The organism is Stackebrandtia albiflava, from assembly GCF_007994225.1.
GTDB lineage: Bacteria > Actinomycetota > Actinomycetes > Mycobacteriales > Micromonosporaceae > Stackebrandtia > Stackebrandtia albiflava.
The window spans coordinates 270,260-325,677 of the sequence record NZ_VLLL01000008.1; the positions used below are offsets into that span (position 1 = coordinate 270,260).

At 70.9% G+C, this 55,418-nt stretch carries 61 protein-coding genes and 3 pseudogenes (2 of these 64 running past the window's edge); 32 read left to right on the forward strand and 32 right to left on the reverse strand.

Features of this window, described 5'->3' with window-relative positions:
• A protein-coding gene (locus tag LX16_RS22230) for a DUF4383 domain-containing protein (protein ID WP_147142740.1) crosses the window boundary here: on the reverse strand, window positions 1-138 show its start. Its footprint begins 336 nt before the window's first position; the window shows 138 of its 474 coding nt (coding positions 1-138); its start codon is at window positions 136-138; the stop codon falls past the left edge of the window.
• A 143-nt stretch (window positions 139-281) separates the two neighbouring features.
• Between LX16_RS22230 and LX16_RS22235 the strand changes: the two genes are divergently transcribed.
• Window positions 282-686, forward strand: coding sequence for a four-helix bundle copper-binding protein (locus LX16_RS22235; protein WP_147142743.1), 405 nt, complete (start codon window positions 282-284; stop codon window positions 684-686).
• Window positions 687-735: 49 nt separating this feature from the next.
• Here the strand turns inward: LX16_RS22235 and LX16_RS26935 are convergent, their stop codons facing one another.
• Window positions 736-900, reverse strand: a complete 165-nt coding sequence (locus LX16_RS26935; RefSeq protein ID WP_170283883.1) for a hypothetical protein — start codon at window positions 898-900, stop codon at window positions 736-738.
• 152 nt (window positions 901-1,052) lie between these two features.
• On the opposite strand from LX16_RS26935, the gene LX16_RS22240 reads away from it, so the two are divergent.
• Complete coding sequence (locus LX16_RS22240) at window positions 1,053-1,382, forward strand: hypothetical protein (protein WP_147142745.1); 330 nt, start codon at window positions 1,053-1,055, stop codon at window positions 1,380-1,382.
• On the opposite strand, the gene LX16_RS22245 is transcribed toward LX16_RS22240, so the two are convergent.
• From LX16_RS22245 to LX16_RS22255, 3 genes are read right to left on the reverse strand one after another with little or no spacing between them, the layout of a single operon-like run.
• Window positions 1,370-1,804, reverse strand: a complete 435-nt coding sequence (locus LX16_RS22245) for an SRPBCC family protein (RefSeq protein WP_147142748.1) — start codon at window positions 1,802-1,804, stop codon at window positions 1,370-1,372. The two genes, LX16_RS22240 and LX16_RS22245, sit on opposite strands and share 13 nt — an antisense overlap.
• Window positions 1,797-2,114, reverse strand: coding sequence for an ArsR/SmtB family transcription factor (locus LX16_RS22250; RefSeq protein ID WP_147142751.1), 318 nt, complete (start codon window positions 2,112-2,114; stop codon window positions 1,797-1,799). Before LX16_RS22250 ends, LX16_RS22245 begins: the two co-directional genes overlap by 8 nt.
• Window positions 2,115-2,117: 3 nt before the next feature.
• Entirely contained in the window at window positions 2,118-2,495 is a 378-nt protein-coding gene (locus LX16_RS22255) for a VOC family protein (protein ID WP_147142755.1), read from the reverse strand.
• Window positions 2,496-2,817: 322 nt separating this feature from the next.
• Here LX16_RS22255 and LX16_RS22260 point away from each other — a divergent pair, with 322 nt between their 5' ends.
• Window positions 2,818-3,651: an undecaprenyl-diphosphate phosphatase gene (locus tag LX16_RS22260; protein ID WP_147142998.1), complete on the forward strand. Its 834-nt coding sequence runs from the start codon at window positions 2,818-2,820 to the stop codon at window positions 3,649-3,651.
• 29 nt (window positions 3,652-3,680) lie between these two features.
• Window positions 3,681-4,220, forward strand: coding sequence for a DinB family protein (locus LX16_RS22265; RefSeq protein WP_147142757.1), 540 nt, complete (start codon window positions 3,681-3,683; stop codon window positions 4,218-4,220).
• 30 nt (window positions 4,221-4,250) lie between these two features.
• On the opposite strand, the gene LX16_RS22270 is transcribed toward LX16_RS22265, so the two are convergent.
• The gene (locus LX16_RS22270; RefSeq protein ID WP_147142760.1) at window positions 4,251-5,261 is read right to left on the reverse strand and encodes a M23 family metallopeptidase; all 1,011 of its coding nucleotides are present in this window, start codon (window positions 5,259-5,261) and stop codon (window positions 4,251-4,253) included.
• A gap of 235 nt (window positions 5,262-5,496) precedes the next feature.
• Window positions 5,497-6,060: a hypothetical protein gene (locus LX16_RS22275; protein ID WP_147142763.1), complete on the reverse strand. Its 564-nt coding sequence runs from the start codon at window positions 6,058-6,060 to the stop codon at window positions 5,497-5,499.
• 185 nt (window positions 6,061-6,245) lie between these two features.
• Between LX16_RS22275 and LX16_RS22280 the strand changes: the two genes are divergently transcribed.
• The gene (locus LX16_RS22280; RefSeq protein ID WP_147142766.1) at window positions 6,246-7,745 is read left to right on the forward strand and encodes an SDR family oxidoreductase; all 1,500 of its coding nucleotides are present in this window, start codon (window positions 6,246-6,248) and stop codon (window positions 7,743-7,745) included.
• On the opposite strand, the gene LX16_RS22285 is transcribed toward LX16_RS22280, so the two are convergent.
• Window positions 7,733-8,464: a hypothetical protein gene (locus LX16_RS22285; RefSeq protein WP_147142769.1), complete on the reverse strand. Its 732-nt coding sequence runs from the start codon at window positions 8,462-8,464 to the stop codon at window positions 7,733-7,735. The two genes, LX16_RS22280 and LX16_RS22285, sit on opposite strands and share 13 nt — an antisense overlap.
• A gap of 115 nt (window positions 8,465-8,579) precedes the next feature.
• Between LX16_RS22285 and LX16_RS22290 the strand changes: the two genes are divergently transcribed.
• On the forward strand, window positions 8,580-10,532 hold the full coding sequence (locus LX16_RS22290) for an acetoacetate--CoA ligase (protein ID WP_147142772.1): 1,953 nt from the start codon (window positions 8,580-8,582) through the stop codon (window positions 10,530-10,532).
• A gap of 5 nt (window positions 10,533-10,537) precedes the next feature.
• Here the strand turns inward: LX16_RS22290 and LX16_RS22295 are convergent, their stop codons facing one another.
• On the reverse strand, window positions 10,538-11,908 hold the full coding sequence (locus tag LX16_RS22295) for an MFS transporter (protein ID WP_147142775.1): 1,371 nt from the start codon (window positions 11,906-11,908) through the stop codon (window positions 10,538-10,540).
• Window positions 11,909-12,173: 265 nt separating this feature from the next.
• Between LX16_RS22295 and LX16_RS22300 the strand changes: the two genes are divergently transcribed.
• The 8 genes from LX16_RS22300 (at window position 12,174) to LX16_RS22335 (ending at window position 21,507) form a co-directional block, all read left to right on the forward strand.
• Window positions 12,174-12,761: an NADPH-dependent FMN reductase gene (locus LX16_RS22300; RefSeq protein ID WP_147142778.1), complete on the forward strand. Its 588-nt coding sequence runs from the start codon at window positions 12,174-12,176 to the stop codon at window positions 12,759-12,761.
• Window positions 12,762-12,815: 54 nt separating this feature from the next.
• Window positions 12,816-13,799: a zinc-binding dehydrogenase gene (locus LX16_RS22305; protein WP_147142781.1), complete on the forward strand. Its 984-nt coding sequence runs from the start codon at window positions 12,816-12,818 to the stop codon at window positions 13,797-13,799.
• Window positions 13,800-13,849: 50 nt separating this feature from the next.
• The gene (locus LX16_RS22310; protein WP_211354694.1) at window positions 13,850-16,636 is read left to right on the forward strand and encodes a helix-turn-helix transcriptional regulator; all 2,787 of its coding nucleotides are present in this window, start codon (window positions 13,850-13,852) and stop codon (window positions 16,634-16,636) included.
• A 126-nt stretch (window positions 16,637-16,762) separates the two neighbouring features.
• Entirely contained in the window at window positions 16,763-17,065 is a 303-nt protein-coding gene (locus LX16_RS22315) for a type II toxin-antitoxin system Phd/YefM family antitoxin (protein WP_147142784.1), read from the forward strand.
• Window positions 17,022-17,432, forward strand: a complete 411-nt coding sequence (locus LX16_RS22320) for a type II toxin-antitoxin system VapC family toxin (RefSeq protein ID WP_147142787.1) — start codon at window positions 17,022-17,024, stop codon at window positions 17,430-17,432. Before LX16_RS22315 ends, LX16_RS22320 begins: the two co-directional genes overlap by 44 nt.
• Window positions 17,433-17,677: 245 nt before the next feature.
• Entirely contained in the window at window positions 17,678-18,805 is a 1,128-nt protein-coding gene (locus tag LX16_RS22325; protein WP_147143004.1) for a glycosyltransferase, read from the forward strand.
• 33 nt (window positions 18,806-18,838) lie between these two features.
• On the forward strand, window positions 18,839-19,927 hold the full coding sequence (locus LX16_RS22330; RefSeq protein ID WP_147142790.1) for a mannose-1-phosphate guanylyltransferase: 1,089 nt from the start codon (window positions 18,839-18,841) through the stop codon (window positions 19,925-19,927).
• 125 nt (window positions 19,928-20,052) lie between these two features.
• On the forward strand, window positions 20,053-21,507 hold the full coding sequence (locus LX16_RS22335; RefSeq protein WP_147142793.1) for a vWA domain-containing protein: 1,455 nt from the start codon (window positions 20,053-20,055) through the stop codon (window positions 21,505-21,507).
• Window positions 21,508-21,726: 219 nt separating this feature from the next.
• Here the strand turns inward: LX16_RS22335 and LX16_RS22340 are convergent, their stop codons facing one another.
• From LX16_RS22340 to cofD, 3 genes are all read right to left on the reverse strand, one after another.
• The gene (locus tag LX16_RS22340) at window positions 21,727-22,365 is read right to left on the reverse strand and encodes a hypothetical protein (protein ID WP_147142796.1); all 639 of its coding nucleotides are present in this window, start codon (window positions 22,363-22,365) and stop codon (window positions 21,727-21,729) included.
• Between the two features lie 74 nt (window positions 22,366-22,439).
• Entirely contained in the window at window positions 22,440-23,732 is a 1,293-nt protein-coding gene (locus LX16_RS22345) for a coenzyme F420-0:L-glutamate ligase (protein WP_147142799.1), read from the reverse strand.
• Window positions 23,729-24,676: a 2-phospho-L-lactate transferase gene (gene cofD, locus LX16_RS22350; protein WP_147142803.1), complete on the reverse strand. Its 948-nt coding sequence runs from the start codon at window positions 24,674-24,676 to the stop codon at window positions 23,729-23,731. The genes LX16_RS22345 and cofD overlap by 4 nt, the downstream gene beginning before the upstream one ends.
• Before the next feature lie 48 nt (window positions 24,677-24,724).
• Between cofD and LX16_RS22355 the strand changes: the two genes are divergently transcribed.
• Together LX16_RS22355 and LX16_RS22360 are read left to right on the forward strand one after the other, a co-directional pair.
• Window positions 24,725-25,249, forward strand: a complete 525-nt coding sequence (locus LX16_RS22355; RefSeq protein WP_147142805.1) for a hypothetical protein — start codon at window positions 24,725-24,727, stop codon at window positions 25,247-25,249.
• Window positions 25,250-25,497: 248 nt separating this feature from the next.
• Window positions 25,498-25,749, forward strand: a pseudogene (locus LX16_RS22360) (WhiB family transcriptional regulator); the annotation flags it as partial.
• 203 nt (window positions 25,750-25,952) lie between these two features.
• On the opposite strand, the gene LX16_RS22365 reads toward LX16_RS22360, so the two are convergent.
• A complete protein-coding gene (locus LX16_RS22365; RefSeq protein ID WP_147142808.1) occupies window positions 25,953-26,333 on the reverse strand; it encodes a metallopeptidase family protein in 381 nt (126 codons plus the stop codon).
• A 250-nt stretch (window positions 26,334-26,583) separates the two neighbouring features.
• On the opposite strand from LX16_RS22365, the gene LX16_RS22370 reads away from it, so the two are divergent.
• The 7 genes from LX16_RS22370 to manA all read left to right on the forward strand — a co-directional run bounded on the left by LX16_RS22370 (window position 26,584) and on the right by manA (window position 33,432).
• Complete coding sequence (locus LX16_RS22370; RefSeq protein ID WP_147142810.1) at window positions 26,584-26,991, forward strand: DUF3499 domain-containing protein; 408 nt, start codon at window positions 26,584-26,586, stop codon at window positions 26,989-26,991.
• A 104-nt stretch (window positions 26,992-27,095) separates the two neighbouring features.
• A complete protein-coding gene (locus tag LX16_RS22375; protein ID WP_147142812.1) occupies window positions 27,096-28,460 on the forward strand; it encodes a phosphomannomutase/phosphoglucomutase in 1,365 nt (454 codons plus the stop codon).
• Between the two features lie 14 nt (window positions 28,461-28,474).
• Window positions 28,475-28,669, forward strand: a complete 195-nt coding sequence (locus tag LX16_RS22380) for a Trm112 family protein (protein WP_147142815.1) — start codon at window positions 28,475-28,477, stop codon at window positions 28,667-28,669.
• Complete coding sequence (locus tag LX16_RS22385; protein WP_147142818.1) at window positions 28,666-29,865, forward strand: SIS domain-containing protein; 1,200 nt, start codon at window positions 28,666-28,668, stop codon at window positions 29,863-29,865. Before LX16_RS22380 ends, LX16_RS22385 begins: the two co-directional genes overlap by 4 nt.
• A 352-nt stretch (window positions 29,866-30,217) precedes the next feature.
• Window positions 30,218-31,177, forward strand: coding sequence for a cation diffusion facilitator family transporter (locus LX16_RS22390; RefSeq protein ID WP_147142821.1), 960 nt, complete (start codon window positions 30,218-30,220; stop codon window positions 31,175-31,177).
• A gap of 359 nt (window positions 31,178-31,536) precedes the next feature.
• Window positions 31,537-32,016 (forward strand): hypothetical protein, encoded by a 480-nt coding sequence (locus LX16_RS27265; protein ID WP_211354697.1) that lies wholly within the window; start codon window positions 31,537-31,539, stop codon window positions 32,014-32,016.
• A 210-nt stretch (window positions 32,017-32,226) separates the two neighbouring features.
• Entirely contained in the window at window positions 32,227-33,432 is a 1,206-nt protein-coding gene (manA, locus tag LX16_RS22400) for a mannose-6-phosphate isomerase, class I (protein WP_147142824.1), read from the forward strand.
• Window positions 33,433-33,853: 421 nt separating this feature from the next.
• Here the strand turns inward: manA and LX16_RS27270 are convergent, their stop codons facing one another.
• The 6 genes and pseudogenes from LX16_RS27270 to mce all read right to left on the reverse strand — a co-directional run bounded on the left by LX16_RS27270 (window position 33,854) and on the right by mce (window position 36,903).
• Window positions 33,854-34,273 (reverse strand): hypothetical protein, encoded by a 420-nt coding sequence (locus tag LX16_RS27270; protein ID WP_147142828.1) that lies wholly within the window; start codon window positions 34,271-34,273, stop codon window positions 33,854-33,856.
• Window positions 34,274-34,374: 101 nt separating this feature from the next.
• Window positions 34,375-34,482, reverse strand: a pseudogene (locus LX16_RS28370) (VapC50 family PIN domain-containing toxin); the annotation flags it as partial.
• A gap of 12 nt (window positions 34,483-34,494) precedes the next feature.
• A complete protein-coding gene (locus LX16_RS22410; protein WP_211354698.1) occupies window positions 34,495-34,920 on the reverse strand; it encodes a PIN domain-containing protein in 426 nt (141 codons plus the stop codon).
• 10 nt (window positions 34,921-34,930) lie between these two features.
• Window positions 34,931-35,401, reverse strand: a complete 471-nt coding sequence (locus LX16_RS22415) for a helix-turn-helix domain-containing protein (protein WP_147142831.1) — start codon at window positions 35,399-35,401, stop codon at window positions 34,931-34,933.
• Between the two features lie 289 nt (window positions 35,402-35,690).
• Window positions 35,691-36,302: a hypothetical protein gene (locus tag LX16_RS22420; protein ID WP_211354699.1), complete on the reverse strand. Its 612-nt coding sequence runs from the start codon at window positions 36,300-36,302 to the stop codon at window positions 35,691-35,693.
• 175 nt (window positions 36,303-36,477) lie between these two features.
• A complete protein-coding gene (mce, locus tag LX16_RS22425; RefSeq protein WP_147142838.1) occupies window positions 36,478-36,903 on the reverse strand; it encodes a methylmalonyl-CoA epimerase in 426 nt (141 codons plus the stop codon).
• Between the two features lie 87 nt (window positions 36,904-36,990).
• Between mce and LX16_RS22430 the strand changes: the two genes are divergently transcribed.
• Both LX16_RS22430 and meaB read left to right on the forward strand, forming a co-directional pair.
• A complete protein-coding gene (locus LX16_RS22430) occupies window positions 36,991-38,184 on the forward strand; it encodes an acetyl-CoA C-acetyltransferase (protein WP_147142841.1) in 1,194 nt (397 codons plus the stop codon).
• Between the two features lie 3 nt (window positions 38,185-38,187).
• Window positions 38,188-39,120, forward strand: a complete 933-nt coding sequence (meaB, locus tag LX16_RS22435; protein ID WP_147142844.1) for a methylmalonyl Co-A mutase-associated GTPase MeaB — start codon at window positions 38,188-38,190, stop codon at window positions 39,118-39,120.
• A gap of 143 nt (window positions 39,121-39,263) precedes the next feature.
• Here meaB and LX16_RS22440 read toward each other — a convergent pair whose 3' ends face one another.
• Together LX16_RS22440 and LX16_RS22445 are read right to left on the reverse strand one after the other, a co-directional pair.
• Entirely contained in the window at window positions 39,264-39,728 is a 465-nt protein-coding gene (locus LX16_RS22440; RefSeq protein ID WP_147142847.1) for a hypothetical protein, read from the reverse strand.
• Window positions 39,725-40,900, reverse strand: coding sequence for a molybdopterin-dependent oxidoreductase (locus LX16_RS22445; protein WP_244615944.1), 1,176 nt, complete (start codon window positions 40,898-40,900; stop codon window positions 39,725-39,727). The genes LX16_RS22440 and LX16_RS22445 overlap by 4 nt, the downstream gene beginning before the upstream one ends.
• Window positions 40,901-41,088: 188 nt before the next feature.
• On the opposite strand from LX16_RS22445, the gene LX16_RS27765 reads away from it, so the two are divergent.
• Complete coding sequence (locus LX16_RS27765; RefSeq protein ID WP_147142849.1) at window positions 41,089-42,447, forward strand: hypothetical protein; 1,359 nt, start codon at window positions 41,089-41,091, stop codon at window positions 42,445-42,447.
• A 168-nt stretch (window positions 42,448-42,615) separates the two neighbouring features.
• Here LX16_RS27765 and LX16_RS27770 read toward each other — a convergent pair.
• The 4 genes and pseudogenes from LX16_RS27770 to LX16_RS22470 form a co-directional block, all read right to left on the reverse strand.
• Window positions 42,616-42,933, reverse strand: a pseudogene (locus LX16_RS27770) (methyltransferase domain-containing protein); the annotation flags it as partial.
• A gap of 160 nt (window positions 42,934-43,093) precedes the next feature.
• Window positions 43,094-43,741, reverse strand: a complete 648-nt coding sequence (locus LX16_RS22460; protein ID WP_147142852.1) for a TIGR04282 family arsenosugar biosynthesis glycosyltransferase — start codon at window positions 43,739-43,741, stop codon at window positions 43,094-43,096.
• Window positions 43,738-44,403 carry a glycosyltransferase family 2 protein gene (locus LX16_RS22465; protein ID WP_170283884.1) on the reverse strand — a complete coding sequence of 222 codons (666 nt, stop codon included), beginning with the start codon at window positions 44,401-44,403 and terminating at the stop codon, window positions 43,738-43,740. Before LX16_RS22465 ends, LX16_RS22460 begins: the two co-directional genes overlap by 4 nt.
• Before the next feature lie 84 nt (window positions 44,404-44,487).
• On the reverse strand, window positions 44,488-45,540 hold the full coding sequence (locus LX16_RS22470) for an NAD-dependent epimerase/dehydratase family protein (RefSeq protein ID WP_147142858.1): 1,053 nt from the start codon (window positions 45,538-45,540) through the stop codon (window positions 44,488-44,490).
• Window positions 45,541-45,754: 214 nt separating this feature from the next.
• On the opposite strand from LX16_RS22470, the gene LX16_RS22475 reads away from it, so the two are divergent.
• The 3 genes from LX16_RS22475 to LX16_RS22485 all read left to right on the forward strand — a co-directional run bounded on the left by LX16_RS22475 (window position 45,755) and on the right by LX16_RS22485 (window position 50,813).
• Entirely contained in the window at window positions 45,755-46,564 is an 810-nt protein-coding gene (locus LX16_RS22475; protein WP_147142861.1) for an S-methyl-5'-thioadenosine phosphorylase, read from the forward strand.
• Between the two features lie 178 nt (window positions 46,565-46,742).
• On the forward strand, window positions 46,743-49,361 hold the full coding sequence (locus LX16_RS22480; protein ID WP_147142864.1) for a valine--tRNA ligase: 2,619 nt from the start codon (window positions 46,743-46,745) through the stop codon (window positions 49,359-49,361).
• A 108-nt stretch (window positions 49,362-49,469) separates the two neighbouring features.
• A complete protein-coding gene (locus LX16_RS22485; RefSeq protein ID WP_211354700.1) occupies window positions 49,470-50,813 on the forward strand; it encodes a bifunctional folylpolyglutamate synthase/dihydrofolate synthase in 1,344 nt (447 codons plus the stop codon).
• Between the two features lie 55 nt (window positions 50,814-50,868).
• On the opposite strand, the gene LX16_RS26740 is transcribed toward LX16_RS22485, so the two are convergent.
• The 7 genes from LX16_RS26740 to LX16_RS26765 all read right to left on the reverse strand — a co-directional run bounded on the left by LX16_RS26740 (window position 50,869) and on the right by LX16_RS26765 (window position 52,542).
• On the reverse strand, window positions 50,869-51,015 hold the full coding sequence (locus LX16_RS26740; RefSeq protein ID WP_158645694.1) for a hypothetical protein: 147 nt from the start codon (window positions 51,013-51,015) through the stop codon (window positions 50,869-50,871).
• Between the two features lie 31 nt (window positions 51,016-51,046).
• Window positions 51,047-51,196 carry a hypothetical protein gene (locus tag LX16_RS26745; protein WP_158645695.1) on the reverse strand — a complete coding sequence of 50 codons (150 nt, stop codon included), beginning with the start codon at window positions 51,194-51,196 and terminating at the stop codon, window positions 51,047-51,049.
• Window positions 51,197-51,556: 360 nt separating this feature from the next.
• Window positions 51,557-51,718 (reverse strand): hypothetical protein, encoded by a 162-nt coding sequence (locus LX16_RS26750; RefSeq protein WP_158645696.1) that lies wholly within the window; start codon window positions 51,716-51,718, stop codon window positions 51,557-51,559.
• A gap of 91 nt (window positions 51,719-51,809) precedes the next feature.
• Window positions 51,810-51,938 carry a hypothetical protein gene (locus tag LX16_RS28050; protein ID WP_280176827.1) on the reverse strand — a complete coding sequence of 43 codons (129 nt, stop codon included), beginning with the start codon at window positions 51,936-51,938 and terminating at the stop codon, window positions 51,810-51,812.
• A 35-nt stretch (window positions 51,939-51,973) separates the two neighbouring features.
• Window positions 51,974-52,120, reverse strand: coding sequence for a hypothetical protein (locus tag LX16_RS26755; protein WP_158645697.1), 147 nt, complete (start codon window positions 52,118-52,120; stop codon window positions 51,974-51,976).
• Between the two features lie 49 nt (window positions 52,121-52,169).
• Window positions 52,170-52,313, reverse strand: a complete 144-nt coding sequence (locus LX16_RS26760) for a hypothetical protein (protein ID WP_158645698.1) — start codon at window positions 52,311-52,313, stop codon at window positions 52,170-52,172.
• Between the two features lie 79 nt (window positions 52,314-52,392).
• Complete coding sequence (locus LX16_RS26765; protein WP_158645699.1) at window positions 52,393-52,542, reverse strand: hypothetical protein; 150 nt, start codon at window positions 52,540-52,542, stop codon at window positions 52,393-52,395.
• A gap of 779 nt (window positions 52,543-53,321) precedes the next feature.
• On the opposite strand from LX16_RS26765, the gene LX16_RS22490 reads away from it, so the two are divergent.
• The 3 genes from LX16_RS22490 to LX16_RS22500 all read left to right on the forward strand — a co-directional run.
• Window positions 53,322-53,741, forward strand: a complete 420-nt coding sequence (locus LX16_RS22490) for a DUF4233 domain-containing protein (protein WP_147142870.1) — start codon at window positions 53,322-53,324, stop codon at window positions 53,739-53,741.
• A 302-nt stretch (window positions 53,742-54,043) separates the two neighbouring features.
• Window positions 54,044-54,799: an SCO2525 family SAM-dependent methyltransferase gene (locus LX16_RS22495; RefSeq protein WP_158645700.1), complete on the forward strand. Its 756-nt coding sequence runs from the start codon at window positions 54,044-54,046 to the stop codon at window positions 54,797-54,799.
• Window positions 54,800-54,830: 31 nt separating this feature from the next.
• Window positions 54,831-55,418, forward strand: partial view of an SCO2524 family protein gene (locus tag LX16_RS22500; protein ID WP_147142876.1) — the beginning only. It continues 1,242 nt past the right edge of the window; only the first 588 of its 1,830 coding nucleotides appear in the window; the start codon lies at window positions 54,831-54,833; its stop codon lies off the right edge, out of view.

A 55,418-nucleotide genomic window follows, 5' to 3' on the forward strand; every position in this document is an offset into this window, starting at 1 on the left:
GGCGAAGCTGAGGCTGTCGTACTCGGTGGTGATGCCCGGTATGAACCCGGCGATACCCACCAACAGGAACACCACACCCACCAGCAGTGCCAGCACCTGTACAACACTGCGTCCGGTGCGGTCGGTTCGCGTGGTCATGATCGGCTCCTCCCTACCGGGGCGCGCCCTCGACGTGCCCTCGTGGGGATTACCCGGTGTGACGGGTCGTCAACCGGATGGATTGGTGTCGCCGCGTGCCGGGTAGTCGGCGGGCGAATCGACCACGACCAGGGGAGAAGACGATGAGCACCGTGACCGACATGCTGACCACCTACCCGGCCGACCTCGGCGGTGTCGACCGGGCGAAGCTCGCCGCCTGTATCGAGGCGTGCCGCGACTGTGCGCAGGCGTGCACCGCGTGCGCCGACGCCTGCCTGAGTGAGGACGACGTCGCGGCGCTGCGCAAGTGCGTCCGGACGAACCTGGACTGCGCCGACGTCTGCGCGACCACCGGCGCCGTACTGTCCCGGCACACCGAGTACGACGCCGCGTTGACCCGTGCCGTGTTGGAGGCGTGCGTCGTGGCGTGCCGGTCCTGCGGCGACGAGTGCGCCCGGCACGCCGACGCCATGGACCACTGCCGAGTGTGCGCCGAGGCGTGCCGCCGCTGCGAGGAGGCGTGCCGGGAACTGATCGCCGCCCTGTGAACCGCCGTCCCCGCGACGGGCGCGCGGCCCGTCCCGGGGACGACCTCCGTCAACCGGTCCGATCGCTCCGGCGGGCCTGCCACCAACCGAGCACCAGGGCGGCCAGCAGTGCCACCAGGCCGATGATCAACAACCACTTCACCGCCTTGACGATCAGGCCGAGCAGGATCAACACGACGGCGACGACCCCGACGGCCACCAGCAGAGCGCGCATGGTCCCTCCATTCCACGAGTCGGCTGTGGACCTCTTTCCCCGAGGGCCCGTCCCGCAACCACGGGGAGGGTGACTTTCCCCGTCCGGCCCACGACGCCGCCCGGCGGTGCCAGACTGCTCACCAGAGACGGGACCCGACACGGGGGGTGGCGGTGACAGGGACCGAACGGGCCGCCGTGCGGCGGTTGATCACCGGGGCGGCCGAACTGGGCAGGCTGGAACCGGACCGGGTCAAGACCCTCCAGGAGACCGCCACGGTGGGGGACCCGTTGCTGGCCTTCGACTTCCTGGTGTCCCATCTGGACGACGCCGACGCGGCGCTCCCACCCGAGTACTTCGCCAAGGTGGTGTTGGCCGCCTACAAGTTGGGCGTGTTCGACGAACTCGACTCCGAGACCACGAGCGAGCCCACCATCGACGGCAACCGCATCCTGCGTGCCACCATCGACAGGCTCGACGAGAGTGTCACCTACCCGGCCTGATCCGGCGCGACGGCCGCGGCCAGCGCCGGGAGTATCCGGGACCGCCAACCGCCGCCGAGGAGTCTGCGGACGGCCTGTTGCGACTCGTCGGCGGTGTCGAATCCGGAGTGGACCAGCAGCACCCGGGTGCCGGTGCCCTCGCGCACGAGCCGCCAGGTCACCTCGGTGTCCACCCCGCCCGCGCGCCAGCCGATCCGCAACACCTCCGGGGCGGTGAACCCGAGGACCCGGCAGTGGACCACGCCGTCGAAACCGGTGCGGGGCACCGGCGTCGTGGTGAGGGTGAACCGGTGTCCCGCCTCCAGGCGGAAGTCGTTGGGCATCAACCAGCGCGCCATCCGGGCGGGATCGGTGAGCGCCCGCCACACCCGTTCCCGTGGGTGGGGGACGAACTGGTCGACCTCGATGCGCTCCTCAGCCATCGTCGTCCTCCTCGTCGAGCAGGTCTCGCAGTGCCGCCAACCGGTTCCGCCAGAAGTGCTCGTACGGCGAAAGCCACTCCGCGACCTCGGCCAGCCCGTCGCCCCGCAACCGGTAGTGGCGTTCCCGGCCGTGCCGGGTCTCGTCGACGAGGCCGGCCTCCCGGAGCACCTTCAGGTGCTCCGAGAGGCTGGGTTGCCGCATGTCGAAGTGAACCGCCAGATCGCGTACCGGTCTCGGGCCGTCCCGTAGCAGGTCGAGGAGCCTGCGGCGGACCGGGCTGCCGAGGGCGGCGAACACGTCGGCGGGCATCGATCACGTCCCTGGCGTCGGTGGGCCGGACAGCACTATGCCGTTGCCGTCCGGGTCGGTGAGCGTGCCGAACCTACCCCACGGGGCGTCCTGCGGGCCGTCGACCGTGACTCCGTGCTCCTTCAGGCGGGCGATGTCGCCGTCGATGTCGTCGGTCTGGAGGACCAGTCCGGCGACGCCGCCCGGTGGCATCTGCGGGAACCAGGTCACCAGTGTCAGGCCGGTGCCGCCGGACGCCGGTGCCACCTCCACCCAACGTGCGTTCTCGCCCATCGGGTTGTCCCGGACCAGCCGCAGCCCCAGGACCTCGGTGTAGAAGGCCAACGCGCGGTCCTGATCGGTGACGGGGACGGACACGAGCTGAATCGTCGAAATGTTCATGTCGTGAATATATAGGAAAAAACCTAACTATCGCACGCGGGTCCCCGGCGGCGGCGCGCACCCGCCCTAGCGCCAGGCGTCCAACACGTCCTCCGGCCCCCTGTCGCGGAAATCTCGGTATGGCGCGTATACGTCTCATACCCGGTCTCCGGCCGTCGGGCGACGCGCGTACCGGGCGGGCCGACGGCCGTCGGCGACGCGGCTCACACCCTCACGGGCGCCCGATATGTGGTCTCGTGTCACACTGCTGCGTCGGGTTCGGCCCGACGACCCCGATGAGGACCGGCTCGCCGCCGCCGACCGAAAGCCGCACCCGATGCAGATGACCTGGTGGGAGACCATCGTCCTGGGAGTCATCCAGGGCCTGACCGAGATGCTGCCGATCTCGTCCTCCGGACACCTCCGGCTCGCCTCCGCGCTGTTCTTCGACGCCGACGCCGGCGCCTCCTTCACCGCCGTCACCCAACTCGGGACCGAGGCGGCGGTCCTGCTGTACTTCGCCAGGGACATCGGCCGGTTCATCAAGGCGTGGATCCTGGGCTTCGGGAACCGTGAGATACGGTCCACCACCGACTACCGGATGGCCTGGTACGTCATCATCGGCACCATCCCGATCGTCGTCCTCGGAGTCCTGTTCACCGACCAGATCCGCGAACAGGCGCGCAACCTGTGGCTCGTCGCGATCAGCCTCATCGTGTTCGGCCTGCTGCTGGGCGCCGCCGAGCGCTTCGGTACGAAGCAGCGCGGCTTCGCCGACTTCCGGCTCAAGGACGGCATCCTGCTCGGTCTCGCCCAGGCCGGTTCACTGATTCCGGGCGTGTCGCGTTCCGGGGCGACCATCACCGCCGGACTCTTCATGGGGATCGACCGCGCCGTCGCGGCACGTTACTCGTTCCTGCTGGCCATCCCGGCCGTCCTCGGTTCCGGTATCTACAGCCTGGGCGACGTGTTCGAGCCCTCCGGCGCCGGACTCATACCCTCCGGCCCCCAACTCGCCGTCGCCACGGTGATCGCGTTCTTCGTCGGCCTGGCCGCCGTGCACTGGATGCTGCAGTGGGTGGCACGGCACAGCGTCTACATCTTCGTCTGGTACCGGGTGGCGCTCGGCCTGTTCGTCATCGCCCTGCTGTCCACCGGCGCGATCGAGGCCACCTGATGTCCGACCCGGGCAATACCATCGCCGCCGTGACCGACATCGACGAACACGGCCGTCCCGAGCCGCTACCGGCCGCCGACGAGACCACCACACTGTTGGGCTTCCTGGACTACCAGCGGGCCACCCTGGCGTGGAAGTGCGAGGGCCTCGACGCCGCGGGCCTGTCGGCGAGAGTCGCTTCCTCCACCATGACGCTGGGCGGACTGCTCAAGCACATGGCGTACGTGGAGGACCTGTGGTTCGGGCGGTCACTGGCGGGCCGCCGCCCCACCCCGCCGTGGGACACGGTCGACTGGAACGCCGACCGGGACTGGGAGTGGCACTCCGCCGCCGACGACACCCCGGAGGCGTTGCGTGCCCTGTGGCGGAGCGCGGTGGAGCGGTCCCGTGCCCTGGTGGCCGAGCTCCCGCCCGGCGAGGGGATGGACCGTCTCGCGGCGACCGCCTGGTCCGACGGGCGTAGACCCAGCCTGAGATGGATCGTGTGCCACATGATCGAGGAGTACGCCCGGCACAACGGGCACGCCGACCTGCTGCGCGAATCGGTGGACGGTCGAACCGGAGAGTGACGGCGGTCGGTCTCGCAGAGCCGTGACGGCTCAGCCCAGTTCGACACCCCGGTCGGTGAAGTAGCCGACCGGGTTCACGGCGGTCTCCGGCCACGCCGGGTACGCCGAGTGCGTCTCGAAGTGCAGATGCGGCGCCGAGGAGTTGCCCGAGGAACCGATCGCGCCGATGACCTGCCCGGCGGTCACCTTCTCACCGACCGACACCTCCGGCGCCGACGCCATGTGGCAGTACCGGGTCAACGTCATGTCGGTGTGCAGGATCTCCATGTACCACCCACAGCCGAACACCTGCGGAGAACCGTCCACATCGCACGAGTACGCCGCCCCGTCACCGGTGTGGGCGTTGCACTCCACGGTGACGACGGTGCCGTCACCGGCGGCCAGGATCGGGGTGCCCTTCGCGGTCAGGAAGTCCACGCCGTTGTGCCCCGGGTTCCCGGGCGGCTGGAACTGCTGCGCACTCGCCACCCCCGGCACCGGGTGCGTGTACCGGCCGGCGTCCAACACCGGGCGGCAGTCGATCTCGCCCTGCAACAGGTTCACCAGGATCGCGGCGGTCGGCTGGTGCGCGGCGTACCCGGCCCCCTGCCGTGCGCCCTGCACCTCCCGCGCCACCTGCGCCGGCGGCATGTCCCGCCAGCCGTCGACGTCCACCATCGCGTCGAAGAACCGGCCCGCCGCGAACCCGGGCTCACGCCGCTGTTCCACGGTCCCCCAGTCGGCCGACTGGGCGAAGACACCCGCCGCCTCCGACTCCTCCGCCGGATCCAGGTTCCGCAGCCCCGAATCGGTCATCGCGGCGGTGACACCGATCAACGACGCCGACTCCGGCAGGCCACGCTCCGTCGCGATCCGGTGGATCATCAGGGCGTTGTCGATCTGCTCCTGAAGGAAACCGAAGGTCGCGATGCCGACGGCCGCGTCGGACTCCACACAGACCGGTGCGGACTCCGGCGCGTCGGCGGCGGCCGGTGGGGCGGCGGCGAGCACTCCGGCGAGCACGAACGGCGCGGCGGCGAGCACGGACAGAACGGATCTCATCGACCATCCCGAGGGGTGACCGGCCGCGGGACGGCCGGGGGTCGGCCGGGGAACAGGGGGGTCGGCCGACACTTCAGCGAGGGGTGACCGGAACTATACGAGTCGGCCACGCAGGGTCGTCAAGGCCGGGACCCGCCCGATGCCGGATCGTTACCCTCCGCGACGCACCGGCCGTGGCCAGGGGTATCACCCCGTCACAGTGGTGTACCGAGCGCCGCCGGTGTGGTGGCGGCGGTCACCGGTCCCCGGCGGCGGTCGCCGGGCCGATGCGCAACAGCCATCCGACGTAGCCCCACAGCACCAGGGCGCACGCGATACCGACGGTCCCCAGCGTCACCGGCAGGGGCAGGCCGATCGCCGCCAGGCAGGCGCCCAACACGGCCACCGCGACGAAGATCCACGCGATCCACCGGAACTCCGGCATGCCGAACGCCTTCGCCAGCGGGAGGAAGTGGATCCCCACCACCACCGTGATCATCGGCGGGATCCAGGTCTGCGCGTCCAGCAGGTTCGCCACCGCGACCACCACGAAGATCCCCGCCACCTGTCCCAGGTTCACCAGCATGAAGACCCGGCCGGTGCGCTGGAACATCTCCTGCTCACCGGTGCGGTTCAGCCGCCGCGCCGACGCCACGAACAACACCACGGCGGCCACCGCGCCCAGTCCCATGAGCACCGGCGACACCCCGGCGGACAGGCCGCCGGTCCCTGCCAGCCACCACAACAGGCCGAAACCGGCCATCATCCACGCGGAGCCGCGGCTACCGTCTCGCCCGGTCGCCCGGCTCATAGTCGTCACGAGCGGCAACGCTAGCGCATCACCCTCCACACCCGTATCGAGTGATCTACATTCCTGCGTCGGCGGTCACTTCCGGGCGACCCGGCGGCACCCCTCCGGAATCCGTGCGTATGCCGGTGCCGCCCCGCCGGTGATCCGGTCCGGCGACCCGTACCGGCCGCTACGCTCGGCCCCGGGGGTGGCGGATGCGTTGCGTGGTGTTCGGGGCGACCGGGTACATCGGTGGCCGACTCGTGCCCGAACTGCTGAACGCCGGGCACCGGGTCCGGGTGGCGGCGCGCCAACCCGGCAAACTCGCCGACGCCGAATGGGCGGACGCCGTCGAGGTGTGCCGCGCCGACGTCACCGACGCCGCCTCGGTCGCCGACGCCGTCGCCGGGCAGGAGGTCGTCTACTACCTGGTGCACTCCCTGCACTCCGCCGGCTACCGCGACATCGACCGGCGGGCCGCGCGACACGTCGCCCACGCCGCCCACGAGGCGGGCGTACGACGGATCGTCTACCTCGGCGGCATCGTCCCGGACGCCGCGCACGTGTCCGAGCACCTCCGTTCCCGCGCCGAGGTGGGCAGGATCCTCCTCGACTCGCCGGTACCGACCGTGGCGTTGCGCGCGGCCGTCGTCCTCGGTTCGGGGTCGGCGAGCTTCGAGATGCTGCGATACCTCACCGAGCGGCTGCCGATCATGGTCACGCCCCGGTGGGCGCGCAACCGCGTGCAACCCATAGCGGTCCGGGACGTCCTCCATTACCTGAGACGCGCCGCCGAACTGCCCGACGGACTCGACCGCGGCTTCGACATCGGCGGCCCCGACGTCGTGACGTATGTGGGCCTGATGCGCCGGTACGCGCGTGCCGCCGGCCTGCCGCGCCGGGTCGTCCTGCCGGTGCCGGTGCTCAGTCCGTGGCTGTCGGCGCAGTGGGTCGAGTTCGTCACCCCCGTACCGCGCGCCATCGCCGTTCCGCTGATCGGCTCGCTCATCAACGAGGCGGTCTGCCACGACCACGACATCGCCGCGTACATCCCCGACCCGCCCGGCGGACTCACCGGATGCGATGACGCGATCCGGCTGGCCCTGGCCCGGATCCGCGACACCGACGTGCCCACCCGCTGGTCGGACGCCTCCACCCCCGGGGCGCCGTCCGATCCGCTGCCCACCGACCCCGGCTGGACCGGCGGCTCCCTCTACACCGACACGCGGCGCCGCGAGACCGACGCCGATCCCGCCGAGGTGTGGCGGATCGTCGAATCGATAGGCGGCGAACACGGCTGGTACTCGTTCCCGCTCGCCTGGGCGGTCCGCGGCTGGATCGACCGGCTCGGCGGCGGTGTCGGACTGCGACGGGGACGACGGGACCCGCACCGGCTGCGCGTCGGCGAGGCGCTCGACTGGTGGCGGGTGGAGCACCTCGACCGGCCCAGGACGTTGCGGCTGCGCGCCGAGATGCGGGTGCCGGGACGCGCGTGGCTGGAACTGTCGGTCGCGCCCCGGCCCGGAGGCGGCGCGGTGTACCGGCAGCGGGCGGTGTTCGTCCCGCACGGCCTCGCCGGACACCTGTACTGGAAGGCGATCGCGCCGTTCCACGGCATCGTGTTCGGCGGAATGGCCCGCAACATCACCGGAGCCGCGGGCAGGGTCGTGGCGCCGGGACGGGCCGGCGCCACGACCGGACGTCAGCGGCGGTAACCGCCGTCGTCGTGGTGCTGGTCGCCGTAACGCGGCGGCGCGGCCGTGGCGGTGCGGCCGTCGTAGTCGTAGTCCTCCTGACCGTAGGCGTCGTCGGCGTAGGGGGACCGTGCCGCCGGTTGCGGCTGGGTCTGCCCGGCGCCGTAGTCACCGGACGTGTCGAACGGGTTGACCGGGCGGTCGTCGTAGCCGTGCTGGTCGGCGGGCACCTCCAGGGTGCGGTCGTAGCCCCCGGCGGGGGTGTCGGTGTCCCCGGGCGACAGGGTCGTCCCGGCGAGGCTCGCGGTGTCCAGGTCCTCGCGTTCGGGTTCGCCTCGTCCCCGCCACCGGGCCGGGACGACCGCCGACATCAGCAGCAGGGCCGCGACGGCCACGATGAGGCCCGACTCACCGGCCACACCCACCGATTCACGGGGCAGCATGAAACCGGTCGTGGCCTCCGGCAGGGTGATCGTGAAGACGTCGGCGCGGAACAGGGCGAAGCCCGCGACGAAGACGACGCCCACCAGCACCGGGCCGGCGGGACTGAGCCGGGTGACGGCCAACAGGCCGAGCAGGATTCCGGCGGCGGCGAACATGACGATGGCGACGAGGCGGTCGGGGGCGCCGTCGTAGTCGGCGTACGTGGAGGGGTTGAGCCCGATCTGGCCCGCGCCGATCAGCAACCAGGCGAGCGGGGCGATGACGATGCCTGCGAGCAGGCTTGCGATGTGCCGCATGGGGGTCTCCTAAAAACGGGGTGCGGTGTCGCCGTGAGCCATCCTTGCGCATCAGCGCTACCCGTGTGAGGCAGTATGGGGCGACGCCGCTGTCTCACCGCCGAGAGAGGTACCCATGTCCGCCGAAGTCTTGTGGAATCCGCCCAGCGATGCCGCGACGACCACCAGGATGGGGCGCTACATCGAATGGCTCGCCGACCCGGCCGTCACCGACTACGACTCGCTGTGGCGGTGGTCGGTGGACCGTCCCGGCGACTTCTGGGCGTCGATCTGGCGTCACTTCGAGGTGGGGCCGGGTGACGTCACCGGCGAGGAGGCGCTCGCCGACGCCACCATGCCCGGGGCGGTGTGGTTCCCCGGAAGGACGCTCAACTACGCCGAGCGGGTACTGGCGGCGCCCGGCCGCGCCGACGAGGACGTACTGGTCGTGGCGCGCAGCGACTCCCGGGCCCCCGTCGCGCTGACCCTCGGTGAACTCCGGGACCGGGTGGGCGCCTGCCAGGCGGGGCTGCGCCGACTGGGCGTGGAACGCGGCGACCGCGTCGCGGCATACCTCCCGAACATCCCCGAGGCCGTGGTGCTGCTGCTGGCGTGCGCCGGGATGGGCGCGGTGTTCTCCAGTTGCGCGCCCGAGTTCGGTACCCGCAGCGTGTGCGACCGGTGGCGGCAGATCGCGCCGAAGGTGCTGGTGACCGTCGACGGATACCGGTACGGCGACAAGCACGTCGACCGTCGTGACGAGGTCGCGATGATCCGCGCCGAGCTGACCGGCCTGCGGCACGTCGTCGCGCTCGACTACACCGGGAACCCGCTGCCCGACACCGTCGACTGGAGTGACCTGCTGTCGGCCCCGGCCGCACCGGAGTTCGCGCCGCTGCCCTTCGACCACCCGCTGTACGTGCTGTACTCCTCGGGCACCACCGGCCTGCCCAAACCGATCGTGCACGGGCACGGCGGCATCACGCTGGAACACCTGAAGATGCTCGCCCTGCACCACGACCTGGGGCCGTCCGACCGGTTCTACTGGTTCTGCACCACCGGCTGGATGATGTGGAACTACCTCGTGTCGGCGCCGCTGGCCGGCGCGGCGATGGTGTTGTTCGACGGCAACCCGACCCACCCCGATCTGGCGGCGCAGTGGCGGCTGGCCGCCGACACCGGGATCACGAACTTCGGCACCTCCGCGCCGTACCTGTTGGCGTGCCGCAAACGCGGGATCCGTCCCGCCGAGATCGCCGACCTGTCCCGGCTGCGCGGCATCGGCTCGACCGGTTCACCGCTGCCGCCGGAGGGTTTCGAGTACGTCTACTCCGACATCGCGCCGGACGCCATGTTGACCTCGCTGTCGGGCGGCACCGACGTGTGCACCGGTTTCGTCGGCGGTGCGCCACTCGTTCCCGTCTACAAGGGAGAGATCGCCTGCCGGTGTCTGGGCGCCAGGGTCGAGGCCTTCGACTCCGAGGGCCAGCCCGTCGTGGGGGAGCAGGGCGAACTCGTCATCACCGCGCCGATGCCGTCCATGCCGGTGGGCTTCTACGGCGACGAGGACGGCTCCCGGTATCGCGAGGCGTACTTCGACACCTACCCGGGCGTGTGGCGGCACGGTGACTGGATCACCGTCACCGAACGCGGCACCTGCGTCATCACCGGACGCAGCGACGCCACCCTCAAACGCGGCGGGGTCCGGTTGGGCACCGCCGAGTTCTACTCGGTCGTGGAGGCACTCGACGAGGTCGCCGACTCCCTGGTCGTGCACCTGGAGGACCCCGACGGCGGAATGGGAAGACTGCTGCTGTTCGTCGTTCCCGCGTCCGGCGTCGAGGTGGACGCCGTACTGCGCAAACGCATCGCCGCCGAACTGCGCGGCAACCTGTCACCCCGGCACGTACCCGACGAGCTGCACGCGGTCCCGCGCATTCCACGCACCCTGTCCGGCAAGAAGCTGGAGGTGCCGGTGAAGAAGATCCTCACCGGCACCCCGATCGAGTCCGCCGCCGCCACCGGCGCGCTCGCCGACCCGGACTCACTGCAACCGTTCCTGGCCTTCCGGAACGCGGGCACCGGCTGACACGATCACGCCGGCCCGGAGGCGGCCTTCCCACGGCGGGGCCGCCCGGCGACCAGTAGGAGCAGCGACACCGCCTGACCCACCGCCAGCACCACGACACCGGCCCGGAAACCCGCCGTGCCGCCTCCCGCCGTGGTCCAGGCGAGCGCGGTGACCGCGGGCGCCACCGTGCTCGCCATGGTCCGCACGGTCGCGAACAGGCCGCCGGCCGTACCGATCATGTCGGGTGGGGTCGCGGCCATCAGGCCGGTGTTGACGGGACCGTTGAACAGGCCACCGCCGACGCCCAGGATCGCCATGCGCCACATCAGGTCGGGCAGCCCGGCGTCGCCGTCCAGGGTCAGCAGTCCCACCAGTCCGGCCAACGTGACCACCGCCCCCGCGAGGGCGACCGTGTGCGGCCCGAACCGGTCGGCCAGCCAACCCGCCACCGGTGACACCGGCGCGATCGTTCCGCTGAACACCAACAGCGCCAACCCCAGACCCTCCGGACCGGCGCCCATCCGCTCGGTCACGAAGTAGGGGAGCAGGAACGACACCAGGCCGACGAGCATGCTCGCCAGGAACAGGCTCAGCAGCGTCAGGCCCATCACCCGGCCGCGCAGCACGCCGACCAGCGGGCGCGAGTCGCGGAGCCGCAGCCACGCCGCGAACAACGCCACCGATATGGCCAGCAGGACCGCGCCGGTCGCCGTGGATTCGGCCAGCCGCTCCACGCCCGACAGCAACGCCACCATCGCGCCGCCCATCACGGCCGCGCCCCGCCACAGCCGCGCGGACGGTACCGGCAGCCCCCTGCCGTCGCCGCCCAGGGAACGCCACGCCACCCACACGGCGGCCACCACGACCGGCAGCTTCAACAGGAACACCGACCGCCATCCCCAGGTGCCCGTCACCAGGCCGCCCAACGGCGAACCGATCAGGCCACCGACCGTCATGATGGTGATGACGTAGCCGATGGCGCGGCCACGCTGTCCGGTGTGGACACTGGAGGCGACGATCGGCATGTACACCGCCATCGTCAACGCCGCCGCGACGCCCTGGAACAGCCGGGCCGCCAACAGCATCCAGAACCCGGTGGCCAGTCCCGCCACGAGACTGCTCACCGCGACCCCGGCCATCGACAGCAGGAAGACACGCCGCACGTCGGCGCGGTCGGCCCACTGTCCGGCGGGAATCGCCACGGCCGCCATCGGCAGGGCATAGGCCAACAGCACCCACGCGGTGTCGGCGGGGCTGACCGAGAAGTGCTGCCCGATGTCGGGAAGCGCGATCGAGGCGATGGTCAGGTCGGAGGTCACCACGACCATGGCCAGGGCCAACGCCACCACGGGAGCCCAGCGGGTGGTAGTGGGAGGGTCTGCGATGCGAGTCATGCCGGAACGCTATGGCGGGTCCGGCACGGGCGGCATCTGTCGATCGACCGGTGCCGTCGACACCGCCGCCCTCGGCGTTCCGCACCACCGGAACGGCACCCGGGTACCGAACCCGCGGGCCGTCGCCCACCGGCACCGCGACGGGGTGACCGATACGGCGACCGATCGGCGGGACCCACGACCGGTCACGTGACAGATGCCGCCACCCCCGGCGTCTCCGTAACTTCGAGACCGACAACACGACACCCGTCATCGAGGAGGAAACGTGTCGGAGAAGCCGCTCAAGTTGGCCGTCATCATCGGAAGCACCCGCAAGGGCCGGTTCGGGCCGGTCCCCGCCAACTGGATCGCCGAACGCGCCCGCGCCCACGGCGACTACGAGGTGGACGTGATCGACCTGATGGAACTCCGCCTGCCGGTCGACATCGGCCACCACGAGGAGGGCGAGGACGACTACCCCGTCGTCGTGGAGCTGGGGCGGCGACTCGCCGCCGCCGACGCCTTCGTCGTCGTCACCCCCGAGTACAACCACAGCTACCCGGCACCGTTGAAGGCCGCGATCGACTACTACAACGACGAGTGGAACGCCAAACCGGTCGGTTTCGTGTCCTACGGCGGCATGGTCGGAGGCCAGCGCGCCGTCGAACACCTCCGGCAGGTGTTCCCCGAGGTCCACGCCGTCACGGTCCGCGACACCATTGCCCTCGTCAACTACTGGGGCCTGTGCGACGAGTCCGGCGCGCTCAGGGAGAGCGTCGAGGCCGACGCCGCCGCGAAGAAGCTGCTGGACCAGTTGGCGTGGTGGGGGCGGTCGCTTCGCGACGCCCGGAACCGCACGCCCTACCGGCGCTGACCCCGGCCACGCCCCGGCGGGCCCAAGGCCCGGAACCCCTGAGACGAGGAGACCATGTACGCGATACGACAGTACGAGTTCGGCGGCCCCGAACGACTCCGGTACGAGGAGGTGCCGGACCTCGCTCCGGCGCCCGGACGGGTACGGATCGCCGTCGAGGCGGCCGGCGTGCACCTGCTCGACACCGTCATCCGCAACGGAGACGACTCCAACCCGTTCGGGCGGGCCGACCTGCCCATGACGCCGGGGCGGGAGGTCGCAGGGACGGTCGACGCCCTCGGTGACGGAGTGGATCCACAGTGGCTCGGCAGGCGGGTCGTCACCCACCTGGGCATCGCCAGCGGCGGATACGCCGAACAGGCCGTCCGGGAACCCGAGGCGCTGCACGTCCTCCCCGACGGACTCACCGCGTCGGCGGCCGTCGCGATGATCGGCACCGGCCGCACCGCCCTGGCCGTTCTGCACCAGGCGCCCGTCACGGCCGGTGACGTGGTGGTGGTGACCGCCGCCGCCGGGGGTGTCGGAACGCTGCTGGTCCAGGCCGCGCTGGCGGCCGGCGCCGCCGTGGTGGGCCTGGCGGGCGGACGGCACAAACTCGACCGGCTCGCCGAGGTGGCTCCGGGAGTGATCGGCGTCGACTACACCGCGCCGGACTGGCCCGAGGCCGCGCGACGCGGCCTCGCGGGCCGTGAACCGACGCTGCTGTACGACGGTGTGGGCGGCGAGCCCGCCCGCCTGGCCATGGACATGCTCACGGTCGGCGGCAGGATCGTCCTGTTCGGCTGGTCGTCCGGCGCGCCGATCGGATTCACCGCCGACGACCTGTTCGCCCGCTGCCTGTCCGCCCAGGTGACACTCGGCCCGGCGCTGCTGCGCGGCACCGGCGGCCTCCGTCCACTAGAGACCAGCGCGCTCGCGGCGGCGGCCGAGGGACGGATGACACCACTGGTGCGGGAGTTCCGGTTGGCCGACGCCGCCGCCGCGCACACCGCCTTGGAGGCGCGCGAGACGGTCGGCAAGGTGATACTCCGGACATGACGGTCGTCCCGGCTTGACTTACACCTAAGTGCAACCCGCAGAATCGACGAATGGCCACGACCGGAACCGTGACACTCGACGCCGCCCCGCCGACCGCCCCCGTCGACCACATGCCGCTCCACGGCAGGGAACCCGAACTGGCCCGCCTCGCCGGACTGCTCGACGCCGCCCGGCGGGGCCGCAGCGCCGCCCTGGTCGTCAGGGGCGAGGCCGGCCTCGGGAAGACCGCGCTGTTCGACCGGCTCGCCACCGACGCCGCACCGGACATGCGGGTCGTCCGGAGCGCGGGGATCGAGGCCGAGGCCGACCTCGGGTACGCCGGTCTCCACCTGCTGCTGCGCCCGATGCGGTCGAGGATCGACGACCTGCCCGAGGCACAGGCCGAGGCGTTGCACACCGCCCTCGGCCTGGCGTCGGGTGTCCCGGCGGACCGGCTCGCGGTCGGGCTCGCCGTCCTCACCCTCCTGGCGGAACTGGCCGAGGAACGCCCGGTCCTGTGCATCGTCGACGACGCGCACTGGCTCGACCACGAGACGGCGCAGGCCCTGCTGTTCGCGGCACGGCGCCTGGAGGCCGAGGGTGTCGTGCTGCTGTTCGGGGTGCGTGACCTCCACGCCCCGGAGTTCCCCGCCTCCGGTGTCGAGGAGATCGCCCTCACCGCGCTCTCCGACGCCGCCGCAGACGCGCTCCTCGCCGAGACTGCCCGGGACCTGCCCGAATACGTGCGGCACCAGATCAGACTCCAGAGTGGAGGCAATCCGCTGGCGCTACGGGAACTCGCCGTGGCGCAACGGGAGGGCCAGCTCACCGCCGACCCGTACGGTGTCGCGCCGCTGCCGACGCACTCCCGGATCGTCCGCACCTTCACCGACCGGATCACGGCCCTGCCACAGACCACAAGGGACGGACTGCTGGTGGCCGCCGCCGCCGGAGTCTGCGACGTCACCAAGATCCTCACCGCCGCCGCCGACCTCGGCGTCCAGGCGGGGGACCTGGCGATCGCCGAGCGACGTGAACTGGTGCGGCTCACCGCCGAACACTTCGAGTTCCGGCACCCCCTGATCCTCACGGCCGCCTACCAGTCCGCCACCCACGACCGGCGGATGGCGGCGCACAGGGCCCTCGCCGGCACCTTCGACGCAGAGGCCGACCTCGGCCGCCGGGCCTGGCACCTCGCCGCGGCCGCCACCGGCCCCGACGAGACGGTGGCGGCGGCCCTGGAAGCCGGCGCCGAACAGTCCAGGGAACGAGGCGGATACTCGGCCGTCTCGGTCGGCTACGAACGCGCCGGCCGGCTCAGTCCCGACCCCAGGGAGCGGGCCCGCCGCCTCACCGAGGCCGCCAAGGCCGCCCTTGACGCGGGACAACTCGACCGGGCGGCGCGACTCACCGACCAGTCGAGCCGGCAGCACCGCGACACCGTCACCTGCGCCGACCGGGCGATGGTCCAGGCGACCGCCGCCATGTGGCGGGGACACCCGATGGACGCGTACGAGACCTGGCGCGACACCGCGAGCGTCGTCGCCTCCGAGACCCCCGACCGGGCGAGCCACATGCTGTTCCACGCCGCCGAGGCGGCCTGGACCGCGGGACGGTTCACCCGGGTGCGGGAGGCCGCCGACCTGGCCGAACGCCTCGCACTGCCCCGAGCGCCGTGGGTCCGGGCGATGGCGAGGGTCGCCGCCGGGTTCAACGGCCACGCCGACGGATCCATGGCCGACGGTGTGGCGGCGCTGCGGGAACTGCTGGACGTCACCGAGCGGCGCGACCGGCTGCCACCGCAGGACGCGTCACGACAGGTGTGGTGGTACCTGATGCTCGGCGACCACGAACACGGCCGGACACTGGCGGAACGTCTGGTCGCCGAATGCCGCGCCACCGGCGCGGTGGGCGTGTTGCCCCGCGCGCTCGGCCTGCTGTCGAAGGCCCAGTTGTACGGCGGGCGGTTGCGCGACGCGGTGGCCACCGCCGACGAGGCGCTGGCGATCGCAGACCCCAGCACGGGTAGGAACCTGGTGTCGGTGGGGGTGCCGGTCGGCGTCAAGGCCACGGTCGCGGCCATGCGCGGTGACGAGGCGGAGGTCCGCCGGGTGTTGGACGACTCGGTCGCCGACGTCAAGTACGGCATCGTGGTCGTCGACGGCGCCCGGGCGCTGCGCGACATGAGTCTCGGCCGCTACGACGCCGTGGTGGAACGCCTGGTGGGGCTCACGTCGAGTGAGAACCCCATGGACGTCCTCCCGATGGTTCCCGACCTGGTGGAGGCCGCCGTCCGCACCGGCGACGTCACACCCGCGCTCGGCCCGTACGAGTGGTTCCGGTCCTACGCCGAGGCGACCGGTGCCGACGCGCCGATCGCCGTCGAGTTGCGGTGCCGGGCGTTGCTGGCGGGTGACGGCGAGGCCGAGGAACTGTTCCGGGCGGCGCTGGAGCGGCACCGCGTGGCGGGGCGGCCGTTCGAGCAGGCCCGCACCGAACTGCTGTACGGGGAGTGGCTGCGGCGGAACCGCAGGCGCGTGGACGCGCGGGTGCAGCTCCGGGCGGCGCTCACCGGCTTCGAGCGGCTCGGAGTGGCGCCGTGGGCCGACCGCGCCGTGAACGAGTTGCGGGCGGCCGGTGAGGGCCGGGCGCACCCGGCGGAGCCCGGCCGGCTGGAGCGGTTGACACCCCAGGAACTCCAGGTGGTGAGGTTGGCGGCCAAGGGCATGACCAACCGCGACATCGGCGGCCAGTTGTTCCTGAGCCCCCGCACCGTCGGCTACCACCTCTACAAGGCGTATCCCAAGCTCGGTGTGACCTCTCGGGGTGAACTCGTGTCCCTGGACCTCTCCGCGTGATGTGACCTACGCCACTTACGCGGGAAGTGGCGTAACGATCACTCTCGGTCGGCCGTTGGGTGGGGTGTGACGATGCTATATTCTAGTCAGTCTGGTCAGAGGCTCCGGCTGTTCGGAGGTTCCATCATGCACTGGCAGATACAAGAGGCCAAGGCACGCTTCAGTGAGGTACTGCGCGCCGCCGACGACGAGGGACCCCAGTACATCACCCGGCACGGCGAGGAATCCGCCGTGATCCTCTCCATACGGGAGTATCGCGAACTCAAGGGCATCCCCTCCTTCAAGGAGCTGCTGCGCGAACCTCCGTACGTCGACATCGAGAGCGACCTGTCCGACCTTCGCGCGGAGGTGTACGCACCCCGATTCCCCGAGGCGGATTACTGCGGTGAGTTATCTGGTCGACACCAACGTGATATCCGAACTCCGTAAGACACGACCGAGCCACCACGTCATGACGTGGTACGACCACGCGGGCGACGCAGAGCTCTTCTTCAGTGTGCTCACTCTCGCGGAACTGCGGGTATGGGAGCACCGGCTGCGACTCCGCGACGAACGCGCCGCCGATTCGTTGCGAAGCTGGCTGGCGCGGATGATCGAGTTCGACCACCGCCTATTGCCCGTCACCCGGGAGATATGCGAATTGTGGGCTCGAATGAACGTTCCCGACAGGCTCCCGATCATCGACGGATTCCTCGCCGCGACGGCCCGGTATCACGGCCTCACCGTCGTCACCGGCAACGTCAAGGACTTCGCCCGCACCGGCGTCCCCGTGCTCGACCCGTTCGCACCACGGTAGAACTCCCCCGGCGATGATCACGGCGGCCGATCCGCACACGGCCGGCCGCCGCTCCGCCACTGCGGCCCCACCCCGGGATCGCCACCGGAAACGGCCCGAAGGGACACCCTCGGTGTCTGATAACGGACACCCGGTCGCATAGCCCGCCATGCATGTGGCGCAACCGGTGCCGCGTAGTCTCGTAGGTGGGACCGATCACAACCGTTGCCATCGACAGGAGTGAATTGACTGTGTCCGGTGTACGAGTGCTAGTGGACGCCACCAGTGTTCCGGCCGATCGAGGCGGGGTCGGCCGCTACGTCGACGGCCTGCTCGCCGCCTTGGCCGACACCCCGGACGAGGTGGAACTCTTCGTCGTCTGCCAGCGCACCGACGCCGAACGCTACGTCGGACTCACCCCCGGCGCCGAGGTCGTCGCCGCCCCCGCCGCCGTGGCACACCGGCCCGCCCGGCTCGCATGGGAACAGACCGGCCTCCCCCTGCTGGCACAGCAACTCGGCGTCGAGGTGCTGCACTCGCCGTTCTACAGCTGCCCGCTCCGGGCCGGCTGCCCGGTCACCGTCACCATCCACGACGCCACCTTCTTCACCGAACGGGAACACTACGACCGGCACCGCGGCGCCTTCATGCGATCGGCCATCAAGACCTCGCTGCGGCGCGCCTCCCGCGTCATCGTCCCCTCCAAGGCCACCCGGGACGAACTCATCCGGCTGCTCGACGCCGACGCGCGCACCATGGACGTCGCCTACCACGGCGTCGACCCCAAGTCGTTCTACATCCCCAGCGACGCCGAACGCGCCAGGGTCGCCGCACGGCTCGGACTCGCCGACATCGGGTACATCGCCTTCCTGGGCGTCATGGAACCCCGCAAGAACGTCCCCAACCTGGTCCGCGGCTGGGTGGAGGCCGTCGCCGACCGCCCCGACCCGCCCGCGCTCGTGCTGGCCGGCGGCTCCGGACACGACGACGCCATCGACGAGGCGGTCGCGGAGGTCCCACCACACCTGAAGGTGGTCCGGCCCGGCTACCTGCGGTTCACCGACCTGCCCGGCTACCTCGGCGGCGCCCGGCTCGTCGCGTACCCGTCACACGGCGAGGGATTCGGGCTGCCCATCGTCGAGGCCATGGCCTGCGGCGCACCCGTCCTCACCACCCCCCGGCTGTCACTGCCGGAGGTCGGAGGCGACGCGGTCGCCTACACCGGCGAGGACCCGGGCGACATCGGCAGCGATCTGGCGGCACTGCTCGACGATGAGCAACGCCGCGCGAAACTGTCGCTTCTCGGCGTCGAACGCGCACGCGAGTTCACCTGGGCACACAGCGCCGCCGCCCACCTGGCGACCTGGCGTCGTGCGGCGGGCAAGTCGGCCTGAGCGCGGTCGCCACCGGTCGGCATACTGGGCCGCATGTTGTATGCGGTGATCCCTGCCGGTGGCAGTGGAACCAGGCTGTGGCCGCTGTCTCGCTCCTGGAACCCCAAGTTCCTGCACCCGTTGACGGGGAGTGAACACTCCCTGCTCCAGGCCACGACCGCGCGGTTGAACCCGCTGTCCGATCCGGATCACCAGTACGTCGTCACCGGCACCCGGCACGTCGCCGCAGTCACCCGGCAGCTTCCCCACGTACCCGAGGACAACATCCTCGTCGAACCGTCCCCCATGGACTCGGCGCCCGCCATCGCGCTGGCCGCCGCGGTGATCGCCGAACGCGAACCCGCCGCCATGATGGGCGCCTTCGCGGCCGACCACCTCATCGCCGACTCCGACGAGTTCGTCCGCACCGTCACCAACGCCATGGAGATGGCCGCCGACGGACTCCTCATGACCATCGGCATCACCCCGACCGGCCCCGAGACGGGATACGGCTATCTCAGGAGGGGCGAACCCCTCGCCCACGGCAACGTCCTCGCCGAATACCAGGAGAAACCCGACCACGTCGCCGCCGTCGAGTACGTCTCCAGCGGCGACTACCTGTGGAACGCCGGAATGTTCGTGTGGCGGGTGGACGCGTTCCTCGCCGAGCTCGACCGGCAACGCCCGGCCATGCACGACGCCGTGCGCCGCCTCGCCGCCGCCTGGCACGGCCCCGACCGCGAAACCCTGCTCGCCGAACTGTGGCCCCGGCTCGAACGGATCTCCGTCGACTACGCCGTCATGGAGGGCGCCGCGGCGGCGGGCAAGGTGGGGGTCGTCCCCGGCGACTTCGGATGGAACGACGTGGGCGACTACGACACGCTGGGTTCCGTCCTGCCCGGTGACGACGCCGGGAACGTCGTCATCCCGAACGAGAGCGGCGACGCCGACGTCGTCACCCTGGACGCCCGCCGCAACGTCGTCGTGGCGGCGTCCGGCCGCACCGTCGCCGCGGTCGGCGTCGACGACCTGGTCGTGGTCGACAGCGAGGACGCGGTCCTGGTCTGCGCGAGAGAACGCGCGCAGGACGTCAAACAGCTCGTGGACGAACTCAAGGCGCGGGGCCGCACCGGCCTGGTCTGACCTCCGGCCGGTTCGTAACGGGCAGGCCGCGAACAGTGCGCGGCTCGGCAACGAAGCGGCCGCGCACGGAACCGGGAGCGGTCCCGGGCACTCCGATCGGTAGCCCTCTACCGAAGGAGACCTCCATGAGACACAGGGGAACCGCCGTACTGCTGACCGCTCTCGGCGCGATCGTCCTGGCGGGATGCACGGGGACCGGGTCCACGGGCGGTGAGAACGCGGCCGTCGCCCCCGACTCCACCGACTCCGCGCCGGTGCCGACCGGTGAGGACGACGAGTCCACGTTCGCGGTCGACATCGACACCGCCTCGTACGAGTACGCCACGGAACAGATCCACAACGGACGACTACCCGACCCCGGTCTGGTGCGCCCCGAGGAGTTCGTCAACGCGTTCCGGCAGGACTACGCCGAACCCTCCGACCACGGTTTCAGCGTCACCGTGGACGGCACCCGCACTCCCGACTGGTACCGGCCCGCCGACTCGCCGAGTCACCTGTTGCGCGTCGGACTCCAGACCGCGTCGGAGTCGGCGGAGGACCGCGACGACGCCCACCTGACCTTCGTCATCGACGCCTCCGGCTCCATGGAACCGGAGAACCGGCTGCCACTCGTCAAGGAGTCGCTGCACCTGCTGATCGACCAACTACGGCCCGGTGACGCCGTCGGGATCGTCACCTACTCCGACACGGCGCAGGTCGTCACGGAACTCACCTCCGCCGAGGACAAGGCCGGCCTGCACGCGGCGGTGGACGCCATCGAGATCGGCGGTTCCACGAACCTCGCGGAAGGCCTGGCCGCGGGATACCGGGTCGCCTCCGACGGTTACCGCGCCGACGCCACCAACCGGGTGATCCTGTTGTCGGACGGGCTCGCCAACACCGGTGCCACCGAGTTCGAGCCCATCCTGGAACAGGCGCGGCAGGAGGCCGCCGAAGGCGTCGCGCTGCTGTGCGTGGGCGTCGGCATGGGCTACGGCGACCAGTTGATGGAACAGTTGGCCGACAACGGGGACGGCTTCGCGGTGTACTTCGCCACCGCGACCCGCGCCCGGGAACTGTTCGTCGACCAGTTGCCCGCCACGCTCGCCGTGCGGGCGAAGGACGCCAAGGTCCAGGTCACCTTCGACGAGACGACGGTGGAGAGCTACCGGCTCATCGGTTTCGAGAACCGCGCCGTGGCCGACGAGGACTTCACGAACGACTCCGTAGACGGCGGCGAAGTCGGTCCCGGTCACAGCGTCACGGCGCTGTACGCGGTGACGCTGCACGAGGGCGCCGAAGGCCCGGTCGCGACGGCGGAGGTGCGTTGGCTGCATCCCGAGACCGGGGAGGCCGACACCCGCAGTGGACGGATCGAGGTCACCACGGCCGACGTCGCCCCGGAGGCCGCCGACCCGAGACTGCGGGTGGACGTGGTGGCGGCCGGGTTCGCGGAGTGGCTGCGGCAGGACGAACGCGGCGCGGAGTTGGACATCCGGGCGCTCATCGCGCAGGCCGAGGCGCTGGCGGTCGCGACCGAGGACCCCGACGTGATCGCACTGGCGGAGGCCATGATCGCCGCCGCCGAGTTGGCGGGCTGACGGCCGGTCCCGGCGACGCGGCGCGGCGCGTCCGGCCCCGGCTCCCGGACGCGCGGTGACCCGGTGGCGGGGCGCCGGTGGACCGGCCCCCGGCACGGACTCGGGGGCCGCCACTCCTCCTCCCCATGGCGTCGAGCCTAGGTGTCGTCCCGGCCGGCTGTCGAGCACCGACCGCGCGACCTGTGGACGAACCACCGGTTGTGGAAAAACCATAGTGGACTAGTTCGGTGACGGTCGGTGCCGTCCTCCGGAGTAGTGGGCTATGGCCTCCAGAAGCGCGACGTCCGAAGGTGTCACCTTCGTCAGTTCGCAGATCCCGAACGCCTCGAGTCTGTCGTCCCACGCCCGGTGCTGGTCGGGCGATCCGAGCCCGTGGCGCGATGACAGCCGAAGGACCAGGAGCGGGCCGCTCCACGTCGACTCGACGGAGAACGCCTCGATCTGATCCCACGCGAACCTCGCCGTGATCGGCGGCGTGAACCTGGGCGCCGGGATGTGGACGGTGAGTCCGGCCTCGCTCAGTTCGATGTGCCGGAACCGGTCCAGGGGACCCAGTTGCCACAGGAGGAAGGCGATGACGCCCCCGCTCATCAGCGCGGGAATCCAGCCGACGGGTTCTTCGAAGTCCGCGGCCAACAGGAAGAAGAACCCCAGCAGGCATCCCGCGAGGACGGCGCCGATTTGCTCCCGGGTGTGGGACTGGGCCGCCCTGAACGACGACGTGTCACCGGTACCGACGGTGGCCGGGTCGGAGGGGGGCGCCGCCGGTGGACGGGTCGAACGGAACTGTCGATACGCGTAGTACGCGCCGACCGCACCGACGAGCACCCCCAGCGCCTGAAAAACCGTGTCCCACATGGAATCCAGGATGAGGCATCGGCGCCGTCCACGGGAGTCCCGGCCCCGCGCCGCCGGGAAACCCGGCCGCGCCGTCACCGGCGCAGTAGGAACCGTCCCGGATCGCGGTCCGGTCGTGGGCGCGGCTCCGACGCCGGATGCCCCACCGCCACCGCGCCCATCGGATGCCAGTCGTCCGGCAGCCCCAACTCCCTCCTGACGACACCGGGGCAGAACATCGTCGAGGACACCCAGCAGGCCCCCAGTCCCTCGGCGGCCAGCGACACCAGAAGGTTCTGTACCCCCGCGCCCATCGCGACCTGGAACATGGTGCGTTCGGCGTCGCGGCGGCGGTCGTCCGGGTAGTCGTGCGCGGCGTCGGCCACCAGGACCGGGACGAGCAGTTCGGTGGCCCGCCACAGCACGTCGCCGCGTGACAGGCGCCGCGAGATCGCGTCCTCGGTGAAGCCGTCGGCGGTCAGGTCCGCCCGCCACGCCTCCCGCATCGCCGTGAGCAGGCGTTCCCGCGCGTCCACGACGTGCACGAACCGCCACGGCTCCGAATGGTGCGGCGCGGGGGCCGTCACCGCCGCCGCGACCGCCCTCGACAACGCCGCCGGATCGACCGGCGCACCGGTGAACTCCCGGACGGTGCGTCGCAAGCCGACCGCCTCCCGCCGCCCCAGTTCCCGTGCCTCGGCGGTGCCCAGCGCGAACATGTCCTCCTCGACCGGTCGGACGAGCGCCACCGCCCCGGGGCCGTCCACGCCGTCGGCGAACGGCAGGCCCCGCAACACCGCCACGGGCGTTCCCGAGGTCTTGCCCTTCACCAGGTCGGCCGCCGCGGCCACCTCGTCGGCGATCGCCGTCACCGTCACCCCCAGCGGATTGCCGTGGGTGTCGGTGCCGCCCCGCAGATCGAGGACGGGCGACATGCCCGCGACCCCGATCGCGGCGTCGGTCTGCCCGACGCGCCATGCCCGGCCCAGCGTGTCGGTGACCACGACGGCGACGTCGACGCCCAACAGTGACCGCAGCGCACCGCGCAGCCGACGCGCAGAGTCGTCGGGGTTCTTGGGAAGCAACACCACCCGTCCCGGCTCCACGTTGGACGCGTCCACGCCCGCGGCGGCCGCCACCAGGCCGTGCGCGTTGCGGACGATGCGGGTGGGGCCCCGGCGGGCCACCACGGTCTCGGTCTCGGCGTCGATGGCGGCCTCACGGTCGCCGTCGAAGTACCGGCCCTCGGCCTTGCTGACGATCTTGCTGGTCACGGCCACGACGTCACCGTCGGCCAGCCAGGGCGCGGCCTCGGCGAGGATCGCGGCGAGGTCGTCACCGGGCAGCACCTCGCCGATCCCGGTGACCGGTATCAACTGGACGGTCACGCCGTGATCCCCACCAGGTCGAGGCCGCGCCGCACCATGGCCTCGGTCGCCTCGGGAGACGACATCCACAGTGGTCCCGCCGACACCGCGACCCCGTCCACGGTGGTCTGGGCGTCCTCGTCGTCGACCAGCCAGCCGTCCAGCACCCCGTCGTCCCGGCGGGAGCCGTACATGCGGCCGACGCCCTGCGCCGTCACGGGCACGTCGAGCGCGGCGAGGCACTTGTCCGCCATCCCGCGCACCGGCGCCCCGCCGATGATCGGCGACACCCCCACGACGGGGGCGGCGGTGGCGCGGACGGCCTCCCGCACCCCTGGAACCGCCAGGATCGGCGCGATGCTCACGACCGGGTTGCTGGGCGCCAGCAGGACGACGTCCGCGGCGGCGACCGCCTCGGTGACACCGGGCGCCGGGCGCGCCTGGGCCGCACCGGTGAACACGAACCGCCGGGCCGGCAGCTCGCCCCGGTGCCTCACCCACCACTCCTGGAAGTGGATCGCTTGCGGGCCGGAGTCTCCGTCCACGACGACGTGGGTCTCCACCCGGTCGTCCGACATGGGCAGCAGCCGCACGCCCGGCTTCCAGCGGGCGCACAGCGCCTCGGTCACGGCCGACAACGGGTACCCGGCGTCCGTCATGCGGGTGCGCATCAGGTGGGTGGCGATGTCCTTGTCGCCGAGCGAGAACCACCGCCCCTCGGCGTCGTACGCGGCCAGCTCGTCGCGGACCGTCCAGGTCTCCCCGGCACGTCCCCAGCCCCGTTCCGGGTCGGCGCCGCCGCCGAGCGTGTACATGACGCTGTCGAGGTCGGGGCAGATCCGCAGCCCGTGCAGTGTCAGATCGTCACCGGTGTTGACGATCGCGGTAACCTCAGCGGGCAGCCGCCGTACCCCTTCCAGGAAACGCGCGCCACCGATGCCCCCGACGAGTACGACGATTCGCATCCGCTCATCCTCGCCTACCCGTCCGCGTCGCCGACAGAAAGGTGCCAGGTGTTCGCCACGCCACACGAGACCGACCGGTTCCGCCGTCCCGCCGCGGTGATACTCCTGGCGGCGGCAGGGGTCTTCACGCTCGTCGCCCTGTCGCAGCTGTTCTTCGGGACGGGCGTCGATCCACGGGACTCACTCGGTTCCCGGGCGGCCGGATTCGGGTTCACCGACCGCGCCCACGCCACCCTGTTCGGTGTGATCCCGCTGGCGCTGCCGCTGCTGGCCGGCCTGTTGTGGCCACGGCAGGCGATCCGGCTCGTCGCGGCGGTCCAGTACCTCGTGATGCTGGCGACGGGCGCCCTCATCGCGGTGACGGCCTTCGGTTTCGGTCTCGACGCGGGCGGGCAGCAGCGGAGCATGGGCGCGGGCGTGTTCATCGACGACCGGTTCGCCGTGGAACAGCTCGTGCTTGACGTGACCGTGCTGGTGCTCGCCGGTCTCGCCATGGCGGTAATGGTCCGGGCTTATCGGCGTGACAGGGCGGCTGCGCAACGGTTACGCTCGTGCACTACTGTCCGTCATTGACCGGTGTCCCATCGGTGCGGGCAGCGGGGCGGAAAAAAATAGTTGTGCCCAATACCAGGTTTGGCATGACAAAACGGGTATTACACGCTTGTAATTTACCTGTGAGGTTATCGGCGGCGACATGGGTCGTCACCGCCACTTCACCGAACGGTCCGGCAGCGCGGTCGGCGGAAGACCGCGCCGGGCCACGTCAGTGGGGGCTTCGCGCCGGTCGCGAGACCGGTGCGTCAATGAGGAGGCGGACGTACATGGACGGCCAAGATTTCCTGGCCGATCTTTTGGGACACGTCCCCGAGTGGCAGGAGCGCGCACTGTGCGCGCAGACTGACCCGGAGGCGTTCTTCCCGGAAAAAGGGGGGTCGACAAGGGAGGCCAAACGGATCTGCACGAGGTGCGAGGTCAAGGCCCAGTGCCTTGAGTTCGCGCTCGCGCACGACGAGCGGTTCGGAATCTGGGGTGGATTGTCCGAACGCGAACGCCGGAAGGTGAAACGCGAGGCGAGGGAGGCGGCGCGGCTGGCGGCGGAGGCCGTCGTGATCCCGATGCCCGCGCGGATCGACGCGACGGAGAGTCTGGAACCGGCGCGGGACGGCGAGGCCGTCCCGGCGGCGGCCTGATCCGGGGCCACGCCCGCAGTGGCCGCACCACCGACCCCGTCCGGAATGCGGGCGGCCCGGTCACGGGCCGACGGGGCGGAACGCCGTCAGTCGGCGTCCGGGTCGATCTCTCCGGGATCGACTCCGAGCAGATTGGCGACCTGTTCGACGATCACGCTGCGCACCAGCGACGCCAGTTCCTCGGCGCCGTGGGCCCGCAGTTCGAGAGGACGCCGGTACACCACGATGCGTGGCTGTGGCCCGCCCGTGCCCGGCTGGGCCGGCAGCAGCCGCGCCAACGGGACCTGACGGTCCTCCAACACGTCGGTGTCGTAGGCGTTGACCTCGCCGGGAACGTCCTCGACGGCGAACTCGACGCCACGCAGCCGGGAACCGGGGAACCGGTCGCCGTCGTCGACGAAACGTTCGATGGCCTCGACGCTCTCGAGCACCATCTCGTCGAAGCTCTGCGCCCTGGTGCGCGACATGGGTACGGTGACCGGCACCAGCCGGCCTCGCAAGCCGCGTCCGCGGCGATCCCTATGACGCACGCGGACTAGCGTAGGGGAGCGGCCGACACAGCTGACGCATACCGGTCGCTTGGAGTGTCATGACACCACTGGAGGTGGTCGATATGGTCGAACCGACCGGCTCGCAACCCCTCCCGCCGCGCCGGTACCGGCGTGTCGGGGACATAACCGCTACCGGCCGCGCGCCGCGAACGATAGCGTTCCGCCCGTGAGATCGCATCGACGTTGTTCGCGCAACGGCTGCCGGCAGGGTGCGGTGGCCACGTTGACGTATGTCTACATCGATTCCACCGCCGTGGTCGGACCGTTGTCGACCACTCAGGAGCCGCACACGTACGACCTGTGCGAGGAGCACGCTCGCAAGCTGACCGCCCCGCGCGGATGGCAACTGGTCCGGCACGTGGAGGACTACGCCACCCCGATGCCGTCGGGCGACGACCTGCTGGCGTTGGCCGACGCGGTCCGTGAGGCGGCCCGTGCGAAACCGGAGCCCGCGGTGGAGCCCCCGCCGATGACGCCGCGCCGCCCCACCGGTCCCAGTGACCGTTCCTCACCCGGCAGGCCGCATCTGCGGGTGGTCAGCGATCACACCAAGACGTTCCCCGAACCGGGCTGACCCGGCCGCGATGCGGCGCGCGGCTCGGCCGGGCGCGTGACCGGCACGGTTCTTTCGGTAGGCTCTGCGGCGGCGACGTCACAGATTCGAAAGGGGCGCTACCGGTGCCGGAACTGAACGAGATCGTCAAGGCGTACGACATCAGGGGGCTGGTGCCGGGGCAGTGGGACGAGACGGTCGCGGCCGCACTCGGGGCGGCGTTCGTGTCGGTGACCGGGCAGGACCGGATCGTGGTCGCCCGTGACATGCGCGAGAGCGGCGTCGGGCTCGCCCGCGCGTTCGCCGAGGCGGCCGCCGCCGCGGGCGCCGAGGTCGTGGACGCCGGGCTGTGCTCCACCGACGAGATGTACTTCGTCTCGGGCCGGTACGACATGGCGGGCGCCATGTTCACCGCCAGCCACAACCCGGCCGCGTACAACGGCATCAAGCTCTGCCTGCCCGGTGCCCGCCCGATCAGTCTCGACAGTGGGCTGGCGGCGATCCGGGACACCGCCCGGGACATCCTGAACGGGGTCCCGGCGCCGGAGGCGGAGAAGCCCAGCGAGGTCACCGCCCGCGACTTCCTCACCGAGTACGCCGATTACCTGCACGGCCTGGTGGACGTCACCACGGCCCGGCCGTTGAAGGTCGTCGTGGACGCGGGCAACGGCATGGCAGGGCACACGGTGCCGGCGGTGCTGGGCCGTGACACCCCCTTCGAGATCGTGCCGATGTACTTCGAGCTCGACGGCGAGTTCCCCAACCACGAGGCCAACCCGCTCGAACCGGCGAACCTGGTGGACCTGCAGGCCAGGGTGCGCGAGACCGGCGCCGACATCGGACTCGCCTTCGACGGCGACGCCGACCGGTGCTTCGTCGTCGACGAACGCGGCGAACCGGTGTCCCCGAGCGCGGTCACGGCACTGGTCGCGGAGGCGCAACTGGCCGCGCACCCGGGCGCCGTGATCATCTACAACCTGATCACGTCCAAGAGCGTGCCCGAGATCGTCACCGAACACGGTGGGACCGCGATCCGCACCCGCGTCGGCCACTCGTTCATCAAGGCCCGCATGGCCGAACACGACGCGGTGTTCGGCGGTGAGCACTCCGCCCACTACTACTTCAAGGACTTCTGGTTCGCCGACACCGGGATGCTCGCCGCGATGTACGTGCTGGCGGCGCTCGGACGCACCGACCTGCCGCTGTCGGAGCTGGTCGCCGGGTACGGGCGTTACGTGGCCTCCGGCGAGATCAACTCGACCGTGGACGACCAGGGCGGCACGATCGCCGAGATCGCCGCCCACTACGCGACCGTCGCCGGTGCCGAACTGGACCAGCTCGACGGCCTCACCGTGTCCATGCCGGACGGTGACTGGTTCAACCTGCGGCCGTCCAACACCGAGCCGTTGTTGCGGCTCAACGTGGAAGCCGCCACCTCCGAGCGCATGGCACAGCTGCGCGACGAGGTTCTCGACCGTATCCGTCGTTAGGAGAGGCAAACCCGATGCCACTGGACGCCACACTGCTGGAAGTTCTGGCGTGTCCCGACACTCACCACGCGCCGCTGGACTACGACGCCGGCGCGCAGACCCTGACCTGTACCGAGTGCCGCCGGGTCTTCCGCATCGACGACGGGATCCCGGTCCTGCTGCTGGACGAGGCGACCCGGTCCGGTGACGTGGGCGAGGCCGGCGCATGACCGTTCCCTCCGACCGTTCGGCCGCCGCGGGCGACCGGCACGCCGACCCCGCCCGGATCGACTCGGCGGAGGCGCTGGCGGCCGGCGACCCGAGCGGCGCGCTGCGCGCCGTCGCCGCCGCGGGTCCGCAACTGCGGGAGGCCGCCGCGCTCGCCGCCGAGGCGGACCTGGCGTCACTGGCGGACGGGGGACGTCCCCGGGCCGTCGTGGTCGCCGGGGTGGGCACCGCCGCCCGCACCGGCGACATCCTCGCCACCGTCGCGGGACCGCACTGCCCGGTCCCCGTGTTGGCGCACCGCAGCGCGGGCGTCCCGGGCTGGGTGGGCGCCGCCGACGTCGTCATCGCCGTCTCGGCGTCCGGCCGCAGCCCGGAGGCGTTGGCCGCCGCCGAGGCCGGTGGCCGGCGCGGCGCCCGGGTCGTCGCCATCGGGCCGCCCGACTCACCGTTGGAGTCGGTGGCGGCGCGCGCCCGCGCCCCGTACATCGCGGTTCCCCGCCGCGCCCCCGCCCGGATGAGCCTGTGGGCGTTGACGGTCCCGGTGCTGCTGGCGGGGCGTGCCTGCGGGATGGTGCGCATCGCCGAGGCCGACATCGCCGAGACCGCGACCCGCCTGGACGTCGACGCCGAACGCTGCAAGCCCGGCAACGACTCGTTCGTGAACCCGGCGAAGTCGATGGCGCTGGACCTGGCGTGCGCGATCCCCGTCGTGTGGGGTGGGACGCCGCTGGCCGGGATCGCCGCCCGCCGGTTCGGGGACATGCTGGCCGCCAACGCCCGCTACCCGGTGCTGGCCGGGGAACTGGGTGAGGTAGGTCGTGGCCGGGTCGGTCTGCTCGACGGCGTCTTCGGTTCGCTGGCCGAGGGCGAACGGGACATCTTCGCCGACCCCGACGACGACTCCGAGGGCACCCGGCTGCGGATCGTGCTGTTGCGCGACGACGGCCTCGACGGCGACGACACCGCGCCGCCACCCGACACCCGACGCGCCGACGCGGTCGCCGAACTGGCCGAGCGACGCGGCATCCGGCTGGACATCCTGTCGGCCGAGGGCGGTTGCGCGCTCGAAAGACTGGCGTCGCTGATCGCCGTCCCCGACTTCGCGTCGGTGTACCTGGCGATGGCGCACGGCCTCGACCCGATGTCGGTACCGGCGGTCGGTGAGATGAAGGAGTACCTGGCGCGCACCTCCACCTAAGAGGCTGTCGTCGAACCTGCTGTTCTACTGCGCGACGACCGGTCGGCGCCTCGCGGCGTTGTCGAAGGGTCCTGCGTACAACACCGGTACGCACGGACCTTCTAAGGCATTGCGCCCTCCGCCTTGCGATCCACTCGACCGGACCGCCGCTCGTCACGAACGAGGTTCAAAGACAGCCTCTGACGCCCCGGCCCGCCGCCGATCCGCCGCTCCCCTGTGGCGGGCGGGGCGGGTGTAGGCTCACTCACCGCCGTGACCGGAAACGGTCGGGCGCGTGACCGTCCGTCGCGCGTGCGGTCGCGGCGCCGACGGACCCGGACGCCCGGGCCGAGCCGAGTGGGAGAACACGTACATGAGCACCGAAGGCGGAACGAAGGCGGTCGTCGCCGCCCTGCTTGCCAACCTGGGCATCGCCGTCACCAAACTGCTGGCCTGGGTCCTGACCCACTCGTCGTCCATGTTGGCCGAGTCGATCCACTCGCTGGCGGACTCCGGGAACCAGGCGCTGCTGTTGTTGGGCGGCAAACGGGCCAAGCGCGGCGCCACCCCACAGCACCCGTTCGGTTTCGGCAGGGAACGGTACATCTACGCGTTCATCGTGTCCATCGTGCTGTTCAGCGTCGGCGGGCTTTTCGCGTGCTACGAGGGCTACCACAAGATCGAGGAGACCCTCGCGGGACACCCGAACACGCTGCTGGAGTCGCAGTGGTGGTGGGTGCCGATCGCGGTTCTGGTCGTCGCGATCGGACTGGAGACCGCGTCGTTCCGGACCGCCATCAGGGAGTCCCGCATCGCCAAGGGCAAGGCGAGTTGGACGGAGTTCGTCCGTCGCGCCAAGGCGCCCGAGCTGCCCGTCGTGCTGCTGGAGGACCTGGCGGCGCTGCTGGGCCTGATCCTGGCGCTGTGCGGTGTCGGCCTGACCCTGCTGACCGGCAACGCCCTGTTCGACGGCGGTTTCACCTTGGCGATCGGTGTCCTGCTGGTCGTGGTCGCGATCGTCCTGGCCGTCGAGACAAAGAGCCTGCTGCTGGGCGAGGCCGCGTCCCCGGAGCACATCGCCGCGATCGAGGAGGCGATCTCCCGCACCGAGCACGTCGACCGGATCATCCACATGAAGACCCTCCACCTGGGTCCGGAGGAGCTGCTGGTCGCGGCGAAGATCGCAGTCGCCGCCGAGGACAACGCCGACAAGGTCACCGCCGCCATCAACAACGCCGAGGCGGGGATCCGCAAGGCGGTCCCCATCGCGCGGTCGATCTACCTGGAACCCGACATCTACCGGCCGCGCACCGACGAGACCGCCACACCGTAAACCGCCGGCCCTCTCGTACCGGGCGGGACTATCGTTCGCGCGGGACCACCACGGACGAAGGAGCACGGATTGCGCGAGCGGGGCGTGGACTGGCAGTACGGCGAACTGTCGGCGGCGGTGTACGAGCTGGACAAACCGGTGGGCAGGTCGCTGCACGGCGACATCGAGTTCTACACCCGGAAGCCGGCCGGTGTGGCCGGCGAGGTGCTGGAACCCGCCGTGGGCACCGGCAGGATGCTGATACCACTGCTGGCGGCCGGTCTCGACGTCGTCGGCTACGACACCTCCACGTACATGCTCGACATCTGCCGGCGAACCTGGCGTCGGCCGGTCGTACCGCCGAACTCGCGGTCGCGGACATGCTGGAGTACCGGCGACCCGGCAGGTTCGAGGCGGCGATCCTGCCGACCGGTTCGATCATCCTGCTGCCGGACCGGGAGGCCGTGGTCACGGCACTGGGCAACCTCCACGACAGCCTGCGGCCCGGCGGAGTGCTGTACGTCGACGTGCCCGCGCCCCGGCTGTCCACCGACACCGGGCCGCTGCGGCGCTACTGGAACGGCGACTCGGAACTGCTGACCCTCCAGAACATGCACACCGACGTCGACGCCGCCGCCCAGCGGGTCACGACGTGGCTGCGGTACGAACGGTGGCGGGACGGCCGGTTGACCGACACTCGGCTCCAGATCGGCGGCATGTTGTGGTTCGGCATGGCCGAGTTCACCGATCTGTTGCGGCGAGCCGGTTTCGGTGACGTCACCGTCTACGGCGACTACGGTGACGACGCCCCGGAGGCCGAGTCCGGCATGTGGACCTTCGAGGCGCGCCGCGCCGAGTGACCCCCGGCGGCGTCGGGGTCATCCCTCATTTCCCCCCGGCTCGGTCACCGATTTCCCGGTGTCCGGCGTGTGAATGCCCGGTTATATCCCCGCCCGTCCGGTTTGGCCGTTTCGGGTTGCCGGTACATTCATGTGCTCAACCCGCCACGCCGCATCGCGGCGGCGCGCACGGCGTGGACGAAACCGACGAACCGAGGGAGACTGGTCAGCGTGGAACTCCTACACGGAGCCGTCCGCCCCTACCCGTGGGGGTCGCGTACCGCGATCGCCGCACTGCAGGGACGACGGATGCCCACGGAGCAACCGGAGGCCGAACTCTGGTTCGGCGCGCATCCGGCAGACCCGGCCACCCTCGACGACGGCCGTCCACTCACCGCGTTGATCTCCGCCGAACCCGGCGTGCTGGGGGAGGACCTGGTCAAGCGGTACGGCCGGCGGCTGCCGTTCATGTTGAAGGTGCTCGCCGCCGAACAACCGCTGTCGTTGCAGGCGCACCCCGACGCCGAGCAGGCCGAACAGGGCTACGCGCGGGAGAACCGCGAGGAGGTCCCGCTCGACGCTCCGGAACGCAGTTACGTCGACACGCACCACAAACCGGAACTGGTCTGCGCGCTCAGCGAGTTCGAGGCGCTGTGCGGCTTCCGGGACCCCCGGACCTCCGCGGACGCCCTGGGCGGCCTGGACGTCCCCGAACTGGCGTCGATCGTGGCGCTGCTGCGTCAGGACGACCCCGGCCAGGCGTTGCGTGAGGCGGTCACGACGCTGCTCACGCTGCCGCGCGAACACCGTACCGAGCTGGTCGGCAAGGCCGTCGCCGCCGCCGGGCGGGCCGAGGAGCACCCGGTGCACGGCCGCGAGTACACGATGCTCGTCGAGCTCGGGAAGCGGTACCCCAGCGACTCCGGTGTCCTCGTGGCGCTGCTGCTCAACCACGTGTTCCTGCGGCCGGGGGAGGCGCTGTTCATGCCCGCCGGCAACATGCACGCCTACCTGCGCGGTGTCGGCGTGGAGGTCATGGCCGCCAGCGACAACGTGTTGCGGGGCGGCCTCACCGGTAAGCACGTGGACGTTCCGGAACTCCTGAGGGTGTTGCGGTTCGAGGTGCTGTCCGATCCCCGGGTCGCCGACGTGCCGACGGGTCCCGGGGTGTCCGAGTGGCGGGTGCCGGTCGAGGAGTTCCGGCTCAGTCGGCTGCTGCTGGACGCGGGCGCGGCGCAGCAGTGGCTCGACGCGGCCGGGCCCGCGGTGGTGTTGTGCTGGTCGGGGCAGTTGCGGCTCGACGACGGGGAACGGCCCATCACGTTGCGTCCCGGGCAGGCCGCGTTCGTCCGCGCCGACTCGCCGAAGGTGTTCGTCTCCGGGTTCGGTGAGGGGTACTGCGCCCAGGTTCCGCGGGATACCGCCTCCGTCACGTGAGGGCGACGTCACTTCCTGTGGCGTTCGAGTGGTGAGGTCTACGCGCGGCGCGCTAGTTTCGACCGATCGGCCGATTGAGTTTCGCCGGGTCGGCAGAGATTTTTTCCGAAATATCCGGCCAAACGCTTGACAATCTCAATCCGCTGAGTATTGTTCTAGATACGCAGCGTCACCGAGACGAAGCCGAAGAGCCGAATCGGGAGACGCAGCGGGGAACCAAACCGGGGGGAGTGCCGGGCAGTCTGGGGTGGCTGCCCGGCACGTTCGGTTTCCGGGCCGGTTCGTTCCGCCACTGCTCGGCGATTCCCGTCTTCACCGTCTCGCGGAGTCCGTGCCATGCGGCCGCCGTCGTTTCCAGTCGGCCGCGCGGCACCGAAACCACCGCCGGTTCCTGCCGCACCGCCGTGCCGGCGTCACGGGATCAGGCGTCGCCGGCTTCGAAACGCAGCGACCGCCACGCACCCAGCGCCCAGTCCAGGTCGGAGGGCTCATCGGTCAGGTAGGCGGACTGGACGTATCGGCCACGGCGGATCGTGTAGCCGTACAACCCCCACTGCGTCCGTTCCTCCACGGTCTCCGGATACCAGGAGCCGTAACGCCGTTCCTCCGGGTCGGACCCGGGCTCCTCGAACCGCCGCACGGGATCGGGGTGAACGTTCTGGCAGATGAACTCCGTCAACTCCGCCACGGAACGCTCCGCCGACGGCCGCCACACCGCCACCCAGATCGTGCGCACCGGTGGCCCCGGCGACACCAGTTGCAGGTCCTCGGCGACCACCCGGCCTCTGAAGGAGTCGTCGATGTCGATGCTCCACTCACTGGTCAACGCACGTCGCGGCATGACCGGACTCTACGAAGCCCGGTCCACTCGCCCCCCGCCACACGGCCCACGGCTTGGCGAGGCAGGGGGTGAGGTGTGTCTGCGGAAGGGCGTGGTCGTCCTCAGATGTACCGTCGCGCTTCCGAGGCGAATCGCGGTACACCTGATCGGTCCAGTACGCCGAGCAGTCCGGTCACGGACCGGGGCTCCCGTTTGTATCGGAGCGCCTGTCGTTCAAGCGCTTAGACCGTCAGCCTCGGATGAAGATCGAGTTGGTCCAGCAGAAAGTCGTCAGGAGAAACCGCCTCCATGTCATGAGGCTTCAGGCAGACCGGTGGAAAGTCTTTCAGATTGGCCGTGACTATCACCTGGGCTCCACCGCAGACCGCCGCAGCAAGAACATGCCGGTCCTTGGAATCGTTCGACATGTCATCGATGAGAACCTCATAGCCGGTCACCTCCGCGTCACGGAAGTGGCGACGCATCTGGGCGACCCGTCGCGCTGAGGCCTCCGCGCCGATGCGGCTGCTCAGGTTTCGTTGCAACTCAGCGAGGATTTCCGCCGACCACAGCGGCCGGTAGACGTCGTCCTCAGCCAGCGATAGAAGTGTGTCGCATAGGTAGGCGGGGAAGAGCACGCAGGTGTCGAGTAGTGCCGGGAATGCCACTCGTGACCGCCTACCTGGTCGGGCCGGGTGGCTCGACGACGTCATACAGGCCCGCCGCCTCGCCGTCGGCCACCATGGCGTCGAGGCCGGCACGCCGTTGAGCACGACTGTGTTGTTGATAGTCGACCACGTCGCGAAGCAGTACTCTGCGGTGTCGCCCTCGCCGCGAATAGGGAATCTCCCCTTCTTGCAGCAACTTGACCAGCGTCGGTCGAGAGATGTTCAGTAGGTCGGCGGCTTCCTGGGTCGTCAGCATCGTGTTCTGGGGGGCGATCGTGATCGCCAGGCCCTGCGACAAGGCCTCCACCACATCGCGGAGTGCGTGGTAGACCTCTTCGGGAAGATCCAGGGTGGTTCCGTCCGGTGCCATCAGCCTTGCCCGATGGCGCGACGGAAGTGCGGCCAGCACCCGTGCCATTTCATCAAGTGCGAGATGCTCGCGAGGTGGAAGGATCGTACGTTCGTCCAGAGTCCCTACCATGATGCCGACCTCCTTCGTCCGATCTAAGAGGCTGTCTTCACACCTGCTGTTCTACTGCGCGACGACCGGTCGGCGCCTCGCGGCGTTGTCGAAGGGTCCTGCGTACAACACCGGTACGCAGGACCCCCTCCGCCTTGCGAATGCACTCGACCGGACCGCCGCTCGCCACGAACGAGGTGCAAAGACAGCCTCTGACATTATTCGAAAAAAACGAAAGTCGCCTCCGATGTTCTTCGACGGTTTCTCCGGCGGTTCGGGCGTTTCGATCCCGGCCTGGTGTCGTCGGTTGTCAATGTCCGGGGGGCCGGTACTGGATGTGGAGGGCCGCGGGTGTGCGTCGGTCCGTCCACGGCCGTGACCACGGCCCGGCCCGCAGTTCGACGCAGTAGTGCGAGGCGTTCGGGTACTCGTGCAGGTATGACGGCCCCTCCTCGACGAGCCCGCGCAACGCGGCACCCGACGCCCGGAACGCACGGGCTCCACCGATCACGAACAGGGTGTGTGCCGCGACGGCGAACCGGAGGTGATCGCGGTACTCCCGGTGATCCCGGCGCGCGTGGTCGAGATCGTCGGGCACCCGGGGATCGTGGGCGGGCGTGGTCGCGGTGCGGAGCTCACCCGCGCCCAGCCGCGCCCGTAGCCGTTTCCACGACGACACGGGGAACTGCAGCCGGTGGTGCACCAGGACCAGGTCGAGTGCCGTCGAATCCACACCGTCCGGCGTGTCGCGCGGGACGGCACCGGCCCTGATCGGCAGGTACACCAGCGAGCGGGCGGATCGGGCGGCCAACGCCCACATCGCCAGCAGCCGCTCCGCCCCCGCCCGGTCGGCATACATCGACAACCAGTGATGATCGTCGCGCAACGCCAACCGGGCCGGCACCGGGTCCGCCCGCACCACGCGATACTCCGCGCGGCCCAGCCGGACCCCGTGCACCCGCACCCGGCTCGTCGGCAACCGCCTCAGCGCTCCGCGTTCCGGAGTGCTTCGTCGCCGCGCCGGAGCGACCACTCGGACGGGGCGGCTTTCGGGACTTGGGTGGTGAGACGGCGGGACCCGGGACCGGCCGGACCCGTCATGCCTTCTCGACCAGTTCGATCAACACACCGCCGGCGTCCTTCGGATGCACGAAGTTGATGCGCGACCCGGCGGTACCCCGCTTCGGCGCGTCGTACAGCAGCCGCAGGCCCTTGGCCCGCAGCGACTCGCTCGCGGCCTCGACGTCGTCCACCGTGAACGCCAACTGCTGCAGCCCCGGGCCGCGCGAGTCGATGAACTTCGCGATCGTCGAATCCGGGCGCGACGGCGCGAGCAACTGCACCTGCGCGCCGGAGCCGAATGTGATCATCGCCTCCGTGACGCCCTGCTCCTCGTTCTCCTCCACGTGCGCGCACCGGCCACCCAGCACGTCCTCGTAGAACCGGACCGCCGCCGCCAGGTCCGGTACCGCCACGCCCACGTGGTCGACCGCCGACAGCCCGACTGGCAATACCTCACTCATGCCCCTTAGTCTTGCTTAAGGTGGCGTGGTGGCCGACGGCGGACGCCACCTCCATGCCCGTGGAATACCGACTATTGGAGGTCGAACATGGCTGGCGACGAACGCACCACCAGTGTCGTGGTGGCCGGTGCCCGCACCCCGAACGGCAAGCTGCTGGGTGCGCTGGGGGACCTCTCCGCCACCAAGCTGGGCGGACACGCCATCGCCGCGGCGCTGGAGCGCGCCGGAGTCTCGCCCGACCAGGTCGACTACGTCATCATGGGCCAGGTGCTCCAGGCCGGCGCGGGCCAGATCCCGGCCCGGCAGGCCGCCGTCGAGGCCGGAATCCCCATGACCGTGCCCGCGATCAACGTCAACAAGGTGTGCCTGTCCGGGCTCAACGCGATCGCGCTCGCCGACCAACTGATCCGCGCCGGTGAGGTCGACATCGTCGTCGCCGGCGGCATGGAGTCGATGACCGGCGCGCCCCACCTGCTCATGGGACAGCGCAAGGGCTACAAGTACGGACCGGTCACCATGGCCGACCACATGGCCCTGGACGGCCTGACCGACGCCTGGGAGAACATCCCGATGGGCGAGTCCACCGAGAACCACAACACGAAGCTGGGCATCGGCCGCGCCGAACAGGACGAGTTCGCCGCCCGCAGCCACGCCCGCGCCGCCGCCGCGCAGAAGAACGGCCGGTTCGACCGTGAGATCGCGCCGGTGACCATCCCGCAGCGCAAGGGCGACCCGATCGTCGTGGACACCGACGAGGGCGTCCGCGCCGACACCTCCACCGAGGTCCTGGCCAAGCTGCGCCCCGCGTTCACCAAGGACGGCACCATCACCGCCGGCAACAGCTCCCCGATCTCCGACGGCGCGGCCGCCGTGGTCGTCATGAGCAGGGCCAAGGCCCGGGAACTCGGGCTGGACTACCTGGCCGAGATCGCCGCCTACGGCCAGGTCGCCGGGCCCGACAGCTCCCTGCACTCGCAGCCCGCCAACGCCATCAAGGCCGCCCTCGCCAAGCTCGACAAGGAACCCGGTGACCTGTCGGTCATCGAGATCAACGAGGCGTTCGCCGCCGTCGGGCTCCGGTCCGCCCGCGAACTCGGCGTGGACGCCGACGTGGTCAACCCCAACGGCGGCGCCATCGCGCTCGGCCACCCGATCGGTGCCTCCGGCGCCAGGCTCGTCCTCACCCTCGCCCACGAACTGCGGGAACGCGGCGGCGGTCTCGGTGCCGCGGCCCTGTGCGGTGGCGGCGGCCAGGGCGACGCGCTCATCCTGAAGGTGTGAGGCGTGGTCGAGGACGCGACGGTCGTCGCGCTCGCCGACAAGGCGACCTCCGGCGACCACCGGGCCATCGGCAGGCTCATCAGTCTCGTGGAGAACGGCGGCGACGGTGTCCGGCAGGTCGCCCGGGCGCTGCCGGTCTCCGACCGTAGGGCGCGCGTGATCGGCCTGACCGGTTCACCGGGCGTCGGCAAGTCGACGACGACGACGGCACTGGTGACCGCCTACCGCAAGGCGGGCCTGCGGGTCGCCGTCCTCGCGGTCGACCCGTCGAGCCCGTTCACCGGCGGCGCCATCCTCGGTGACCGGGTGCGGATGCAGGAGCACGCGACCGACCCGGAGGTGTTCATCCGGTCGATGTCGTCGCGGGGTCACCTGGGCGGCCTCGCCGCCGCCACGCCGCAGACGGTGCGGGTGCTGGAGTCCTGTGGTTTCGACGTCATCCTGATCGAGACGGTCGGCGTCGGCCAGGCGGAGGTCGAGATCGCCGGACTCGCCGACACCACCCTCGTGCTGCTGGCCCCGGGGATGGGCGACGGCATCCAGGCCGTCAAGGCGGGCATCCTGGAGGTCGCGGACGTCTTCGTGATCAACAAGGCCGACCGGGACGGCGCCGACGCGACGTTCCGGGACATCCGCGCGATGATGGCCTTGATCACCCGTGAACCACACGAGTGGCGGCAGCCGATCGTCAAGACCGTCGCCCACCGAGGCGAGGGTGTCGAGGAGCTGACCGAGGCGATCGACAAGCACCGCGACTGGCTCGCCGAGCACGGTGAACTCGACCGGCGCAGGCGCGAACGCGCCAAGACCGAGGTGACGGCGATCGTGCTGGGCGCCCTGGCGCGCCGGTTCACGGTGACCGACGACCTGTCGGCGCGGGTGGCCGAGGGCGAGGTCGATCCGTACGCCGCGGCCGACGAGGTGTTGCAGGGCTAGACCGCCGTCGTGTCGGCGGTGCGGGTGTCCCGCACCGCCGGTCCGCGAATCCGGTGGCGGCGTTCCGGACGTCGCCACTCGGCCGAAACGAAGTTCGGTGGGCGACGCACGTTGTCGGGCGTACCGGGCGGCCCGGTGACGGTTCAGCGTTTCGAGGCCGCCCGGTCGTAGCGGGCCGTCACCACGGCCGTCAGCATCGTGACCACCGCCGTCGCCAACAGCAGCCAGCCCAGGTTCGCGGCGTAGTCCTGATGGTTGACCGTCGGGTTCGGGTAGACGTTCCTCCGCAGCGCCAAGGGCACGCCCAGCAGCGTCAGCATCCCGGCCACCATCAGGCCGCCCATGACGACCTGCCGGACCCTCCGGGGCAGCACCGCGCTGGCGCGCCACACGACCGCCCCCAGCAGCAACTCCAGCGGCACGAGCACGCCGTCGTGGGCGACGACGGCACCGGCCAGCCACGGCAGCAGCTCTGCCGGCAGCGTGACCTCCCGCCACATGCCGGCGACGCCCACGATCACCGAGACGACTCCCACCGCCCCGATCAGGACCCGCGCCTTCGACGTGGCACCACCGGCGGGCGCGCGACGCGGTGAACCGGTCGTCACGGCAGCACCTCCAACCGGTACACCCACTTGGTCTGGAGCACCCCCGGCCGGGCGGCGGTGATGATCCGCGCCGGATAACCGTGCTCGATGTGCAGGACCTCGCCGTCGAGCCGCAACGCCAACAGGCTCAACGGATCCCGTGTGAACTCCGGAGTCATGTGCGAGACCGCGTAGGAGCCGCGTGTCTGCAGCGACACCACGCGCAGCGCCGCGCCCGGTGGTGCGTCGGCGGCGTCCAGCAGGTCCCGGACGCGGACCCCGCTCCAACGCGCCGACTGGCTCCAACCCTCCACACAGGATATGGGCAGGTCCGCGTCGTGTTGCGGGAACGCGCGCAGCGCCGCCAGGTCGAAGGAGGCCGGGGTCGCACCCACGATCTCCAGCCGCCAGTCGTCGGGAACGGTCACGGCCGCCTGGGCGGCGGTCCGGTTGACCGGCAGACCCTGTGGCCCCACCCCCGGCTGCCGGGGCGCCAGCAGTGCCAGCGGCCCCAGCGGAGTGAACGCCTGCCCGACCGTGGTCACGGTCACGGCCGCCGTGGTGGCGCCGACCGCGGTCAGGAAACCCCGCCGGGTCCACCCGGTGCCGGGATCACGTACCCGCCGCGGCCGTCCGGTACGCCGGTACCGCACGATCAGCGGCAGTTTCACCGCCACGTGAATCAGCAACGCCCCGACCACCACCCAGGCCAGCCAGAAGTGGACGGTCCGGAACGAGAACGGCCACGGATACCACTTCCAGGTGTTGAGCAGTCCCATGAACAGTTGGAGCACCGCCGACGACACCAGCAACGCCACCGACGCCCGCTCCAGACCGTGCCGGAGCGACGTCAGCGGCGGCCAGGCGAACAACCTCGGATACACCGTCCACAGTTTCGCCAGCAGCAGCGGAATCAACGCCGTCCCGGTCGCGACGTGGAGCCCGTGACTCACCCGGTACAGCCACACCGGCCGGGTCGGGAACACCTGCCACGGCAGCGGGTCCTGCAGGTAGTGGCTGTACAGGCCGGTGACCAGGCACAGCAGGAACCCGGCGATCAGCAGCCGCCCGATGACGGTCGCCACCCGTGGATGGTGCGGCATCGCGCGGAACGCACCCGGCCGGAACGGCGAACCCCGGCCGCGTCGTGCCCGGTCCAGGGCGGCGCCGACCCGGTGGCTGATCGCGTTCACCGGGGGATCACATCACGGAACGCGTCGCCGTGACGCCACACCACGCGGAGCCGGTCCGTCCCGTCCGCCCTGCCGGGCACCGCGCACCACGACACCCCGGGTGCCGGTTCGTCGTCGCCCACCACCGGTACCCGCGGGTGAGCCGAAAACCGGTCACCGGCGGTGGCGGGGATGCCACCATATGCGGCATGGCTTCCCCGGTCGAGCAGTCGCGCCGCACCGGACCGGCCGCCGACGGCGGAGACCGGCCTCGGTCCCGGCCCCGGTGGATCGGCGGCGGTGTCGCGGTGTTCGCGGCGGTGCTGCTGGTCGCCGGATGCGCCGTGTGGGGCGGCTGGCTGGACGCGCGAGGCCACCACCTGCACCTGGGGAACGCCTGGCCGCTCTCCGGGCACTGGGAGCCGCGGATCACCCGGTGGGCCGTGGCGCCGGTGCTGGTGGCGGCGGTGTGGATCGCCTGGGGGCCACGGGTGGCGGCCCGGGCCCCGTGGCGGCGCTTGACGGCACTGGTCTACCTGGTCGCGGTCGCCTGGCCGGTGGCGTTGGCGTCCTGGGACGGTCCCGGCGCGCTCACCGCGCCGCTGACCACACCCTACGAGTACCTGCACGACGTCCCCCGAGTCACCGACCTGTCCACATTCCTCGCCACCTACAACGACCACGTCATGGACCCGCCACGATGGACCACGCACGTGTCGGGGCACCCGCCCGGGATGCTCGGCTTGTTGACGGTCCTGGACCGGATCGGGCTGGGAGGCCCCGAGTGGGCGGCCGCGATGTGTATCGGAGCCGGGGCGTTCGCCGCGCCGGCGGTCCTGTCCACCGTGCGCGTCCTGTCCGGTGAGGAGACCGCGAGGCGTGCCGCCCCGTTCCTTCCGGCGGCACCCGCCGCACTGTGGATCGCGACCAGCGCCGACGCCTTCTTCGCCGGGGTGGCGGCGGCCGGAGTGTGCGCCCTCGCGCACGCCGCGGCGCGCACCGGCGCCCGCGGCGACGCCTGGGCCGTGGCGGGCGGCCTGCTGCTGGGCGGTTGCCTGTTCCTGTCGTACGGGTTGACGTTGATCGGTGTCCTCGCCGTGGCGGTCGTGGTGGCGCAGCGGCGATTCCGGCCCCTCGTGGTGGGCGGCGCGGTGGTGGTGGTGTTGCTGCTCGCGGCGGCCCTGGCGGGTTTCGACTGGTTCACCGGCCTGGATCTGGCGACTCAGCGGGTACGCGCCGGACGCGGCTGGATCGAACGGCCCGAGTGGTACTTCTGGTTCGCCAACATCGCGGCGCTCGCCGTCGCGGTCGGCCCGGCGACGGTGGCGGGCCTCGCCTGGCTGCGGCGGGACCGGTTCGCGGTCCTTCCCGGGGCGGTGGCCGTCATCCTGGCGGTGGCGTTGGCGTCGGGCCTGTCGGTCGGTGAGACCGAGCGCATCTACCTGCCGTTCGCGGTGTGGCTGCTGCCGCTGGCGGGGCTGATCCCGGTGCGCGCCGCCCGGTTCGGGTTGGCCGCGCAGGCCGTCACCGCGATCGCCGTGACCGGATTCCTCGTGCTGTGGTGGTAACCGCAGTGCGACGAAGTGCCGGCCGTGACTGTGCCACCGTTCCACGATCCGCCACCGCGTGCTCCGGGCGTGACCGGCGAGCGCGCGCGGCCCCACCCGCGCCCACGCGAACCGCTTCCCGTGTTCACCGTGCGCGTTCTCCACGTGGACGGTCAGGCGCTCGTCCACGTCGGCGGCCGCGACCTCGGCGAGCAGTAGCCCGCCCGGGGCGACGATCGCCGCGACCCGCCGCAGCAACGCCGCCGGATCGCCACCGATCCCGATGTTGCCGTCCATGAGCAGCGCGGTGTCCCAGTCGCCCTCCCCGGGGACCCGGTCGTACACCGAACGGCACAGCGCCCGCCCGCCCGACCGGCGGGTGTGGTCCACCGCCGCGGCGCTGATGTCGATGCCCAGCACCGGGCGGCACCGGCCGCGCAGCGCCGTCACGAACCTGCCGGGGCCGCAACCGATGTCGATGACCGCCCCACGACAGCGGCGCACCACCTCGTGGTCGGCGGCGGTGGCGGCACCGCACCACCGTTCGATGTCCAACGGCAAGGTCCGGCCGTCCGCGCGCCGCAGGAACAACGTCCCGCCTCCGGCGCGCAACGCCTTCGCGTACAGGTCCGACCGCCAGGTCAACGCCGGAGGCTCCGGCCCGGTGTCAAGTTCGGCTCGCAACAAAGGCTCCGATCCGGTCGGCTTCGGCGGCGAACGCCCCGTCCCGGGCCTGCGCGGCCACCACGGCGACGTCGGACGGCGTGTCGACGTCCCGCAGCGTCGGCAGGTCCCGTACCCGCAGTCCCGCGCGGACCAACCGGTCCCGCTGCACCGCTCCGGTGTCGTCCCGTGACATCGGTACGCCCCGCACCAGGTCCGGCCGGGGCGTCGCGAAGCCGAGCGCCCAGAAACCGCCGTCGGCGGCGGGACCGAACCACGCGTCGGTGTCGTGCCAGGCGTCCTCGGCGAGTACCGGCGCCAACAGGCCGGGCGTCACCTGTGGAGTGTCCATTCCGATCAACAGGCACGGTCCCGGGTCGACGCCGAACGCGTGGCCGAGCCGTTCGTCCAGGCCGTCACCGCGCTGCGGCACCACCTCGACCCCCTCGGGCAGCCAGTCACCGGCTTCACCGTCGAGCACCAGGACCCGCCGCCGGGCCGGGCAGTCGCACACGGTCCGCAGCGTGTCCCGCAGCGCCGCCTCCGCCAACGCCGCCGCCTGCACCGGTGTGAACCCGGGAGTCAGCCGGGTCTTGACCCGGCCGGGAACCGGCGCCTTGGCGATCACCAGCAGACAGGCCGCATCGGTCATGACTGCAACACCTTCCGCATGTCGCGCACCGCGTGCCACGTGCCGGTCCACGTACCGGTCACCTTGGAACGCCCGGTGCGGGGCAGGTACGGCACCGTCGTCTCCGCGATCCGCCAACCCGCGTCGGAGGCCCGGACGACCATCTCCAACGGGTACCCGGAACGCCGGTCCCGGATACCCAACGCCAATAGGTCGCGGCGCCGCGCGGCCCGCATCGGCCCCAGGTCGGGAAGCCGCAGGCCGGTGCGGTGCCGCAGCATCACCGACAACGCCCGGTTCCCCAACCTGGCGTGCAGCGGCCACGCCGTCCAGGTGGTGGGGCGGCGACTGCCCAGCATCAGGTCGAACCGGCCGGATTCGACCGTCCGCGCCAACGGGACCAGGGCCGACGGGTCCATGGAGGCGTCGCAGTCGCAGAAGCACACGATGTCGGCGGTCGCGGCGGTCAGCCCCGCGTGACACGCCGACCCGAAGCCCTTCCTGGGCTCGGAGACCACCGTCGCCCCCAGGCGTGCCGCGACCTCCGCGGAGCCGTCCCGGGAACCGTTGTCCACCACGATCGCGCGCCACCCCGCCGGGATCCGGCCCAGCACCCACGGCAGCGCCTCGGCCTCGTCAAGGCACGGCAGGATCACGTCCACCGGTGCCGGTCCGGTCTCCATCACGGCCTCCACCCTACGGAACCGGGACGGAACGGACGGCCGAAACGTGCATCGTGGCCGAGTCCCGCACGCCCGTACCGGGCGTCAGCCCGTGGCGCGCAGTTCCGCCTTCGCGAACTCCCGGATACCGGCGTCGAAACCGACCGCCGCCCGCCACCCCAGTTCGGAGGCGATCCGCCGCGTCGACGCGGTGATGTGGCGGACGTCCCCCAGCCGGAACTCCCCGGTCACCCGGGGGCTGGGCCCGCCGTGCGCCTCGGCGAGGGCCTCCGCCATCTCGCCGATGGTGTGGGGTTCTCCGCTGGCGACGTTGTACACCCGGAACGTCCCCTCACCGGTGTCCGCGAGGGACTCGGCGGCGGCGAGGTTCGCGGCGGCGACGTCGCGGACGTGCACGAAGTCGCGGCGCTGACGTCCGTCCTCGAACACGCGCGGCGCCTCCCCGCGTTCCAGCGCGGAACGGAAGAACGCCGCCACCCCCGCGTACGGCGTGTCCGCGGGCATTCCCGGCCCGTACACGTTGTGGTACCGCAACGCCGTCGCGCGTCCCCCGGTGGCGCGCGCCCACGACGACGCCAGGTGCTCCTGCGCGAGCTTGGTCGCGGCGTACACGTTGCGGGGATCGGCGGGGGCGTCCTCATCGACCAGTCCGTATCCGAGGTCGTCACCGCAGTCGGGGCAGCGCGGCTCGAAGGCGCCCCGGGACAGGTCCTCCACCCGGCGCGGACCCGGCCGGACCCGGCCGTGCCGCTCGCAGTGGTACTCGCCCTCGCCGTAGACCACCATGGAACCCGCCAGTACCAGCCGCCCGACCCGGTGCCGCGCCATCGCGGCCAGCAGCACCGCCGTCCCCAGATCGTTGCAGGCGACGTAATCCGGCGCGTCGTCGAAGTCCCGGCCCAGGCCCACCATCGCGGCCTGGTGGCACACCAGGTCCACTCCGGCCACCGCGGCGTCCACCGCGACCGGGTCGCGTACGTCGCCGCGCGTCAACCGTCCGTCCTGCGTCGGTGGCGCGACGGCGTGCGCGGTGGGCAGCAGGGCGTCCAGCACGGTCACGTCGTGACCGGCCGACGCGAACTCCGCCACGACCTGTGAGCCGATGAAACCGGCGCCGCCGGTGACCAGTACCCGCATCCCGTCACGATACGGATCCCCGCCGCGCCCGGAAGGGATTCGAGACCGGCGGTGCGGTCGGCGCGGCGCCCGCGTGGGTATCGGTCCTGTGTTGGAGGGTGTTCTCGGACGAGCGCCGGCCCGGTCGGGTGGATCACGTGACCGCGACGGCCTCGCGAGACCGCCACCCGGAGACCGCCTCCGGAACCCGGAGGCAACGAGAGGACGAGACGACATGGCCGCACCCGGACCCGTGTCCCCGCCCGGCGCCGCGATCGCGGTCGTCGGCGGATCGGGACTGTATTCGCTGTTCGAGTCGCCGGTCCGCCGGACCGTCGAGACGCCGTACGGCGCGCCGTCCGACGACGTGGCGGTGGGGGAGCTGGCGGGCAGACCGGTCGCGTTCCTGCCCCGGCACGGACCCGGGCACCGGTTCCCGCCACACCGGATCAACTACCGCGCCAACCTGTGGAGCCTGGCCGAGGCGGGTGCCCGGCGGGTGATCGGGGTCAGCGCCGTCGGCGGGCTGAGTCCCGATCTGGCGCCGGGCGGCCTCGTCGTGCCGGACCAGCTGGTCGATCGCACCTCCGGCAGGCCGCAGACCTTCTTCGACGGCCCGGAGACCGCGCACGCCCCGTTCGCGGACCCGTACTGCGGCCCCGGTCGCGCGGCGGTACTGGCGGCGGCGCGGTCCTGCGGCCGCCCGGCCACCGACGGCGGCACCCAGGTGGTGGTGGAGGGGCCGCGGTTCTCGACCCGGGCGGAATCCCGCTGGTACGCGGCGCAGGGCTGGTCGCTGATCGGGATGACCGCGCTGCCGGAGGTGTCGCTCGCCCGGGAACTGGGACTGTGTTACCTGCCGCTGTGCCTGGTGACCGACATGGACGCGGGCGTGGAGCAGGGCTCCGGAGTCACCCAGGACGAGGTCATGGAGTTGTTCGCCGCGAACCTCGCGGTGGTCGGCGACATCCTCGCCACCCTGGTGGCGGACCTGCCCGACGACCTCGGCTGCGACTGCGCCGACCTGGCGCCGAAGCCGCTGTGACCGGCGCGCGCGGGCTCCCCTCGCCTCCCCGGCTCCGGGTGCTGGTGCGGCGAGGTCTCGCGGTGGTGGGTCAGCCCGTCCCGCCTCGCAGGGTGCGTCCGATGCCGTCCGCCGACCCGGCCGACCGGACGGCAAAACCCTGATGACGGCCGCGCGCCGCGATTCGTAGACTTGTCTGGTGACGAATGAAGCGAAGCCCCAGGCCCGTACCGAACTACCCCCTCAGTACGCGCCCGCCGACGTAGAGTCGCGGCGCTATGCGCAGTGGGTAGCCGACGGCCGCTTCGCCGCGTCGGAGGACAGCGACAAGCCCGCCTACACGATCGTGATCCCTCCGCCGAACGTGACCGGAAGCCTGCACCTGGGGCACGCCCAGGACCACACCGTGATCGACGCCCTCACCCGGCGCGCCCGGATGCGGGGCTTCGAGGCGCTGTGGATGCCCGGCATGGACCACGCGGGCATCTCCACCCAGAACGTGGTGGAACGCAACCTCGCCGACGAGGGCCTGTCCCGTCACGACCTCGGCCGCGAGGCGTTCGTGGAACGGGTGTGGCAGTGGAAGAACGAGTACGGCGGCAAGATCTCCGGCCAGATGCGCCGGCTGGGTGACGCCGTCGACTGGGACCGTGAACGGTTCACCATGGACGAGGGCCTGTCCCGCGCCGTGCAGACCATCTTCAAGCGGCTCTACGACGACGAGCTGATCTACCGCGCGGAACGCATCATCAACTGGTGCCCCCGCTGTATGACCGCGCTGTCGGACATCGAGGTGGAGCACACCGACGACGAGGGTGAGCTGGTCAGCATCCGTTACGGCGACGGCGACGCCTCCATCGTGGTGGCCACCACCCGCGCCGAGACGATGCTGGGCGACACCGCCGTGGCGGTGCATCCCGACGACGCACGCTACGCGCACCTGGTGGGAACCGAGGTGGAGTTGCCGTTGACGGGCCGCCGCATCCCCGTGATCGCCGACGCGCACGTGGACCCGGAGTTCGGGACGGGCGCGGTCAAGGTGACCCCGGCGCACGACCCGAACGACTTCGAGATCGGCCGCCGCCACGACCTGCCGAACCTGACCGTCATGGACGAGCGCGGCACCGTCACGGCGCACGGCCCGTTCCAGGGTCTCGACCGGTTCGAGGCGCGCCCGGCGATCGTGGCGGCGTTGCGCGCCGACGGCCGCGTCGTCGAGGAGAAACGGCCCTACGTGCACGCCGTCGGCCACTGTGAACGGTGCAAGACGACGGTGGAGCCGCGGCTGAGCAAGCAGTGGTTCGTGAAGGTGGGGCCGCTGGCGAAGGCCGCCGGCGACGCGGTGCGGGACGGCCGGGTGCGGATCCACCCGCCGGAACAGGAGAAGCGGTACTTCTCGTGGGTGGACAACATCCACGACTGGTGCATCTCGCGGCAGTTGTGGTGGGGTCACCGCATCCCGATCTGGTACGGCCCCGACGGCGAACAGGTCTGCGTGGGACCGGACGAGACCGCCCCCGAGGGCTGGCGGCAGGACCCGGACGTGCTCGACACCTGGTTCTCCTCGGCGCTGTGGCCGTTCTCGACACTGGGCTGGCCCGAGGACACCGCGTCGCTGCGGAAGTTCTACCCGAACACGGTGTTGTCCACCGGCTACGACATCCTGTTCTTCTGGGTCGTGCGGATGATGATGTTCGGCATGTACGCCATGGACGGCACCCCGCCGTTCAAGGACGTGTTCCTGCACGGCCTCATCCGCGACGAGGACGGCAAGAAGATGTCGAAGTCGCGCGGCAACGGCGTCGACCCGCTCGACCTGATGGACGCGTACGGCAGCGACGCGCTGCGGTTCTTCCTGGCCCGCAACACCACCCCCGGCGGTGACCTGGTGGTCAACGACGAGTGGGTGCAGGCGGCGCGGAACTTCTGCAACAAGCTGTGGAACGCCACCCGGTTCGCGTTGATGTCGGGCGCGACCGTGGAGGGGCCGCTGCCGGACGACCTGTCCACCACCGACCGGTGGATCCTCTCCCGGCTGGCGCGCACCGTCGAGGAGGTGGACGCGCAGTACGAACGGTTCGAGTTCGCGAAGATGTCCGCCGCGCTGTACCACTTCGCGTGGGACGAGGTGTGCGACTGGTACCTGGAGCTGTCCAAGCCGGTGCTGGCCGAGGGCGGCGAGGCCGCCGACCGCACCCGCAGGGTGCTCGGCCACGTGCTCGACAGCCTGCTGCGGCTGCTTCACCCGGTGGTCCCGTTCGTCACCGAGGAGTTGTGGCTGGCCCTGACCGGCGGCGAGGAACGGGGCGATTCCGTCATGGTCGCGGCCTGGCCGACGCCGGGCGAGACCGATCCGCAGGCCGAGGCGACCGTGGCGGCGTTGCAGGAACTGGTCACCGAGGTCCGGCGCTTCCGTTCCGACCAGGGACTCAAGCCGGGGCAGCGCGTCGCGACCCGGCTCTCCGGTCTCACCGAGGCGGGTCTCGCCGCGCACGAGAACCTGATCCGTTCGCTGGCCAGGCTCGACGAGCCCGGTGACGACTTCACCGCCACGGCGACGCTGGCGGTCACCGACCACGTGACCGTGCGACTGGACACCCGCGGCAACATCGACGTCGCCGCCGAACGCGCCAGGCTCGACAAGGCGCTGGCCGCCGCCCGCAAGGAGTTGGACGGCTGCACCCGCAAGCTCGGCAATGAGGGCTTCCTCGCCAAGGCCCCCGAAGACGTGGTCGCCAAGATCCGGCAGCGGCAGGCGACCGCGGAGTCCGACATCACCCGGATCACCGCGCAACTGGCGGCGTTGCCGGCGGCGTGACGCCGCCCGCCGTCACACGTGTACCCGGCGAAGTGCCCGGCCACCGGTCGTACCATGGTGGCCGGGCCACGTCGTGCCCACCGAGACCATCGCCAGACGGGGAGCCCAGTGACCAGCGCCGAGGAATACGCCCAGTACTTCGCCGTCGAAGCCGCGCTGGAGGCACGCGGTTACAGCCGCGTCAACTTCGACATGCACCGGATCAAGCGGCTGCTGGAGCTGCTGGGTGATCCACACAAGACGTTCCGGGCGGTGCACATCACCGGCACCAACGGCAAGACCTCCACCGCCCGCATGGTGGAGTCGCTGCTTCGGGCGCACGGCCTGCGCACCGGCCGCTACACCAGCCCGCACCTCGACACCGTCCGGGAACGCGTCAGCGTCGACGGCGAACCGATCTCGCCGGAGCGGTTCACCGCGCTGTACCGGGAGGTCGAGCCGTTGGCGGCCATGGTGGACGCGGAGTTCGACGAGAGCATGACCTACTTCGAGATGACGACCGCGCTCGCCATGGCGGCGTTCGCCGACGCGCCGGTGGACGTGGCGGTCGTGGAGGTCGGGGTCGGTGGCGAGACCGACGCGACCAACGTCCTGGCGGCCGAGGTCGCGGTCATCACGCCGGTGGGCATCGACCACACACAGTGGCTCGGCGACACGCTCACCGACATCGCCACCATGAAGGCCGGGATAGTCCACAAGGGTGCGACTCTGGTCACCTCACTCCAGGAGCCCGAGGCGATGGTGCCGCTGGTGGAACGCTGCCACGTCGTCGGCGCGTCCCTGGTGGCCGAGGGCCGCAGGTTCGACGTGGAGGAACGCCGGGTCGCGGTCGGCGGACAGTCGCTGACACTGCGCATGCCGTCGGGAGCGGTCTACGAGGACGTGTTCCTGCCCCTGCACGGGGGACATCAGGCCCACAACGCCGCCGCCGCGCTGGCCGCGGTGGAGGTGCTGCTGGGCGCGGGCGAGGCCAAGACCCTCGACGGTGACGTCATCGCGGAGGGCTTCGCGCAGGCGACGTCACCGGGACGCCTCGAACGGGTCCGGACCGCGCCGACCGTCCTGATCGACGCCGCGCACAACCCCGCCGGGATGCGGGCGACCGTGCAGGCGATGCGGGAGGAGTTCACGTTCTCCCGGTTGATCGGACTCGTCGCCATGTCGGGCGACAAGGACTCACACGAGATGCTGACCGAACTCCACACCATCTGCGACCACCTGGTGGTCAGCCAGGCGAGCGTCACCCGCGCCAAACCGGCCGCCGAACTGGCCGCGGAGGCGCTACGGGTGTTCCAGCCCGAACAGGTGACGGTGGTGCCCCGGCTGGCCGACGCCATCGAGACGGCGGTGCGACTGGCCGAGGAGGGCGAGGCGGCGTTCGGCGGTGCGGGGGTCCTCATCACCGGGTCGGTGTACACCGCGGGGGACGCGCGCAAACTGCTCGTGAAGTGAGCTCGCCGGGACGTGGGACGGCCCGGCCGCGATCACGCGGCCGGGCCTCTCAGATTCAGCAGTAGCACATTCCGCAGACGCCGTCGCAGCAGCGACGGTAGCAGCCGCGGCCACAGGCGTACGTCTGACAGGCCTGCGGGCCGACCGACTGGGGGGCCAGCTTGCCGAGCAGGCGGTCACCGAGCGCGTTGAGTCGTTTCACGACGATTTCCTTTCAGGACGGGCGAGTGGGGTCAGCAGAAGCACATGGGGGCGCAGGTGCCGTCGCAGCAGCGGCGCCAGCAACTGGTACCGCACGGGATGATGTGACAGGCCTGCGGGCCGACCGATCGGGGGGCCAGCTTGCCGAGCAGGCGGTCACCGAGCGCGTTGAGTCGTTTCACGACGATTCCTCTCCGGGGGCCGTCACGACCGGCCGCCGTCCCCGGGCATGAGGACGCGGTCTACCGAAACTCGACCGGTGACGGGTGTGATCGGTGGCCCCCGGCCGGATGCCGTGGGCGTCGACCCGCACCCGGTGGGGCATACCGGTGCGATCCGGCGGGAGCGGCCCGGTCCGCATGCGTGGGCCGGCGCACGCCGAGACCCGACCGGGCAGCCATCCCACGCGGTCGGCCATCGACGGGCGTTGATGGTGCGACCGGGAACCCGGTCGCGGCAATCATTGTGGCGGAAACCCATCCGGGGCGCAACACTCCGTCTCCGGTTCGCGGCGTCCCGTCGATGAGGCGTCCACACGGGACTCAGGTGCAGAAGCAGCTCGGTTCGCACCGCACGCCGCCGCCCGAGACCGGACAGCAGCGGCGCCAACAGCTCGTGCCGCACGGCTGGTTGTAGCAGCGGGGGACCGAGGCGGGGGCGAGCCTCGCCAGCATCCGATCGGCGAGGGAATTGAAGAGACGCAAGGGTTCTCCTACGGGTAACGGGGGCTCCCGGTGGTGGGGCTGCCACGGTTCCGTGGTCACCGGGAGGCCCGGGAATGCGATGTCGGTGGGATCAGGGGCAGACGCAGGCGCCGCAGACGCCGTTACAGCAACGCCGGACGCAGCCCGGGAAGGCGCAGGCGTACGTGTCGCAGGCGGCAGGTTTCAGCAGCCGGTCGGCGGCTCCGTTGAGGTAGGCCATGTCGGTTCTCCGATGCGCTGTTATGTGGGTGGATGTCAGGGACAGGCGCAGGCGCCGCAGCGGCCGTCGCAGCAGTGGCGGATGCAGCCCCCGGGCGCGCACGGGTTGACCGTGCAGCCCTTGGCCCCGATTCCGACCATGCGGGCGAGGACGCGGTCGGCGAGACCGTGTAGACGTGCCATGTGGATACTCCTTCACGAGGGGGTGTGGACCGGTGCTTTCCGGGGACGGTCAGGGGCAGGCGCAGGGGCCGCAGGAGCCGTCGCAGCAGTAGCGGATGCAGTCACCGCCGCAGCTGAACCATTCGCAGGCGTTCGGTTTGGCACCCACCATGCGGGCGAGGACGCGGTCGGCGAGACCGTGCAGACGTGCCATGTGTTCCTCCTGGAGAGATCGATGACGGTTGGGGTCGGGAGGTACCGGGTGCGGTGTCTGACCGCACCCGGTACGGCGATCAGACCGGGCAGATGCAGAGGCCGCAACCCTGGCCGGTGCAGCAGCGGCGGATGCAGTTGCCGCCGCAGTCGCGCCACTGGCACGCGTTCGGGGTGCCGCCGATAAGGCGGGCGAGCAGCCGGTCGGCGACTCCGTTGAGATGGGCCATCGTGGGGCTCCTTCGTTCGACGGCCGTGACGGCCGTGTGGGGTCGGTCGGCCGGGCGGCATCGCCGTCCCCGGCCTCGAAAGGGTGGGTGCGGATTCCGTGAACGCGGAAACGGTGGGCGGTGTGCGACGGGGTCGCCGCATCGTCGATCACCGACCTGGTGGGGGGACCCGCACCGGCGTTTCATTCCCTTCCAGCCGGGGACTCGTCGCGTCAGCAGAAGCAGGCGCTGCAGGTCCAGGTGCCGTTGCTGTAGCAGCACTGTTTCGTACATTGCGGAAGGTGGCAGCTACGGAACTCGCATCGGGTGGTCCCCGGCGGAGCGAGCCGGTTGAGCATCCTGTCGCCGACTGACTTGAGGAGTCGCATGGTTGGAAGTCCCTTCACACGTGACCCCACGCCCGGCCGGTGGGCCGAGGCGCGCACGCATGCCGGTGACCGTTGCCGTTCCACGGTTACGACGGAACCCGCCGGTGGGTCCGGCGGTGGAGTGTGATCGGGAGGCGGCGGCGGATCGCGGCACGGTGCCACGGGGTCGTCTGGTAATCGGTCGTATACCGGTGTGACGGTGGCGTGGCCACCGCGCACTCCGGTAGATCGACCGGGCGGCCCATCCCGCGCGCTCGGTCGAATGCGAACATTCGCGAAGCCGAATCCGGCTTCGGCGCTCATTGTGTCGGATAGTTCACGCTTCCGCAAGACCCCCGCGAGCCGGGTGAGCCGTACCCCGTCGCACCCGGCCGGGTGAGGTGGCGCGGAGGCGTCGGCGACAATCGGGGAATGACCGACTCCGACCGGCCCGGCGCAACCGGGGAAGCGGGCACCGACGCGGCGGATCCGAACGCCAGCGGCCTGGCCGACCCAGGGCGGGCGATCACCGCGATGGGCGCTTCCGTGGTGGCGTTGGAATCGCTGGTACTGCTGTTGTGCCTGGTCCCGTTGCGGATGTTGCGGGTGGAACCGTTGTGGCCGGCCGTGACGTTGGTGCTGGTGTTGACCGTCGTGTGCGTCGTCCTCGCCGCGTTCATGCGGCGGCGCTGGGCATGGTATGCCGCCGCGGGTGTGCAGGTCGTACTGCTGGCCGCGGGGCTGTTGCACTGGTCGCTGGCGGCCGTCGGGTTGATCTTCGGGTTGACGTGGTGGTTCGCCGTGTCGATCCGGCGTCGCCTCTCCCGCCCCCCGGTCCGCGACGACGCCTGACCGGTCCGCGCCCCGGTCACCCGAGCCGCCGCCGGGTCGGAACCGGCGGTGACGGCCCGCCGGGCCGGCCGGATCGAGGACCCTGGCACGACGCCGGTATCCGTTGCCGGGGCTAAGATCAAGAGCATCATCTATTCAACTGTCTCACTTTGCATCCGCCCTTCCGGCCGGGTCGCCGATACACCCCTGGTAGGCCGCATCGCTTCGGCGAATGCGTCGTTACTGTGAGCAGGGGATCGGCCACGTTGTGCGGCTGGAGGGGTGCCGCATGCGAACGGGACGGCCGGAGGTTTGGAGCAGACGTGCCGGAACATGAACTCACCGAGGCGGTCAGGAACCGCGATTACGACTGGGACGGTTTCAACTCCCAATGGTATAAGCAGCACAACTACGACGAACTGCGCAAGGACGACCAGCAGATCCTCGAGATCGTGCGCGACCACTTCGCGGCCGAATCAGGCCGCGGTCTCCGGGGAATCGACGTCGGTGCCGGAGCGAACCTGTACCCGGCGCTTGCGATGCTGCCGTATTGCGACCGTGTCGTGTTGTACGAGCGCTCCGCCGCCAACCGCCGTTGGCTCACCGGGCAGCTCACCGCACCCGACGAGTCGTGGCGGTTGTTCTGGGACGTTCTGGCCGAACGCAGCCCGTACGGCGAGTTGGACGGGGTGCGGGCGCTGTTGCCGCGACGATTGAGCGTGGTGCCCGGTGACGTGTTGACCGTTACCGAGGTCGCCGAGTACGACATGGCGACCATGTTCTTCGTGGCCGAGTCGATATCCACGGAGCTGCGTGAGTTCTCCACGGCGGTGGAGCGCTTCCTGGGACTGATCAAACCCGGCGGCCGATTCGCCGCCGCCTTCATGAAGGAGTCCGCGGGATACCGGGTGGACGAGACGCTCTACCCGGCGGTGGCGATATCCGAAACCGATGTGCGCCAGCAGTTTCCGGCCGACCAGGTTACAGTGGATATACACCCGATCGAACTGGTTGACCCGTTCCGCAAAGGCTACGGCGGCATGATCGTGGCAACCGGGACGGTCAACCCGATCATCTGACCGATCAGGCCGGCACGTCCATGGTGGTGCGATGAAGATACGTCCCCGACAGCAACTGCTCGAGGTGTGGAGATCACTCCTGGCCGCGTCGTGGTCCGACGGCCGATGGCGGTGGGCCGATCCCACCGGCAACGACTCGGTCGTGGACGCACAGCAACTGCTCTGCCTGGTGTTCCCGCCGGTGGACATCGAGTCGCTGCGGTTCAGCAACCCGGACGCCACCTATGAGGACGTTCTCAGTGCGCTGCAGCCCCTCGGCGGCGCGATCCAGATTCCACGCGTGGTACTGGACATCCAGATCCAGTACCTGGAACGGCATCGCGACGACGAGGGGCCCCGCTTCGACGGCGCCGGGTACCTGGTGCTGTCGGACGGTGCCACCGTCACGCCGGAGACGGCCGACCGCGACATCGCCGAGGGCTTCGCGCTGTCGGTCACCCTGACCCTGGCGATGCTCGCGTTCGCGCGGGAGTTCCGCCGGGTCGTCAACCGGGGCGAGGTCCTGGACAGTGTGCGGCGCCTGGAGGAACTCGCCAGCGAACGGTTGACGGCGGCGCTCGTGGGGCTGGTCCGAAGCTTCGCGGTGGACTCCTTCGAATACGACTCCAAAGAGGGCACC

What these genes read in the sequence shown, in the direction of transcription:
- LX16_RS22235 (WP_147142743.1), top strand. Translation starts at nt 282, where the DNA reads ATGAGCACCGTGACCGACATGCTGACCACCTACCCGGCCGACCTCGGC.
- LX16_RS26935 (WP_170283883.1), bottom strand. Translation starts at nt 900, where the DNA reads ATGCGCGCTCTGCTGGTGGCCGTCGGGGTCGTCGCCGTCGTGTTGATC.
- LX16_RS22245 (WP_147142748.1), bottom strand. Translation starts at nt 1,804, where the DNA reads ATGGCTGAGGAGCGCATCGAGGTCGACCAGTTCGTCCCCCACCCACGG.
- LX16_RS22250 (WP_147142751.1), bottom strand. Translation starts at nt 2,114, where the DNA reads ATGCCCGCCGACGTGTTCGCCGCCCTCGGCAGCCCGGTCCGCCGCAGG.
- LX16_RS22255 (WP_147142755.1), bottom strand. Translation starts at nt 2,495, where the DNA reads ATGAACATTTCGACGATTCAGCTCGTGTCCGTCCCCGTCACCGATCAG.
- LX16_RS22260 (WP_147142998.1), top strand. Translation starts at nt 2,818, where the DNA reads ATGACCTGGTGGGAGACCATCGTCCTGGGAGTCATCCAGGGCCTGACC.
- LX16_RS22270 (WP_147142760.1), bottom strand. Translation starts at nt 5,261, where the DNA reads ATGAGATCCGTTCTGTCCGTGCTCGCCGCCGCGCCGTTCGTGCTCGCC.
- LX16_RS22280 (WP_147142766.1), top strand. Translation starts at nt 6,246, where the DNA reads ATGCGTTGCGTGGTGTTCGGGGCGACCGGGTACATCGGTGGCCGACTC.
- LX16_RS22285 (WP_147142769.1), bottom strand. Translation starts at nt 8,464, where the DNA reads ATGCGGCACATCGCAAGCCTGCTCGCAGGCATCGTCATCGCCCCGCTC.
- LX16_RS22290 (WP_147142772.1), top strand. Translation starts at nt 8,580, where the DNA reads ATGTCCGCCGAAGTCTTGTGGAATCCGCCCAGCGATGCCGCGACGACC.
- LX16_RS22295 (WP_147142775.1), bottom strand. Translation starts at nt 11,908, where the DNA reads ATGACTCGCATCGCAGACCCTCCCACTACCACCCGCTGGGCTCCCGTG.
- LX16_RS22305 (WP_147142781.1), top strand. Translation starts at nt 12,816, where the DNA reads ATGTACGCGATACGACAGTACGAGTTCGGCGGCCCCGAACGACTCCGG.
- LX16_RS22310 (WP_211354694.1), top strand. Translation starts at nt 13,850, where the DNA reads ATGGCCACGACCGGAACCGTGACACTCGACGCCGCCCCGCCGACCGCC.
- LX16_RS22315 (WP_147142784.1), top strand. Translation starts at nt 16,763, where the DNA reads ATGCACTGGCAGATACAAGAGGCCAAGGCACGCTTCAGTGAGGTACTG.
- LX16_RS22330 (WP_147142790.1), top strand. Translation starts at nt 18,839, where the DNA reads ATGTTGTATGCGGTGATCCCTGCCGGTGGCAGTGGAACCAGGCTGTGG.
- LX16_RS22335 (WP_147142793.1), top strand. Translation starts at nt 20,053, where the DNA reads ATGAGACACAGGGGAACCGCCGTACTGCTGACCGCTCTCGGCGCGATC.
- LX16_RS22340 (WP_147142796.1), bottom strand. Translation starts at nt 22,365, where the DNA reads ATGTGGGACACGGTTTTTCAGGCGCTGGGGGTGCTCGTCGGTGCGGTC.
- cofD (WP_147142803.1), bottom strand. Translation starts at nt 24,676, where the DNA reads ATGCGAATCGTCGTACTCGTCGGGGGCATCGGTGGCGCGCGTTTCCTG.
- LX16_RS22365 (WP_147142808.1), bottom strand. Translation starts at nt 26,333, where the DNA reads ATGTCGCGCACCAGGGCGCAGAGCTTCGACGAGATGGTGCTCGAGAGC.
- LX16_RS22380 (WP_147142815.1), top strand. Translation starts at nt 28,475, where the DNA reads ATGCCACTGGACGCCACACTGCTGGAAGTTCTGGCGTGTCCCGACACT.
- LX16_RS22385 (WP_147142818.1), top strand. Translation starts at nt 28,666, where the DNA reads ATGACCGTTCCCTCCGACCGTTCGGCCGCCGCGGGCGACCGGCACGCC.
- LX16_RS22390 (WP_147142821.1), top strand. Translation starts at nt 30,218, where the DNA reads ATGAGCACCGAAGGCGGAACGAAGGCGGTCGTCGCCGCCCTGCTTGCC.
- LX16_RS27265 (WP_211354697.1), top strand. Translation starts at nt 31,537, where the DNA reads ATGCTGGAGTACCGGCGACCCGGCAGGTTCGAGGCGGCGATCCTGCCG.
- LX16_RS27270 (WP_147142828.1), bottom strand. Translation starts at nt 34,273, where the DNA reads ATGCCGCGACGTGCGTTGACCAGTGAGTGGAGCATCGACATCGACGAC.
- LX16_RS22415 (WP_147142831.1), bottom strand. Translation starts at nt 35,401, where the DNA reads ATGGTAGGGACTCTGGACGAACGTACGATCCTTCCACCTCGCGAGCAT.
- mce (WP_147142838.1), bottom strand. Translation starts at nt 36,903, where the DNA reads ATGAGTGAGGTATTGCCAGTCGGGCTGTCGGCGGTCGACCACGTGGGC.
- LX16_RS22430 (WP_147142841.1), top strand. Translation starts at nt 36,991, where the DNA reads ATGGCTGGCGACGAACGCACCACCAGTGTCGTGGTGGCCGGTGCCCGC.
- LX16_RS27765 (WP_147142849.1), top strand. Translation starts at nt 41,089, where the DNA reads ATGGCTTCCCCGGTCGAGCAGTCGCGCCGCACCGGACCGGCCGCCGAC.
- LX16_RS22460 (WP_147142852.1), bottom strand. Translation starts at nt 43,741, where the DNA reads ATGACCGATGCGGCCTGTCTGCTGGTGATCGCCAAGGCGCCGGTTCCC.
- LX16_RS22465 (WP_170283884.1), bottom strand. Translation starts at nt 44,403, where the DNA reads ATGGAGACCGGACCGGCACCGGTGGACGTGATCCTGCCGTGCCTTGAC.
- LX16_RS22470 (WP_147142858.1), bottom strand. Translation starts at nt 45,540, where the DNA reads ATGCGGGTACTGGTCACCGGCGGCGCCGGTTTCATCGGCTCACAGGTC.
- LX16_RS22475 (WP_147142861.1), top strand. Translation starts at nt 45,755, where the DNA reads ATGGCCGCACCCGGACCCGTGTCCCCGCCCGGCGCCGCGATCGCGGTC.
- LX16_RS28050 (WP_280176827.1), bottom strand. Translation starts at nt 51,938, where the DNA reads ATGGCCTACCTCAACGGAGCCGCCGACCGGCTGCTGAAACCTGCCGCC.
- LX16_RS26755 (WP_158645697.1), bottom strand. Translation starts at nt 52,120, where the DNA reads ATGGCACGTCTACACGGTCTCGCCGACCGCGTCCTCGCCCGCATGGTC.
- LX16_RS26760 (WP_158645698.1), bottom strand. Translation starts at nt 52,313, where the DNA reads ATGGCACGTCTGCACGGTCTCGCCGACCGCGTCCTCGCCCGCATGGTG.
- LX16_RS26765 (WP_158645699.1), bottom strand. Translation starts at nt 52,542, where the DNA reads ATGGCCCATCTCAACGGAGTCGCCGACCGGCTGCTCGCCCGCCTTATC.
- LX16_RS22490 (WP_147142870.1), top strand. Translation starts at nt 53,322, where the DNA reads ATGACCGACTCCGACCGGCCCGGCGCAACCGGGGAAGCGGGCACCGAC.